Here is a 50,064-nt window from a genome sequence, read left to right as displayed (position 1 = left end):
GGATTGTGGCGTTGGTGGGCTGTTACAAGGGACTGAATTGCGGGTTGGGGGCCGAGGGGGTGGGGCGGGCCACGACCGAGGCGGTGGTGGTGGCGTCGATTTCGATTCTGGTGGCCAACTTTTTCCTGACCCTGGGGTTGACCCCGTTGTTGACCGCCCTTGGGTTATGATCGAGGTGCGCGGTTTGACCAAGCGGTTCGGGTCGCAGACGGTTCTGGAGGGGATTGATCTGCGGATCGAGCGGGGTGAGTCGCTGGTGATCATGGGCCGCAGCGGCTGCGGCAAGAGTGTGCTGTTGAAGCATCTCATCGGGTTGCTGCAACCGGACGAGGGTTCGGTGATCGTGGACGGGCAGGACATCACGCGGATGGACGAGCGCCGGTTGCTGGAGGTGCGGCGGAAGTTCGGGATGCTGTTTCAGAGTGCGGCCCTGTTTGATTCGCTGAGCGTGGCGGAGAATGTGGCGTTTGCGTTCCGGAACCGTCGGGATCTGACGCCCGGGGAGATCGCGCGGCGGGTGGCGGAGGCGCTGGAGCTGGTGGACCTGCCCGGGATCGAGAACAAGCGGCCGGCGGAGTTGTCCGGCGGGATGCGCAAGCGGGTGGGGCTGGCCCGGGCGATTGTGTACCGGCCCGAGATCCTATTGTACGACGAACCGACCAGCGGGCTGGACCCGATCGTGTCGGATTCCATTGACCAGCTGATCATCCGGATCCGGGATCATTTGCGGGTGACCAGTGTGGTGGTGACCCACGACATGCGGAGTGCGCGGCGGGTGGGGCACCGGGCCGCGCTGTTGCACGAGAAACGGATTTACGCGGTGGGGCCCACGGAGGCGATCTTTGCCTCGACCGACCCGGTGATCCGGCGTTTCATAGACGGCGTGTCGGATCCGAAGCATCCCGACTTTTGAGCCATGGAGAACCGGTCCCTGGAATGGAAGGTGGGCGCGTTTGTGGCGGTGGGGTTGGTGTTGCTGGCGCTCCTGTTGGTGAGCTTCAGCAAGGGTGTTACCCGGTTTGCGCGCACGTACGAGCTTTATTTGCGGACCACGGATGTGGGCGGCATCAAAAAGGGCGCCTCGGTTTTGATGGCCGGGTATCCGGTGGGTAACGTGGTCGGACTGACGCTGGACCCGGAGACCGGCGTGGTGCGGCTGCGGCTGGAGATTCTGCAGCAGTACCGCATTCGCACCAATGCGGTGTTTGTGATCGAGCAGAGCGGCTTTCTCGGAGACCGGTACGTGGCGATTTATCCGGGAACCAACGGCCCGGCGCGGTATTTCGAGCCGGGGGAGGAGGCGGAATGCCCTCCGCCGTTCAACCTGCAACAGACGGCACGGGATGCCGCGGGGTTCATTCAGCGGTTGGACCAAACCGCACGGCGGTTGGACGCGGCCATTGCCGACATCCGGCGCCTGGTGTTGAACGAGCCGACCCTGGTGCAGGTTTCGAACACGCTGGAGCAGCTGGGCACGTTTTCGACGCGGGCGGCCCGGGCCATGGACCGGGTGGACCGGCTGCTGGAGACGCAAACGCCCGCGGTGGAGACGGCATTGAGCAACCTGAACTTTGCCACGGCCGAGTTTGGCCGGTTCACCCACGAACTGAACCGGACCCTGGAGGCTCACACCAACGAGTTGGATCTGATTCTGGAGCGGTTGAAGTCGGTGAGCGCCCAGGCGGATGCGATCCTGCAGGATTTGCGGGCCGGGCGGGGTGTGGCGGGCCGATTGTTGGCCGATGAGGGCCTGGCGCGGCATGTGGAGGAGATTGCGGCCAACCTTGCGGTGACCACCAGCAATTTGAACCGGCTGGGATTGTGGCGGTTGTTGTGGAAGCCGCGATCGGAGCCGGCGCGTGGAACGACCAACCGGGAGGTGCTTCGTGCGCCCCATCATCCGTATCCCTGATTGGCCATGACGATTTGGGTGATCCGCATTTTCTTCCTGGGACTGTGTGGAGCGGCCGGCTGGGCCGTGGGCCAGTTGCGTCCCGAGTATGCCGGGCAGGCCTGGTGGGGTGTGGTGGCGGGATTCGGCTTCGGCGGTCTGATGATCGCGGTGGATGAGATGCTGAAGGGCTTTTCCCTGCGCGCATTTTCCGCTGTGACGTTCGGGTTGATCCTGGGGATGGTGGTGGCGCAGTTGATTGATCATTCCGGCTTGTTCGACACCACCGATCCGGGCACGCGCTGGCTGGTGCGGTTGGGGTTGTTTCTGGCCTTCGGGTACATTGGGATGGTGCTGGCGATGCGCAGCAACAAGGAGGACTTTTCGCTGATCATCCCATACGTGCGGTTTGTGCCGCGGGGCTCTTCGGATTCATGGATCGTGCTGGACACCAGCGCGATCATTGACGGCCGGATCGTCGAGTTGCTGGAGTCGAATTTTCTGCAGGGCACGGTGGTGGTGCCGCGGTTTGTTTTGCGGGAGTTGCATCAATTGGCCGATTCGGCCGATCCCGGCAAACGCGCCCGGGGACAGCGCGGTTTGGAGATGCTGAATCGCATCCAGAAGGCAAAACGCAACGAGGTGCGGGTGCACGAGGCGGATTACCCGGATGAGGCCGGGGTGGACGGGAAACTGATCCGACTGGCGCGGAATCTCGGGGCGCGGCTTTTCACCAATGACGCGAACCTGGCGCGGGTGGCCGGGCTGCAGGGCGTGACCTGTGTGAACCTGCACGAACTGGCGCGGTGTTTGCGCACGGTCTTGTTACCGGGCGAGGTGATCCGGCTGCGGATTGTGCGGGAGGGCAGGGAACGGGATCAGGGCGTGGGTTATCTGCCGGACGGTACGATGGTGGTGGTCAACGGCGGTCGGCCGTTCATTGGCCGGGAGGTGGAGGTGCGGGTGGAAAGCTCCTTGCAGACCGGGGCCGGGGTGATGATCTTTGCCGAGCTGGCAGGGTCCGCTGACCGGCCGGGTCCGGGCGCGTCCGCCTCCTCCTGAATGTAGGAGGCATGTATGAGGCTGGTGACCGTGGGACGGTTTTTTCAACCCGCCCAGGCGCAGTTGTTGCGTGCGCGCCTGGACGCCGCGGGGTTTCATCCTCACGTCATGCATGAGACGGCTGCCCTGGCGCTGGAGGGTTATTCGATGGCGGCCGGCGGGATCCTGGTCCAGGTGCCGGAGAGCGAAGCCGATGAAGTCCGAAGTTTCCTCGAAGGTTCGGAGCCGGCGGGCGGGAATGAATCCGTCGGCTGAATGGGTGCGCCGGTTGGAGCGGTTGTTGCCGGCGGGGGAGGTGCGCCGCGACGATGCGGCGCTGGAGGCGCATGCGACGGACAAGTGGTTTGTGGTGCACCGGCCGGACGTGGTGGTGCTGGCGCGCAGCACCGACACGGTGGTGCGCACGATGCGCTTTGCCCATGAACACGGCATTCCCGTGACGGCGCGCGGGGCCGGTCATGGTTATGTGGGTGGGTGCGTGCCGGTACAGGGCGGCATCGTGCTCTCGCTGGCCCGGATGAACCGGATTCGAGAGATTCATCCGCGGGATTTTGTGGCGGTGGTGCAGGCGGGTGTGGTGACGGCGCGCCTGCAGGAGGAGGTGGAGAAGCGCGGGTTGTTTTATCCGCCGGATCCGGCCAGTCGGGCGGACAACACCATCGGCGGCAACATCATCACCAATGCGGGAGGGCCGCGCTGCCTCAAGTACGGTGTGACGCGCGATTATGTACTGGGGTTGGAGGTGGTGCTGGCGGACGGGACGGTCCTGCGGCTGGGCGGCCGCACGCACAAGAACAAAACCGGTTTTGATCTGCACCGGTTGTTTGTGGGGTCGGAGGGTCTGCTGGGGGTGGTGACCGAGGCGACGTTGAAGCTGCTGCCGTTGCCGCCCTATCGGGCGAACCTGGCGGTGGGATTCTCCCGGATGCGAGATGCGGTGGGCGCCCTGCACCGGATTTTGGAGGCGGGGTATTTGCCTTCGGCGTTGGAACTGGCCGACTCGTTTACCCTGGAGGCGGCTTATCGTCGGACCGGCAGCGAACGGCTGCGCGGTTGCCGGGCGATGCTCATCGTTGAGCTGGACGGTCAGGAACGATCGGTTCGGAGCGAAATCCGCCACGTGCGGGAATTGATCCGGCTCCATCGGCCGCGGTCGGTGCAGGTGGGGCTGGGGCCGGAGGCGTGTGAGGAGGTTTGGCAGATTCGGCGGGAGTTTTCCTATGCGCTGCGGGATACGGGCCTGACCAAGTTGAACGAGGACATCGTGGTGCCGCGGAGCCGGCTGGAGGATTTGTTCGATTTCGCGGCCCGGCTGCAAAAGAAGTACGGGATTGCCGTGGCATGTTTCGGCCATGCGGGGGATGGCAACATCCACACCAATCTGATGGTCGATTTCGGGCAGCCGGGGATGCGGGAGAAGGCGGAGGCTGCGCTGGACGAGTTGTTCCGTCAGGTGTTGGCATGGGGCGGTGCCATCACGGGCGAGCATGGCATCGGCCTGGCCAAACAGCGGTGGTGGCCGCTGGCGGTGCCGCCCGAGGTGCGGGAACTGCACCGGCGCATCAAAGCTCTCCTGGATCCGAAGGGCATTCTCAACCCGGGGAAATTCCTGGATGTGGACGGGGCTGGCGGCGACCGTTGACCCGGCGCGGTCCCGGCGGGGGTGCCGTTCCGTTCACCCGCTCGGCGGGTTGTGGAGGTGGGCCTCACGTGGGCGATCCGTCATGCGGCGGTCGTGGAAGAGGTATTGTTGGGCGTACCCGGCGTAGGGGCCGAAACGGCTTCGGCCAAATTCCGCCAGGGTTTCCTCGGACACGCGCCGGCCCCGGAAGTAGCGCTCGCGCATGACCCGGGCGATCCAGGTGTCCACCGGGAACGCTTCCAGAAACCCCAGGCCGAACAGGCAGACACAGTCGGCGATTTTCGGGCCTACTCCGGGCAGGTTCATGAGGGCGGCGCGGGCTTCGGGGTAGGTGCGCCGGGGCAGTTCGTCCAAGGGGCACCGGCCCTGGTCGACGGCCCGGGCCGCGGCCAGCAGATAAGGGGCGCGGAATCCGGCTCCACAGGCGCGGAGTTCGGCTTCCGTGGCGGCGGCGATTCGTCCGGGGGGCGGGAACGAATACAGTGTCGGCAGGCCCTCGAGGGCGGGCAAGGGGTCGCCCCAACGGCGGCAGAGGCGTTCGATCACCTGTTGGATTTGCTCGATGCGTTTGCAGCTGGAGAGGAGGAACGAGGCCAGGCATTCCCACGCCGGCTGACGCAGCAGTCGCAGTCCGTGCCATTGGGCGCGGGCGCGGTGGAGGTGGGGATCGTCGGGAAATGTGGCCCAGATGGCGGGCAGCGGGGCATGGAGTTGGAGGTAGTTTTCGAGCCATGCCCAGTCCGGGACGGGTTCGGGCACGCGGGCCTGCAGGAGGGTTCCGTTCTGGACGAGTTCCACGGGTTTCCCGTCCGCCACGCCCCACCAGCGCGGGCCGTGTCGTTGCCAGCGGAAGGCCTGTCCGCACTGCAGTGTCAGGTCCAGGCGGTAATCATGAATGCGCCAGACCTTGCGGGTGGTCGGCGTATCCGGGAGCGGCAGGGGCGGACGTGACTCAGCGCAGGTTCCGGCAGGCATAGATCTGGACCCACTGTTGGGGTTGGCCCTTCCACACGGCCGGAAACACCCCCAGGCTGACGACCTGTTCGAACTGTTCCAGTAACACGGGTGGTGGATCCCGCGGTTCGGGTGCATGCCAGCGCCCTTGGGGGTCGGTGGGGTTTTTCAGCCAGTCGCGGATTCGGACGTTGGATTTGAGGCGTTGGACGAAGATGGCGGAGGCGCCTTTGCGGTTTTCATAGCCGGGCCAGAACCAGAACTGGTTTTTGGGACGCGGCGTGGTCAGGCAGAAGACGATGGGCTGGTCGGGCAGGGCGGCGCGGGCTTCGGGCAGGTAGAAGGTCATGAGGCTGGTGATACCGTAGTGGTCGCCGATGAGGAGGACCGGCCGGCCCTCGGCCTGGAGTTCGGCGCGGGCGCGGGCGGCCAGTTCGGCGGTCTCCTTCCAGCCGCGCACGCGGTGGTGCGGGTCCATGTTGATGGGCAGGACGATGCCGGTGGCACGGGTGATGAGACGACTGTCGTGCATGGGCAGCAGGATGAGCAAACCGAGGGCCAGTCCCGCTCCGAAGGCCCGCCGGTGCCAGGGTTGCCATGCCGGCCGCCGCAGGTGCCAGAAAACGGCTGTCATTGCAAGCAGGGGCAGGATCGAGGGGGCAATCCAGTTCAGCATCACCCGGGAATGGAGGGTCCATGCGAGATAAACGAGGAAGACCGGGGCGCCCATGCTGAAGAGGTAGAGCAGGCGCGGTTCCCTGCGGTAATGCCGGAACAAGCCCGCCACGGCCAATCCCATGGCACCGAACCAGACCGGATTCCACAACACGGTTTCGCCGGCGAGGAATTCGGCGAGGTAGCGCAGGGTAAACCGCCAGGGTTGGCCCACGTTGGCGTCTTCGGCCACGTGCCGGATGGTGACCCAATCGTGCTGCCAGTTCCAGAGGAGCGGGGGGGTCAAACAGAGGAGATTGACGAGGAGTGCGAGGTGGGGACCGGGCCGGCGCAGGTGGATGCGTGCCGGTGGCCAGAGCAGGAACCAGAGTCCCCAGCTCAGCCACTGCATGAGTGCGGTGTACTTGCTGAGGCTGCCCAGGCCCATCCAGAGGCCGACCCAGAGCCAGTCGCGGGTTGAGGCCCCGGGTTGTGTGGCGCGCCAGCCGGCGATCATGGCCAGGGTCCAGAACAGGACGTTCCAGGGGTCCACCGTCATGAGTGTACTGCCCACGGCCAGCAGGGGCGTGGTGGCGATCATGAGCAGAAAGAGGACCGCCCCCCGGGCACCGATCCAGCCGGCCAGGAAGCGGAGGAGGCTCAGACCCAGAACGGCCCCGATCAGGGGTGCAAAGAAACGCACGCCGAACTGCGTGTCGCCCCAGAGACGGGTGGTGATCCAGTGTCCCCAGGCGATGAGCGGCGGTTTGCTGTAGTAACCGATGTCGGGTCGCTTGGACCAGAGCCACTGGTAGGCTTCGTCCTCGGAGAGCTGGATGATGTCACTGGCCACGTACGCCCAGCGGCCCACCAGCAACAGCGCAATGAGCAGGCAGCCGGCGCGGAGCCAGTGGGATTCCTCCTGTTGCCTGGTGGTTTCCGCGGTTGTGGGGGTGGCGTCGGCCACGGGTTGGGGTGGCCAGGGCGGAACGATTCGGGGACACCGTGCATGCCAGAGAGGGAACCAGCGTCGGCCGGCGCGTTGCCAGAGCTCGTTGAGGGCGACGGTGCCGGCCAGTGCGTAACCGCTGCCCAGGATGGCGCCGGCCAGCACGTCGGAGGGGTAATGCACGCCGTTGTAGACGCGGGAGTAGGCGACGGCAACGGCCATGGGCAGCATGAACCGCCAACTGCGGCGGTAATACAGGGCCAGGATGGTGGTGGCGGCAAACCAGTTGAAGGCATGGCCGGAGGGCATGCTTTTGCCGCGGTTTTGGCCGCTGCCGGTTCGGGGTTCGACCCCTTCCAGGGCGGCGTAGGGGCGGGGGCGACCGACGGCTTTTTTGATGGTGTTGCAGACCAGGCCGTCGCCGGCCGGCAACAGCAGCAGCAGCATGAGCAGGCAGAGTCGGGCGCGCCTGCCCCCGCGCCAGAGCATGAAGGCGGCCAGCGTCAGGACCGCCGGATAAAACAGGGGGTGCCCGCTGAGGATGGGCATCAGACGGTCGAACAGCGGGTTTTGCCACTGGTCGTGGATGAGTCGGAACAGGGCGATGTCCAGCGCCAGCAAGCCTTCCATGTTGCGGGGAATCTAGCCGATTTGAGGGGCGTCGAAAGGGCAAAACCGTGGGCACAAAACCGCATTTGGATTCCGGATTCGACAAGGCGGTGCGGGGTCGGCATGCTGCGGGGCATGCAGTCCATGACCGGACATGGACGGGGCGTATGCCAGCGATATGGCCTCCGGATCACGGTGGAGCTGAACTCGGTGAATCGCAAACAGGCCGAGATCCTGTTGACGTTGCCCCGGGATCTGGAGGTGTTGGAAGGCCCGATGCGCGAGTGGATCGGCCGGCATATTGAGCGCGGCCGCGTCCAGGGTCGTGTGCTGGTTGAGTATCTGAATGCGGCGTGGGTGGCGCCGCGTTTGGAGCCGGCGGTGGCGGCGGCGTGGGTGACGGAGCTGCGGCGGCTGGCGCGTCGGTTGGGGATTTCGGACGAGGTGACCCTGGAGCATTTGCTGCGGGTGCCGGGTCTGTTTCAGTCGAACGGTCCGCAGGTGCCGTGGGAGAAGCTCTGGCCGGTGGCCCGGGCGGCTCTGGACCGTGCACTGGCCGGGCTGTTGCGGATGCGGAAGCGGGAGGGGGCCCATTTGGAGAAGGACCTGGCACGCCGGATTGAGCGGATGCGCCGTGCGGTGGCGCGGATTCGGGCGCGGGCACCCCGGGCGGTGGAGCGGTACCGGAAACAATTGTTGCAACGGATTCGGGAGGCCGGGTTGTCGGGCGTGACCGATCAGGATGAGCGCCTGATGAAGGAGGTGGTCCTGTTTGCGGAGCGGACGGACATCACGGAGGAGCTGACCCGGCTGGAGAGCCACTTCAAGCAGTTCGAGCAGTGCCGGCGGAGCCGGCAACCGGTGGGGCGGACGTTGGACTTTTTGGCGCAGGAGATGTATCGCGAGGTGAACACGCTGGGCGTCAAGGCGAACGACGCCCGGATCAGTCGTGAAGTGGTCCGGCTGAAGACGGAGCTGGACCGGTTTCGCGAGCAGGTGCAGAACGTCGAATGAACGGCACGAGCAGGGCATTTTCGGGTGAACCGGAGCGGGAGACGTTCCGCGGGGTGGAGGGTGCCGACCGGCCTGACGGGGGCGCGGCGGAGGGTTGTGGGAACGTGTTGTTGTTGTTGTCGGCGCCGTCGGGGGCGGGCAAGACCACGCTGTGCCAGGAGCTGCTGAAACGCCGGCCGGGCCTGAGTCGGGTGGTGACCTGCACCACGCGGCCGCCGCGGCCGGGGGAACGGGACGGGGTCGATTACCACTTTTTGGATCCGGAGACGTACGCGCGGAAGGTGGCGGCCGGGGAATTCCTCGAGCACGCCACGGTGTACGGGTACGGGTACGGGACGTTGCGGCGGGAGGTGGTGGACCGGCTGCGGTCGGGATCGGATGTGTTGTTGAACGTGGATGTGCAGGGGGCGGCGGCGATCCGGGCCCGGGCGCAGGAGGATCCGATTTTGCGGCGGGCGCTGGTGACGGTGTTTCTGACGCCGCCGTCCATGGAGGTGCTGGAGGGTCGGCTTCGGCGGCGGGGTACGGATTCCGAGGAGGTGATTCAGCGGCGGCTGGCCATGGCCAGAACCGAAATTGCCCGCTGGCACGAATTCGATTATCTGATTCTCAGTGGGAGCATCGCCGAGGACGTGACCCGGTTGGAGACGATTCTGGAGGCGGAGAAGATGCGGGTGTTTCGGCAGAGGGCTCCGATGTTTTGACGGGCCCGGCGCCCCGGGAGGGGCTGCGGACGGTTCCGGGTTCTGTCGAAGGCGGGTCGAGAGGGACGCCGGGGACAACCCGGCCGGGGACGATGAAGCGCATGGGCAACATCATTCTGGGTGTCACCGGTTCGATTGCGGCGCATCGGGCGGTGGATCTGTGCAGTTTGCTGGTCAGGGCCGGCTGCGAGGTTCGCGTGGTGTTGACGGCGGATGCGCGTCGGTTTGTGACGGAGGTGCCGTTTCAGACACTGTCGCGGCACGCGGTGGTGACGGACCTTTATGACACAGTCGAAGGCTGGCAGCCCACGCACATCCAGTGGGCGGATTGGGCGGAGCTGCTGTTGATTGCTCCGGCCACGGCGCACACGCTGGCGCGGTTGGCGCACGGGTTGGCGGACGATGCGTTGACCTGCATGGCGCTGGCGTTACGGCCGGAGACACCGGTGATTGTGGCGCCGGCGATGAACGGCAAGATGTGGCTGCATCCGGCCACGCAGGCGAATGTGGAGGTGCTGCGTCGGCGGGGTGTGGAATTCATCGGGCCGGACACGGGTTTGCTGGCCTGCGGCTATGAGGGGATCGGCCGGTTGTGGCCGATTGATCAGATCGCGGCGCATGTATTGGCGCGGTTGGGGAGCGGATCGGCCGGGTCCGGCCCGTCCGCGCCCGCGGTGGCATGAAGGGGATCCGATCGTGGTTGGCGCGGTTGGTCCGCTTGCTGGAGGCACCGGCGGCACAGGCGGTGCAGCAGGACCGGCGCGTGCAGCGGTTGCAGCGGGAGGTGGTGTTGCCGGCCAAGCTGGTGGTGCTGGCGGCGGTGTACCATTACATGTTGGGGGCGCCGTGGGCCGAGCAACCGGATTCCTCGTTCGGCGTGGTGTTGGAGGCGCTGCGGGAGTTTTTCTTCGTTTACGTCGGGTTGAACCTGGTTGGCTGGGCGGTGTTGCTGGGGGTGCGCCGGTTTCCGCCGGGGACGGTGCAGTGGATTTCGTTCGTGTTGGGGTTTGCCGACGGGTTGTTTTTGGGCGGGTTGACGGTTCTGACCGGCGGCTTTGACAGCGTGTTGTACTGGGTTTTCCCGGCCCTGATCGTACTGAACTCGATCTGCATTCCGCTGGCCACGCCCCAGCTGGTGTTGAATCTGCTGCTGAGCGGGTTTTTCCTGCTGGCCGGGCTGGTGGAGCCGGGGCTGCGCAGTCAGGAACTGTCCGTGCCCCAACTGCCGCCGCGTGCGCAGCGAAAGCCCATCCCGCCCATCCGGCCGTTGGATCTGCCGGATCCGTATGCGGTGGCGGCCCGGCTGCAGCAGGGCAACGACACGCTGGGCCGGTTGTTGTGGCAGCGGCTTTCCGAGGCGGCGCGGGAGCGGATTCGCGAACTGGCGCATGTGCCGGGGCAGGAGGAGTTGCTGCGGCAGGTGCTGGCTGATGAGCTGAACCGGTTGTTGCCGCTGTCGCGGTATGTGGTGCAACCGGAGGAGGTGACGGAGGTGCCGGGTGAGCCGTTCCTGTTGCGGCTGGTGATCCTGTGGCTGCTGACGTTCTGCTGTTACGGTGTGCAGGTTCTGGCCGCGCGCCAACGTCAGGTGGAGGAGGAGGCCAAGGAATTTGCGGCGCGTTCGGCCCAGTTGCATGCGGCGGGGCGGTTGGCGGCGGAATTTGCCCATCAGATCAAGAACCCGTTGGCGATCATCAACAACGCGGCCTTCACGCTCCGGCGCCGGGTGGGGGCCGATCCGGCGGCGGCTTCCAGTCTGGAACTGATCCAGGAGGAGGTGGAGAAGGCCGACCGCATCATCACCCAGGTCATGGGTTATGCGGAGCTGAGCGAGGGCCGCGTGGAGAAGGTGCCGGTTCGCGAGGCCATCGAGCGGGCTGTGCGGCGGGTGTTTCCACCGGGGCTCGACACCGGCATCCGGGTTGAACTGGAGTTGCGCGAGCCGCTACCCGTGTTGCTGATGCAGCGGCGGCATTTTGACGATGTGCTGGTGAACCTGCTTCAGAATGCCCGGGATGTGCTGGACGGGCGAGGGGAGGTGAAGGTGAGTGCGCGTTGTGTTTCCGACACCGTGCTGGAGGTGGTGGTGAGCGACAACGGACCCGGTATTCCGGCGGACAAACTGGAGCGGATTTTCGAGCCGTACTTCACCATGCGGCCCAAGGGGACCGGTCTGGGCCTGGCGATTGTGAAGCACAACACGGAGTTGTACGGGGGACGGGTGCGCGTGGAGTCGGAGCTTGGAAAAGGGGCCCGGTTCACCGTAACGTTCCCCATCCGGGCCATGGACGGAGCCCCATCGAACGGGGCCGGGTTTGCGGCTTGAGGAGGTGGGGACGGGTTGCGCAAAGAGGTTTGGATGAGGCCCCCGGAAGCGGCCCGGTCGGGCGGGGGCCCGACGTTGAGGACGGATGAGCCGTAGGGCATGAAACCGGCACTGCCACCCTTGTTGATCGTAGACGACGAGCCCAACTTGCGGCGCTCGTTGCGTGCGTTGCTGGAGCCGGAGGGATACGAGGTTGTGGACGTGGAATCGGCCGAGCAGGCGCTGCCGCTGTTGGCGGAGGAGGAGTTTTTCCTGGTGATCACCGACGTGCGGCTGGGCGGGATGAACGGTTACGATTTCCTCACCCGGGTGCGGCAGCGGTGGCCGCATGTGCCCGTGCTCATGATCACCGCCTACGCCACGCCCAAGCAGGCGGTCCAGGCCATTCGCGCGGGGGCCTTTGATTACCTGCCCAAGCCTTTTGCACCGGAGGAGCTGCTGCATGCGGTGGAACGCTGCGCCGAGCACTGGCGGCTGAAGCAGGAGAACCAGCGACTCCGGACGCAGGTGGGGGTGGTGACGGATCTGTCGCAGATCGTGGGCGAGTGTCCCAGGATCCGAGAATTGCGCCAGATGATTCAGACGGTGGCCGCCACGGACGCGCGGGTGTTGATCCTGGGCGAGAGCGGCACCGGCAAGGAGTTGGTGGCGGGTGCCCTGCACGGTTTGAGCCGGCGGCGTGAGGCGGCCTACGTGCGCATCAACTGCGCGGCCATTCCGGACACGCTGCTGGAGAGCGAATTGTTCGGACACGAAAAGGGCGCGTTCACCGGGGCGGTTCGGCAAAAGCCGGGCCGGGTGGAGGAGGCCGACGGCGGGACGCTGTTCCTGGACGAGATTGCCGACATGAGCCGGCCTTTGCAGGCCAAGTTGCTGCGGTTCCTGGAGGACGGCACGTTCACCCGGGTGGGTGGCACCCAGGAACTGCGGGTGAACGTGCGGGTGATCGCGGCCACGAACCGGGACATTGTCCGGGCCATTCACGAGGGCCAGTTCCGCGAGGATTTGTTTCATCGTCTGAACGTGGTCCAGTTCCGGCTGCCGCCGCTGCGCGAGCGGGGGGATGATGTGCTGCTGTTGGCCGAACATTTTCTGAGGCAGTTCAACCAGACGCTGGGTCGCAACATTCGAGGGTTCACGCCCGCCGCGCGGAAGAAGTTGTTGTCCCATTACTGGCCGGGCAATGTGCGGGAGCTCCGGAACGTGATCGAGCGGGCGTTGATCCTGGAGACGACCTCGGAGATCCAGGCGACCAGCCTGCCGGACTTTGAACTGGAGGCGCGGCTGCATGCGCGGGGCGGGTCCGAGGAGCTGCCGTCGTTGCCCGCGCCGGGTCAGACCCTGGACGACCTGCTGGCGGCGTACGAAAAGCGGTTGATTCTGGCCATCCTGGAGCAGTGTCAGTATAACATCGGTCGGGCGGCCGAGCGTTTGGGGCTCAGCCGGCACGCGCTGCGGTATCGCATGCAACGGCTCAACATCCAATCCGACACGGATACCGAACCCGCGTCCGCGGATTCGTCGGCTTCCTCGCCATGAACCTTTCGGATTTGTCTGCGTTGTTTCTGGCTTCGACACCCCTGGTTCCGGCGCCCACGGTGGTGCCTGCTCCGCCGCGGTGGGGCACGCAGTTGAGGGATTTTCTGCCCATTTTGCTGGTGGTGATGGCCCTGACGTTGATTCTGGTGGTGTGGCTGACCATCGTGCGGACCCGGCGTCGGCGCCGTCGGCTGGGTTCTCAGGAGGGGGTGACCCTGGTTCGGTATCGTTCGCCCAAGCTGGAAGACACGGGGCTGCTTTCGTTGTTCAAGCCGCGGCGGCGCCGGCGCCGCAAACATCGGTATCATCATCGGAATCCCACCCTGGCGGAGACGGGCGGGCTGCCGCCCATCCGGCAGCCGGCCGGCGGTGCGACGCCCTCGTCCCCTGCGGGTTCGGTTGCGGCGTCCCCGTCTTCCGGTTCGGCTCCCGGCCCGGGCACGACACCGCCTCCTGCCACGCCGCCGCCCGGCGGCCCGGCGCCGTCGGGGACCAACACGGGTTCCTGATCCGTGCCGGGCATGCAAGAGAGCCGGCGAATCACCCAGCGCAGTGCGTCGAACCTGGCCCTGGCGTTTTGCCTGTTGCCGGCCACCACCCGCGACGACATGGCCACCCTGTACGCGTTTTGCCGGGAGGTGGACGACGTGGCGGATGCACCCGGGCTGAGCGTCGAGGAACAGCGGGCGCGGCTGGCTTTGTGGCGGGAGGACCTGCACCGGGCCTACGCGGGCCGGACACCGCACCTGCCGGTCTGCCGCGAACTGCAGCCGGTCATTCAATGGTATCGGCTGCCGTTGGAGTTGTTCGAGGAGTTGCTGTGCGGGGTCGCAATGGACCTGGAAATCCGGCGTTATGAGACCTGGGACGAACTGGATCTGTATTGTTACCGTGTGGCCTCGGTGGTCGGTTTGCTGAGCCTGCCGATTTTCGGGTGTGGCGATCCCGCCTCCCGGGACTATGCGGTGGCACTGGGCCGCGCCCTGCAGTTGACGAACATCCTGCGGGACGTCCGCACTGATGCCCTGCGGGACCGGATTTATTTGCCGCGGGAGGTTTTGCGTGCGCACGGGGTGCGGGAGGAGGAGATTCTGGAGGGCCGGTACACACCGGCCTATGCCGGGGCGGCGCGGACGGTGGCGCGGCGGGCCCGACGCCACTACCGGGAGGCGCGGGACCGGTTGCCCGAGGCCGACCGACGCGCGCTGATTGCGGCGGAGTTGATGGGCGCGGTGTATTGGCGGTTGTTGCTCCGGCTGGAGCGGCGCGGGTTCAACGTGTTTGAGGGTGCGCCGGTGCGCGTCCCGCGGTGGCAAAAGGCTCTCCTGGTGTTCCTGACCTGGTACCGGCAGGCCCGGGGCGTGTCATGCTCGGATTACGGTTGGGACTGAAAGGCATTTGCGGCGGGTTTATCCCGGTTGCGTTCCGCATCGAGCGGGGCTCCGGTCTTGCCACCCGCACCCCGCGTCGGTTTCATCCTGCCCACCGTGAAGAACATCGTCTATTTCGATCTCGAAACGCAGAAGTCGGCCGGTGAAGTGGGCGGTTGGGGCCAGATCAGCCGCATGGGGATGAGCATTGGGGTGACCTACAGCACGGCGCGCGGCCGTTATGAGATTTATACCGAGAGCGATGTGGACGCGCTGATCCGGGACCTGCAACGGGCGGATCTGGTGGTGGGTTTCAACATTCTGCGGTTCGATTACGAGGTGCTCCACGGGTACACGGCGCTGGATCTGCGGCAGTTGCCCACGCTGGATCTGCTGGTGAGCCTGCAGGAGCATTTGCAGCACCGGCCATCCCTGGATGCCCTGGTCTCGGCGACCTTTGGCGTGGAGAAGACCGCCGAGGGGATGCAGGCGCTGGAATGGTACAAGCAGGGCCGGCTGTTGGAGATTGCGGAGTACTGCTGCTACGACGTGAAGTTGACGCGGATGCTGCACGAGTACGGCCGGGAACATGGCCACGTGTACTACCGGAACCGGCTGGGCCGCACGATCCGCATTCCGGTTTCGTGGTGAGCAGGTTTCGATTGTCGGGTGCGTCCTGGGGCTGGGCAAAGCGCAGCAGGGTTCTCAGGGGAAATGGGCGGCTGCGGGGCGGGCGGCCGGGTTTTATCGGCCCGGGGGTGTCAGGGCCGATCAGGGTTGGCAGTCGTGAGCGGACATTCGAAGCGGTACCTGCCGCTGCCGATTTCATAGCGGGTACGACCCGCGGCGGGCTCAAGGAGCCGGACTCCGTGGGCCATGGAGGCGGGTTTGCCTGATTCGCGGACCCGGGCGGGATCGGTTTCGGGCAGGGCGACCTCGGCGGTTACGTTGGGCGGTACTTCGACGTCCAGTTGGAATTGGCCGGCCCGGCGCTCCCATCGCACGCGCAACCAGCCGCGGGGCGACCGGTGTTCGGCCCGGGCCCAGGTGAGGTGGCCGACCGGCTGGGGAGCGATGATCCAGCGGGCTCCGCCCGGGACTGCGGGGTCACGGCGCAGGCCCGCCAGATGTTCCATGAACCATTGCTGGATGTGGCCGAGCATGCAGTGGTTCATGGAGGCGCCGGTGTCGGCGTCCCACGCCTCGGGCAACGTGGTCCAGCCGTTGCGGACGATGAAGCCGTAGCTGCCGAGATTGGTACGGCTGACGATGGCAAGGATGGTGTCGTGACAGTTGTGGTCGGCGAGGGCCTGGAGGAGGTAGGAAAAGCCGACGTCGCCGGCGGTTTGCTGGTGGTTGCGGGCCCGCAGGTCATCGAGAAGACGGCCCAGGACGGCCGCGGTTCGGGATTCGGGGACCAGGCCAAGGGCCAGGGCCATGCCGTGGGCGCATTGGGGACTGCCGGAGCTGCGGTATTCGTCGCGGCCGTTGAACCATTGCTGGTTGAAGGCGTGTCGGATGCGCTCGGACAGTGCGCTGTAGTGCTCCGCGGCGCGGGTTTGGCCCAGCACGCGGGCGGCGTCAGCCACGGTTCGGGCGCAACGGTAGAAGGTGGCCATGGCGGTGAGCTCGGGGGGCGTGAACTGGGACGGGCCCCGGGTTTCCGTGCCGTAATCGTACCAGTCGCCGAGGCCGGCCATGGGGACGAGGTTGGTGGAGGTGTGCTCGAGAAAATCGGTGAAACGGCGCATGGTTTCGAACTGTTCGCTGAGGATGGCCCGGTCGCCGTACCACTGATGGAGCTGCCAGGGGATGATCACGGCGGCTGCGCCCCATTCCGGCGTGTAATCGAAGGGCCCGCTGAAACGCGGGTACCAGGGGGCCACGGTGGGCACGCGTCCGTCGGGCTGCTGCGCGTCGGCACAATCGCGGGCGATCTTGCGATAGAAGGTTCGCAGGTCGTACCGGCCGGCGATGGATGGGCCCATGAGATAGGGGACCTCGAGCCAGCCGAGTTTTTCGCGGTGGGGACAATCGGTGAGCACGTGGGACAGGTTGGCCTGCACGGCTCGCTCGATGATGCGGTCGATCTGGTTGAGCAAGGGATCCGAACATTCGAAGCTTCCGATGCGGGAGGCGTCGTTGCGAATGTGCACGGAGACGAGTTCCTCGATCACCGGCAGTCCACGCGGATTGGGATGACCTTTGGGGACGGCCCCGACGACTTCGAGATATTGGAAGCCGGAGTAGGTGAACCGGGGTTGCCAGGTTTCGAACCAGTCGCCGCGGAGGGTGTACTGCCAGTAGTTGGGTCGGCCCACGCCGGCCTGGTTGACCCGGCCGCGACCGTCGTTGCGGCGGGGGCTGGCGCCGTGTCGCTGCTCGGCCGGCGTGAGGCGGAGGGTCTGGCCGGGCGCGCCGCGAACGCGGAGGCGGGGGATGGCGGAGGCGTTCTGGCCAAAATCGAAAACAAACACGCCGGGCTCGGGTTCATCCACACGCACGGGTCTGAAGGTCTCCTGTTCCCGGAGGGGCGGTGCAAAAGCGGCGCGCAGGCGGCCGCCGGGTGGAGGCATTACGACTGCAGCTGACCAGTCGCGGTCGTCAAAGCCGGGCTTGGCCCAGTTCACCGGTTCGAGTCGCGCGTCGAAGTCCTCCCCGCCGAGGACGGCGCAGTGGGTGATGGGGCCCGGAGCGGTTTTCCACTGGTCATCAGTGGTCAGGATTTCCTCGCTGCCGTCCTGGTACCAGAGATGGGCCTGCAACCAGAGTCGGAGCGGGTGGCGGGTGTTCACGCCGTGGACTCGGCGGTCCCCGAGCGTGTTGTAGAAACCCTTGCCGAGCATGACGCCCAGGGCATGACGGCCCGGTCGCAACAACGCGGTGACGTCATGGGTCACGTAGTGGAGGGTTTTGTTGTAGTCGGTCCATGGCGGGTCGAGGAAATGATCTCCGACGGGGCGCCCGTCGAGGTAGAGCAGGTGTTGGCCAAGGCCGCACACGTGGATCAGGGCGCGTTGGACCGGCTTGCGCACGGTGAACTCCCGTCGAAACAGGGGCAGTGGTTGCTGGGCCTGGACGCTGCGGCCCCAGGGCTCCATTCCGAAGGGCCCAAGTTCGAGGGCCTCAACCCAGGGCGGGGCGTGATCCGGGTTTGCCGGGGACGCTCCGGCGCCGGCGGCCTGGCATTCCCAAGACCGGTTGACGGGGATCTCCAGCCGGGTGCCCTGGTCCAGGGTCAGCAGGATGCGTCCCGTCCAACCCGCCGGGCCCGGCTCGCGGTTTTCCACGGTTACCGAGATGAGGTTGGTGCCGGGTTGCAGGCGGTCCAGCAGATCCACGAAATGGACGATGTCGCTGCGGCTGAGGTGTGTGAGCCGTCGGCCGTTGACGTGGATGGTGGCGGGCCCGTTCACCGCCAGCAGGAAAGTTGCCTGGACGGGACGAGCGTCCGGGGGGAGGATCAAGGTCTTGCGGAAAGTGGCCGAGCCGGCGGGGGCGTGTCGGAGCGGATCGCCCTCGGGGTGCCAGATCCACCGGCAACCGTCCAGAGGGTGGGTTTTGGTGGGTGGTGCGCCGATCCACTTTGCCCGAAGGTCGACCGGATTCAGGAGGCCCATGGTCCAACGGGCCGGCTGGCTCCATGGGGAGACCCGACCGCTTTCGTCCCAGACACGCACGCGCCAGTAACAATCGGCGTGGGAGGTGAGAGGTCGGCCGGCGTACGGGATCTGGTTCTGCTCGGTCGATTCCACCCGGCCGGAATCCCAGAGGTCCGGCGTGCCGCGGCGGAGCAGGGCGGGCGAAGAGGCGACCTGGATTTGCCATGCGCTCTCGCGGGCGCCGCGCCGGGTATCGGCGAGTTCCCAGCTCAGTCGCGGCCGTGGTTCATCCACGGCCAGGGGATTGATCTGGTCTTCGCAACGGAGTTCGACGGGTGTCAGGGCCGCAAGTCGGGTGGCGAACGGGAAAAGCAGAGCGAGAGCAAGGCCGGTGTACAGGGTTGCAGTGGGACGATGTCGGGCTGCAAAAGGCTGGAGGTGGAACCGCATGGCCCCGAGGTTAGCCCGTGAACGGGCGTGCCGTCCAGCCGGGGACAAGGGGAGCGGGTTTGCCGGGTTGGGCTTGTGCGGCGGGCGGGAGGGTCTTCAAGTTGGGCGCGGTGCATGGGGTCATGACGAAGGATGCCGTCCCGGGGTTGACTCGCCACGGTGTGGCGATGGCGGCAGGGTTGTGCCTTGCCCTGGCATTTCCCCCAACGGGCTGGGCCGGCCTGGCATGGGTGGGGCCGGCCCTGATGCTGTTGGCCGGGCAGGGCTGTACATTGGGACAACGGTGGCGGTTGGGTTATTTGGCGGGTTGGGTTCAGCACGGGCTGGCGCTGGCGTGGTTGTGGGAGATTCCGGTGCGCGGCTATCCGGTGTTGGGATGGGCGGCCCTGGTGGCCTACCTGGCATTGTATCCGGCGGCGTGGTTGGCGTGCGTGGGCGGGGTTTTGACGCGAGCCCGGACATGGCGGGGGCGGACGCTGGCGGGTCTTGGAGCCGGGGCGGTCTGGGTGGCGCTGGAGATGTTGCAGGCGCGGTTGTTGGGCGGGTTTCCATGGAACCTGCTCGGGGCCTCGCAGTTCGAGATGATTCCCCTCATTCAACTGGTGTCGGTCACGGGCATTTACGGGCTGTCATTTCTCATGGTCTGGACTGCGGTGGGTTTGTGGGCGGCGGCGCGGGCCGTGTGGGAAGAACCGTTTCGACGCCATGGCTGGATGCGGGAACTGGCGCTGCCGGGTTTGGCCGTTTTGGTGGTGTTTGGTTGGGGCTGGCAACGGGTGCGGGAGTATTCGGATGGGACGCGGCTGTTGCGGGTGACGGTGGTGCAACCCTCCATTCCGCAGACCTGGATTTGGGACGCGCGCGAAAATGAGGCCCGGTTTCGTGCCTTGTTGGATCTGACCCGGCGCGCTTTGGAGGAGCCGACGGACCTCTTGGTATGGCCCGAGGCCGCCGTGCCGATGTGGCTCCGGTACGATCCTGTGGCTCATGCGACGGTATGCGAACTGGCGCGGCAGCACGGGGTTTGGATGATCACCGGAAGCGACGACGCCGAGCCGCGGGACGATGGATCGGGAGGTGGGGACGCCGACTACTTCAACGCGGCGTTCCTGGTGGGGCCGGACGGCCGGTTGCAATCGGTCTATCGCAAGATGCAGTTGGTGATGTTTGGCGAGTACATCCCGTGGGTGGATGTGCTGCCGTTTCTGCGGTGGTTTACCCCCATCACCGGGCAATACACCCCGGGGCGTGAGCCGATTGTGTTTGAGCTGGCCATGGCGCAGTCCGAACGGGCTTCGGCGGGGGCCGGGGATGTCCGGGCGGCACCCCTGATTTGTTTTGAGGACGTGTTTCCGCATCTGGCACGGCGGTTTCTGGCGGGTGCGCCGGACCTGTTTGTAAACCTGACGAACGACGGCTGGTTCGGCCAGAGTGCCGCGCAATGGCAGCACGCGGCCAATGCCGTTTTTCGTGCGGTGGAGACCGGCCGCCCCCTGGTGCGGTGCACAAACAACGGACTGAGCGCGTGGGTGGATCCGTTGGGTCGCATCCGCGCCGTGCTGCGGGACGAGCGCGGGACCGTGTACGGGCCGGGCTGGGCGATATGGACAGTGCCGCTGCCGGAACGGGACCTGTTGAACCCGGGCACGGTTTACGCGCGGTATGGCGATGTTTGGGGTTGGATTTGCGTTGCAGGAGCCGGGTTGTGGGCGGTGGGGCGCCTGCGGGGACGGTGGAGGGCCAACGCCGCATGAGGGTGCGGGCACTTAGAAGGGTTCGCCACGGGCTGATGCGGGGGAATCAGTCCTCGCGCGTGTGCGGGGGATGACGTGTTTCCACGGAGGGGCAGATGCGCTTACGACAGCGGGCTGTGGTCAGCCCTGCTGATTGGTTTCCCCGAGCGCGGTTTGCAGGAGACGCTTTTCCTCGGGCAGGAGCGGTTGGTTTTCCACCAGTGCGGCGTAGGTGCGGGCTTCGTCGCGGCGACCCTGGCTTCCGAGGATGATGGCCATGTACACGGCCACTTCGGGCCGGCGCCGTGCTTCTTCGGGGAGTCGTTCCAATAACTTCAGGGCGGTGGCTGTGTCGCCTTGTTGGTGGAGGGAGAACGCGAAGGTGGAGACCCAGACCGGGTTGTTGGTGTCGGCCAGGTAAACCTCTCGGGCCAGACGCCGGCAGCGGTCCAGGTCGCGCTGCAGAAGCAGGCCCAGAGCGGCGAGATTGTTTTTCACCTCGAGGGCGTTGGGTTTGGCTTCGTACATGGCCGAATAGACCTGGAACAGTCCCGCTGCGTCGCCGGCGGCGTAGCGGTTTTTGACCAGGATTTCCCAGGCCCAGTCGTGCCACGGCGCCCGTTTGACAAGTGCCCAGAGGACCTCCTCCACCTCGGAGTGCCATCCCCACTTTTCCAGGATCTGCGCCACGGCGGCGAGGGCTTCGCCCCTGCCTCCGGGCCAATCCAGGACGCGCCGCCAGTAACCTTCTGCCAGGCTGCGTTGGCCGCGTTCCCGGGCTGCGCGGGTGAGGAGGGTGAGGCGCACGGGTTCCTGAGCCTCCCAGTTTTGCGGGCTCAACCACGCTTCCAAACCGTCCCAATCCTGCAGGGCGACCAGGGCGTCGGCCACGGCGAGTGTGACGGGTGGATTGGTGCGCAGGCTCGGCGGCAGCGTTTCCAGCCATGCCAATGCTTCCCGGGCGCGTTGACGGTCGTTGAGCCAGCTGGCCAGGACAGTGATCCGGGCCGCGTTGGTGCCTGCTTCCTGCTGGAGCTGGTGGAGCCAGGTATTGGTGGCCGGGTCTCCGGCACTCACGAGCACCGTCAGATGTTGAACCTTGTCGTTGAACCCGGCCGCGGGGGAATTGAGCAGCCGGGCAGAAAACCGGAGGGCCTCGACGGGTCGTCCCCGCGCCAGGTTTACCGTGACCAGCGATCGAAGGGCCAGTACCTGGAGGTTCGGGTCGTTGGACGTCTCACTGATCTGCACCAGTTTGTTATAGGCCGGCTCGGACAGGGCGGGGTCGGCCGCCTGAACCTGCAGGGTGGCCAGGTTCAGTTGGTGCAACAGGTTGGTGGGGTCGAGCCGCACGGCAGCCTCCAGATGCGCCACGGCTTCGGGAATGCGGCGTGTTTGGAGCGCCCATTGGGAAGCCAGGACATGATACTGCGCCGAGTTGGTCTCACCCAGCCGTATCATCTCCTGGAGGGTTTGGTTTGCGACGGGGTAGGGCGGGTTCTCCAGTTGCAACGCGGCGGCGATCAGACGCATGCGGTTTTCCGCGGTGGGTTCCAGTTCCACCACCCTCCGCCACCATCCCAGGGCCAGGGGCGAACGGGATTCCGTCAGGAGCTCGGCCAGACGGGTGGCGGTTTGAACGTTTCGCGGGTTGGCCGCCTGGGCCTGGCGCAGGCTCAACAGCCCTCGGCGGACATCGCCCGCACGCAGGAATTCATCCGCCATTCGCAGGTAACGCTGTTCCTTGAAATGGCGGTAGGCCGGCCGACCCCACCACAGGCCGGCAGCCATCAGCCCCAAAAAGCCGACGATTGCCAGCGCGATCCACAGACCGCGACGCGTGTCGTGCAATGACGTCTCCGTGCTCACAACGGAAATCAATTTGTCAGAGAGGTCACCGACTTTCCAAGGGTATCTGTGGGGCATCATGCCCCTCTGCGGGAGGAGTGGTTTGGAGCCAACCGGACCGCGACGTGGGACGATCGTTGAAACCCGGCGGACTCTGCCCCGGCTGTGGGGCCGGACTGCAGATCCCGTGAGTTTGCCTGTGCTGCTACTCCACGCGGGCCGGGTGATGGAGGTTGATTGGCGGGGTCGTTCCGCTTCCACCGGGTTGTGCCGCCATGCTCGTTCGAGCGTTGAGGTGTGGGGCACTCAACGTTTCGCGCCGGCGCGTGCGTTCGCAGTCAACGCGGTGATTCGTTCCGGAAGGGTAGGGTGCGACTCGTGCCAGAAGCGGTACCAGGGATGGGACGGAACGTCCGCCAGGTTATCCCGATGCAATCGTTCCAGGGCGCGCTGGAGTGGCTCGACCGATCCCAGGGCTCGTACTGCGAACGCGTCTGCTTGAAATTCACATCGCCTGGCCCATGCGTGGATCCATGGGAGGAGCCACCAACCTGCCGGCCCTGCCCACAGACCCAACAACAACACGGCGACCGCCGGATGGGGCTCGCTGAAACCAAAGGTTCTGTAGAAGTCTGGCTGTTGAACAATCCAACCCGCCACAGCAAAGCCCAGTCCCCAGCCAATGGCGGTGAGTGTCCACAACTGCCAGAGATGGCCCAGTCGGGCGTGCCCCATCTCGTGCGCCACGACGGCCTCCAGTTCGTCCGGTCCCAGTTGGTTGAGCAGCGTGTCGTAGAGCACGACGCGTCGGGCGCGGCCCCAGCCGGTGAAAAAGGCGTTGGAATGGCGGGTGCGCCGACTGCCGTCCATCACCTGGATGTCGCGAAGGGGGAAATCCATGCGCGCTGCGAGCTGTTGAAGCCGCTCGCGCAAGGCGCCTTCGGGCAGGGGATCGAACCGGTGAAACCAGGGGAGGATCCAGGTTGGCGCCAGCCACCCGAGGATCAGCGCGAAGGCCACGGCCCCCGTCCAGCCCCAAACCCACCACCATGGTCCGGCCTGTCGGATCAGATGGATGATCGCTGCGATGACGGGAATGCCCAGCCCCGCGGCCAGGACCAGTCCCTTGAACCTGTCACTCCACCAGGTGGCCGGCCGGGTGGTGTTGAAACCGAATCGTTCTTCCAAATCAAACCGTTCGTACCACAGCCAGGGCCACCAGGCCACGGACACAAGAGCAAACACGCACCATGGGAAGAGCGAATCCGCGAGAGGTCCTGTTCCGAAGATCTGTTGCCACACTGACCAGGCCCGGGGCAGGACGCCGCTCCAGAGCAGGCCGACCAGCAGGAGCGTTTCGTAAGCCACCGTTGCCTGGCGAAATCGGCAGCGGGCCAGCGCATAGTCGAGGGCACGCGAGCCGGGCACGACCCGCGTGGAGTTCGCCGAGGGGGCCTTTTCTCCCGCGGCGAGGCGTTTGAAGTGGCGCCGGTTGAGGGCTTCCAGCCACAGTTCGCCCGCCACGCGCAGGCCCAACAGGACGGCTCCGACTGCACTCCAGACATTCACGATGGGATTCCTGCAGCAGGTTCGGGTCGGCCGGGCACCGGCCGGGCTGCTCCGGCCCGCAAGCGGGCGGAGGTGGCGCCGCCGGAGGTGGATCAGAATTCGAAACGCACCTCGCCCAGGCGATCGGCCAGTTCTTGCATCAGCGCCACCTCGTCCTCGGGCGTGGGTGCCTCGAACGTAACGCTGAACCGAAGATAAGGGCCTGCATCATCCCACGGGACGGTGGAGATCAGCTTGTCCATGATCAGCCAGTGCGCTGCCTCCTCGGCGTTGGCGAAACGGATGTGTTTGGCCGACCGCGTGACGGCGGCCCTGGGCGCCGGCACGTACAAGAAAAACGAGCCGGCCGGCTTGCGGGCATCGAACCCGGCCTCGCGCAGCACCTTCACCAGCAGGTCCATGCGACGCGAATACTTGGCCGCGATGCGCTCGGTCAGTTCCGGGTGATCCAGGCAGTAGGCGGCAGCGTGTTGGATGGCGAGGAACTGTCCCGAATCGGTGTTGTCCTTGACGTCTCCATACGCTCGCACCAGCAGTTCGTTCCCCACCACGAATCCGCAACGCCACCCGGTCATATTGAAGGCCTTGCTGACCGAGTGCAGTTCCAGCCCGATTTCCCTGGCCCCGGGCGTGGCCAGGAAACTCAGCGGGCGGCCCTCATACACCAGTGCGGCGTACGCGGCGTCCGAGATCACCACCAGGCGGTGTTTCATGGCGAACTCCACCACGTAGCGGTAGAACTCGGGGGTTGCGCTGGCGCCGGTGGGGTTGTTGGGGTAGTTGAGGACCAGCACCTTGGCCCGGGCCAGGATGTCCTTGGGAACCGAGTCCAGGTCGGGCAGAAACCCGTTTTCCGGACGGAGCAGCAGATTGTACACCTCGCCGCCGTAATAGCGGGCGTGGGTGCCAAAAACCGGATAACCGGGCGCGGTCATCAGCACCACGTCGCCCGGATCCACGAACACCGCCGGCAGGATGGACAACGCCGCCTTGCTGCCGATGGAGTGAATGACCTCGCGCGCCGGGTCGATGCCCGACACGCCGAACACGCGTTCCATGTAGCGGGCGGCGGCCTGTTTCAACACATCGTCGCCGTTGTCGGCGTAACCGCGGTTTTCCGGTTTGGCCGCCTCCTCGCACAGCTTCGCCACCACCTCCGGGAACGCCATCTCATCCGGCTCGCCCACGCCCAGGTCAATCAGTTTGCGCCCGGGCTGGGCCGCCACGGCGGCCCGCTTGGCTCGTTTGATCTTCTCGAACTTGTAAATCGTCGTGGACTGACCGTAGTTCCGCCCGCCAATGCGCTGGGCGAATCGCTCCTGAATGAATGACGCTGCCATAATTTGAGAACGGCTCCGAGCCCTTGTGTCGGGGTCGGAAAACCGGCGCACACTAGCCAAACCTTGCAGCCAGGGCAAGAGCCCGAACGCCCCCGTACCGGGCTCCTCCAGTTCCCCCAACGGTCCTGTGGATGGGTGAGCACCGGCGCCGGATTGGGACTTTACCGGGAAGGAAGGGACAACCTGATCCCGGCCTCCGAAGACAACCACGCCACCGCAACGGAGACGGCGGATGGTGAACCTGCAGGGGCGGGCCCTCCGGGCATTCACAGGGGTGCTGTGAGAACCGGCGCATCCACCGACCGGGCGCCGTCTGTTGACCCACGGGAATGTTCCCTCGGGACGGTGCGGATTCCGCTGCGACCCGCACGAGGGTCTTCGTTCAACTGACCGCAATCAAAGAAACGCGCTCACCCTGGTCGTTGCGGGTGATCCCCTGGGCGCGCGGATCGAGCGTCAGGACGCCGTCCACGAGAAACGCATAGCGATGATGCCCATGACGGAGCTCCACCTTCAGCAGCCACGCACCGTCCGGCATGCGCTGCATGGGGTGCGCCGTGGGATCCCAGTTGTTGAAATCACCCACCAGGCTGACGGACCGGGCCTGTGGGGCCTGGCAGATAAAGTTGACCGGACGCAGATTCCGGTGGGCGCTGTAACGGTGATGCGCGGTAGCGGGATGACTGTGCATCGAACGATTCACCATCCTTGGAACTTTTTCTTCAAGACTCACAACAAACTGCCACGAACCCGGGGTGTTGCCAAATGCTTTTTGTTTGCCGGCACCGGCCCGATCACCCCGTCGCCGGCGGCCTGTCTCGCAAGAGACAAAACCTCCACGCACCGGCCGCAACCCTGCGAGCGCGTCTGAGGGTGGCGTGCTCGGCTTCGTGGAGGGCAGGCTCGACCCCGTCCCCCGGGTTGTGGGGTGCGAAAAGCAGGATGGCGCACCCGCCAGGAGTCGAACCTGGAACCTTCTGATCCGTAGTCAGATGCTCTATCCAATTGAGCTACGGGTGCGCCCTGAATGCAATGCACAATACGCAGGGAACCCTGTCGTCGCAAGTCCCAACTGGCACCCGGTTGGCGCCGGGGCCCGCACTTGGCGCCCAAGCGTTGCCTTGCACCGTGGAACGGGGAGCGCCCCGGGGTGGAACGGCTGATGCACCGCGCCCGGGATGCGGGCTTGGAGCGCGGATGGGAACTGCTTGCTGTGCGGGGGGTGGACCCTATACTGCGGCCCGTAGAAGATCGAACGATGGGCTTTATGAAGAAATCACCCTTGCGCGTAGCGGTTACTGGTGCGGCCGGTCAGATTGGGTATTCCCTGGTGTTTCGAATTGCAGCCGGGGAGATGTTTGGCCCTGACCAGCCGGTGATTCTGCACCTGATCGAGATTGAACCGGCCCTGCCGGCGTTGCAGGGCGTGGTGATGGAGCTTGAGGATTGTGCGTTTCCGCTCCTGCACGGGGTGGTGCCCACGGCCGACCTGGACGAGGGATTCAAGGACGTGAACTGGGCTCTGCTGGTGGGCAGCGTGCCGCGCAAGGCCGGCATGGAACGCAAGGACCTGTTGGGGATCAACGGCAAGATCTTCGTGGGCCAGGGTCAGGCCATCGCGCGCCGGGCGGCTTCGGATGTGCGGGTCCTAGTGGTCGGCAACCCCTGCAATACCAACTGCCTCATCTGCATGCATCACGCCGCAGGGGTGCCGCGCGACCGCTTTTTCGCCATGACGCGCCTGGACGAAAACCGTGCCAAGGCGCAGCTGGCCCGGAAAGCCGGCGAACATGTCAGCGCCGTCACCCACATGGCGGTGTGGGGCAACCACAGCCCGACCATGTTCCCCGACTTTTTCAACGCCCGGATTCATGGTCGGCCGGTCCCGGAGGTGATCAGCCATCGCGAGTGGCTGGAAAAGGACTTTCTGACGACCGTCCAGCAGCGCGGGGCGGCGGTGATCAAGGCCCGGGGCGCCTCCAGCGCCGCCAGTGCCGCCAACGCCGTGATCGACACGGTCCGGTCCCTCATCCAGCCCACACCCGGAGACGACTGGCACAGCGTGGCCGTTTGCAGCGACGGCAGTTACGGGATCGAGCCCGGATTGATCTGCTCGTTCCCCATCCGTTCGGACGGACGTTCCTGGCACATTGTGCCCGGACTGCCACTGAACGATTTTAGCCGGGCCAGAATCCAGGCCAGCGTCGAAGAGCTGAAGGAAGAACGGGCCATGGTGAGCGAGCTGCTGACCCGGTCTGCTTGAGCGGTTTCGGTCTTGGCCGCGGGTCGGGCCTGTAGACGGTCGGCTCGGTGAGGTCCTTGCAAGGCTCCGTCGGGGGCCTCACCCGTCACCCCACTCCCCGAGTGGGCCTTTCTGAAGGTGGCTCGCAGACCCCGCCTGTGGACAGCGAGGTTCGCCGGGGTCGTTCCTGATGAAAACCCCGGCTGCGATTCCCACGGGAATACGTTGGGTGCTGCGCCGGGCGCTGCCGCGCGCCCGTCCAAAATTTCCTGCCTCACGCGCGCAGCACGGCGCCCTGACTGGCATTGGTGACAAGTTTCTGGTACCGGGCCAGCCAGCCGGTGAGTTCCCGCTGCAACGGTTTCCACGAACGGCGTCGTTCCTCGAGCTCGGACTCCGGCACGAGGATGTCCATTCGGCGATTGGGGAAGTCGATCCGGACGCGGTCGCCGGGACGCAGCAGACCAATGGGCCCGCCCTCGGCGGCTTCCGGGGAGACATGTCCGATGCAGGCACCGGAAGTGCCGCCGCTGAAGCGTCCGTCCGTGATGAGCACCACGTGGTCGCCCAAGCCCATGCCCATGATGTAACTGGTGGGGGCCAGCATCTCCTGCATGCCGGGGCCGCCCCGTGGGCCTTCGTTCCGGATGATGACCACGTCGCCCGGTTTGACCCTGCCGGAAAGGATGCCTTCGCAGGCTTCTTCCTGGCTTTCGAAAATGACGCAAGGGCCTTCGAAAACGAAATCGGGTCCGCAATGGTCTTTGAAAGCCTGGCTGATGCCCGCGGTTTTTACCACGGCACCCTCGGGTGCCAGTTGACCGTAAAGGATCGCCAGGCCGCCGTCCGGGGAATAGGCGTTGGCGGGCGATCGAATGCAATCAGCCGGATCGAAGAGAAAGACCGGGTCGTGCGGGATCAATCCCGCCGGCTGGGCCTTGCGGAGCCGGGCCGGGTTCATGTCGAACTCGGCCTGATGCAGGGTCCAGTCACGGAATCGCCGGACCCGCAGCAGGGCGTGGCGGGAGCGCGACCCGTCCTTGTGGTATTGCCAGAAGAGCAGGACCGGGTCGTTACGCAGCCGGGCCAGCTCGGCCCGGACCCATCCGCGGGCCTCTTTGAGGCGCTGTTCCAGGGCGGCGGCGACCGCGTCGCGACCGCGGAGGGTGGAACCATCCGGCATGTGCAGGCCGGCCCGGGGCGACAGCAACAGGGTCAGGACCTCCGAATTCCCGCTGTTCCATGCGGCGGCAAACCGCCACAGGGTGATGGCCAGCGGCTCTGCCGGGAAAAACAGCAGGGGTTTGGGTACCAGATGGCCCGCAGCGGTGCGTGCGGCGGGGCCGAGCGGATCGTCCGGGTCCACCACCAGCGCCGAGGCCCCCGAAACCCGGGCGACCCTGGCCCAGGGGGTGCAACGGGGCGAACGCACGTCCCATTCGTCAATGTTTTCGCCCAGCGTTTTGCCGGTCACCGTCTTGCACTCGAGGTGGAGGAGCCCCGCGCGTTTGAGCTCGCCCAGGATCGTGTGGATACCGCCGGCACGGTGGACATCCTGGATGTGGTAGTCCGACGAGGGTGAGACCTTGCAGAGACACGGCACGCGTCGGGAGATTTGGTCAATCCGACCGATGTCATACGGGATGCCCGCCTCGCGCGCGATGGCCAGGGTGTGGAGGATGGTGTTGGTGGAGCCGCCCATCGCCACGTCCAGCGTGATGGCGTTGTCGAAAGCCTCCAACGTGGCGATGTCACGGGGTTTCAGGTCCCATTCGATGAGTTTGAGAATCTGGCGGGCCGCCCATTCGTACAGGGCCTCGCGTTCCTTGGATACGGCCAGGATGGTGCCGTTGCCGGGCAGGGCCAGTCCGAGTGCCTCGCAGAGGCAGTTCATCGAATTGGCCGTAAACATGCCGGAACAGGAGCCGCAGGTGGGGCAGGCGGCCTGCTCGAGCTGCCGGAGTTGTTCCTCGCTGAGCTGGCCGGTTTGTACGGCGCCGACGCCTTTGAAAACGGAGATCAGGTCCGCCTTGGCGGCGGCGGGTCGGAGGTGGACCGGCAGCTCACTTTCCTCCACGGTCCGGGCGATGCCCGCGGCCATGGGCCCGCCGCTGACAAAGAGGGTGGGGATGTTCAGGCGCATGGCGGCCATCAACATGCCCGGCACGATCTTGTCGCAATTCGGGATGCAGATCATGCCGTCAAAACAGTGGGCGCGGACCATGGACTCCACACAGTCGGCAATCAGTTCCCGCGAGGGCAATGAGTACTTCATGCCCGCATGCCCCATGGCGATGCCGTCATCCACGCCAATGGTATTGAACAGAAACGGCACGCCGCCGGCCGCCCGGACGAGCCGTTTCATGAGTTGTCCGACCTCGTTGAGATGGGCATGGCCGGGGATGCAATCGGTGTAGGAATTGCAGATGGCGATGAACGGCTTGTCGAAATCCGCTTCCGACTCAATGACCCCCGTGGCGCGCAGCAGTGCCCGGTGCGGCGCCCGTTCCAATCCGCGTTTGATGATGTCCGATCGCATGTGTCCGTGAATGGTTGTGGTCCCGGTTGGTGCAGGGACCGTTGCACGGGCTCCCACCATAGACCGCCTGGGGGCGGCTTGTCACGCACAGGGCCCGATTGTTGGCGAATCCATCGTCCGGATCGAGGCGGGCCGGGTCACCCCGCCACGGTTCGAGCGGGATCGGGTTGGTTTGACAGTCGATCCTGGCGGGAGTAAGCGGGGATGGGATGAAAGCCGCGGAATCCTCGGTTGCGTCGGTGCCCTGGCGCACAGTGGTGGTGGACGAGGCGCCGCTGATGCGGGAGGCCATCCGGCACTGCCTGGAAGGGGACGGGCGATTTGTGGTGGTGGGCGAGGCCGCGGCGGCAGCGCGGGCCCTGGAGCTGGTTTCGGTCCACAAACCGGCGCTGGTGGTGACGGAGCTGGCCCTACCGGGGCGCAGCGGTTTGGAATTGATCCGGGACGTGCGGGCGCAATTTGCCGACGTGCGTGTCCTGGTCTTCACGGCCTGCGATGAACGGCTCTACGCGGCACGCGCCTTGCGCGCAGGGGCCCGGGGGTTTCTGCATAAACGGGCCGACGGCAGCGCCCTGGCGGCCGCGGCCCGGCAGGTGATGTCGGGTCGCATTGCCGTGGAAACGGACCTGGCGCTGCACCTGGTGGAGGAATTGGTGGGTGGCAACCCGCGTGTGATGGGCAGCCTTCAAACCCTGACCGACCGGGAGCTGGAGGTGCTCCGGCTGTTGGGCCGGGCGCGAACGGTCCGCGAAATCGCCACTGCCCTGCATCTCAGCCCCAAGACCGTCGAGACGCATAAGGTTAACCTGATGCACAAGTTGGGGATTCGATCGTCGGCCGAGCTTCTGCGGTTTGCATTGCAATGGGCGGAGGACGAACTTTTGGGCCGTACAGTGGCCGATTCTCTCGCCGGGACGTCACCAGGAACGGAATCCCCGGAGCCGGTTGCCGATTCCAGCACGGCCGGCGGTCGCCCTGTTCGTAAGAGGAGCGGATGAATCCGGATAACCAGAGCAAAAGTGCGTTGCCCGCGGCATTGCGGCACACGAGGGCGCACACGACGGGAAACGGCCGCCCCGGGAGTCGTGCAATGGGGACGAACCCCGGTCGTCGGGTAATCAGAGCCGCTCAGGGTCCGGTGGTTCGCGGCGGTTTTAACCTTGTGGAACTGGTGTTGGTGGTTTTTGTGCTGGGGGCCTTGGTGTTCCTGATGTGGGGTCCGATGACGCACAGTCGGGCCGTCAGGGCACGGGCGGACTGTGCCGTGCAACTGATGCAGCTGCATGTGGCGTTGGCGCTCTACGCCGCCGATGCTGCAGGCAGGTTTCCCGAGATCGCTCCTGCGCACACCAGCGAGGCACCGCTGAGCCTCCTGGTGCCCAGATACATCAGCGAAACGCGCTGGTTTGTATGTCCGGGGACGGGCCGGAAACCGCCGCCCGCCGTTCCCGGGTTTGCCGGTGGTAGGGTGGACTATGCCTATTACCAGGGCTTGCGGACCAACGTACACGCCGCCACCCCGCTTCTGACCGATGCGCAGATCAACGACCGACCGAAGCGGGTGGGCGAACCCATCTTCTCCATGGACGGCCGCCCGCCGGGCAACAACCACGGAAGCACCGGTGGCAACGTCCTGAGGGTGGATGGCTCGGTCCGGTTTACCCCGCCCCGGGCGGCCTTTGATCTGCCGGTCGAAACCGGTGTGGCATTGCTGAACCCCGGACCGTGAATCAATGACCCGGACCATCAAGGTGGAATGTCAGTGCGGCGCGCGATTCGCGTTCGACGTCGAGCCGGTGGAGGGGCGGATGCCGGTGGCGGTGTTCTGTCCCGTGTGCGGTGCTGACGCGACCGAGCGGGCCAACCAGGTCCTGGCAGAGACCGAAGCAGCCGCCGGGGCCACGGCAAACGCGACCGCCGGCGGGTCGGATGTGCGACTCCGAGTGCACCGGCGCGAGGAATCCGCGCAGCCCGGCCAGGGTTCGGCACGGCTGACCGGGGATGTTGCCGGCGAGCGTTGTCCTCAACATCCCGACGAGGTGGCGGTGGAACGATGCCGGGTTTGCGGCAGGCCGATCTGCCGGCGTTGCATGGAGTTGCACGGTTACACCTGCTCGGTCCTGTGTCGTGGACGAGCCGAACGGGACGGCCTGGATCTGCCGGTGTACGAGGGGCAACTGCGGCTGCGGCAGGCGCGCCGACGGCGATTGGCCCGCTGGATTGGTTGGATGACCGCGGCTGCGTTGGTGACCGGCCTGGCTTACACCGGCTGGTGGAAATGGCTGGGGTCCAAACCCCGCCTGATCTGGTCATCGCCGCTTCCCAAGGACGCGGCCACGGGTTGGGAACTTGCCGAGCCCGCTCACCTTCTGGGCTGGACCCCACGCGAGCTCACGTTACGGCAGTTGCCCGAGGGACGGGTCGTCTGGCGCGTCCCCCTCGAGACCCGGCCGGAAAACGACCTGCCCCGGTTGGTATCGGTCCGGCCCTGGTTGGTCTGGCTGATCGGGGACCGACTGGAAGCTCGTGACCCTGCCAGCGGCGAGATTCGTTGGTCATTGAATCTGCCCAACCCCGTGAACCAGGTGGATTGGGACGGTCAGGCCCTGGTGGCGGTCAGCGAAGGACCAGCCGGCACGGCCGTGGTGACCCGGGTGGACTTGGAATCGGGTTCAAGCTGGCGGGAAAGCGTCCCGCCACGGCCGGTGCCGGTCGCTCGGCCGGGCGTTACACCCGGGGGCACCACATCTTCTCCGGGGCGGGTACCCACGGCAGCAGACGCCGGCCGGTGGATCGAGGAGGAGGAAACCCGGACTGCACCGTTGCCGCCGCCGCAGAGGCTTTTTCTGCCGGCCGGAACCGGGGTGGCGGAGTTTCAGTGGTGGATGATTGAACGGCGGATTGTCGAGCGCGAAGGGTTGCGCCCGCGTCAGGGTCGCTCGCCGCTTGAGGATGAGCAGATGACGGCCGGTCGCAGCTGGGAGTCGGTTCGACAGGCCCTCAACGAGATTGAACGAATTCGGTCGGGAGGCGTCGTTCGGGAAGATCAGAGCCGGTACGGCGTCCGGCTCTGGCGTCGGGGTCAGCCCACGGCCGAAGTTTGGTCGGGTGAGGTCGTGGGCCGGCCCTGGTTCATTCCCTTGCGCACGGTGGACGTGGTCTGGGCAGGCACCCAACTGACGGTCCTGGACCGGCAGAACCGGGTTCGCTGGACCGCCTCGCTGGCGTACCCGGCACCGGAGGAATTGCTGGAAGGGGCAAGCCCCGGCCGGGCGAACCGGCCCTGCTTGGAACTGGGGGACCGACTTGTGGTGTTCGACCGCGGCATGATTACCTGCTTTGAATTGGCCACCGGACAGGTGGTTTGGCGCCTGCCGAGCGTGGGAACCCGCCGGGTGGTCGCCAACCCGGCCGGATCGACACTGTACGTGGCCACGACCACGGCCACCGTGGAGGATCTGAAGCACCCGCTGGAGGCGCGGCTTTGGGAGCGGGCCCGGCCCCTGATTCTCAGAGTGGATGCGGCCTCCGGCCGCGAAGTGTGGCGGCAGGTCGGCCTGGCTAATGAATGTTACCTTTCCGACTCGCTTCTTTATGCCTGGTGGCTGGCCAGGGGGATGTCCGGGGAGCAGAACCTGTTGCATCTATACCGCTTGGACCCCGCCAACGGCCGGCCCCTGTGGCACCGGTACGAGGAACGATGGCCGCGGCGGCTGCTGTTCCAGGGGCGGCACCTGCTGCTGCAATGGGAGGACACCGTGGAGGTTTACGAATTCCGGCGTCCCTGATTCGGGCAGGTTTACTTTTCACGACCCGGACCGGGCCGTTCGCATGACAATCCGTTGCGATTGTCGAACTTGAACCATGTCCACCAACGGCCGAGCGGCTCGGCATGGGGCCCCCGGTTCAAGCTGCCACATCGCCATGCGCGGTTGCGCATGGGCATGAGCCGAAATTTCGGATTGCAAAGTCGAGCTTGAGGCTGCTATATTGCGCCTTGCCCGCAGGGCGAAACGAAGGCGGGCGAATCCCGGCCCACGAGAGCGAACGGAGCGCCCTGAATGAGTTGTCGGCGCGGTCCTTGGGTTTTGCGCATTCTGCCCTGGAACCAGGCTCGGTGCAGTGCAGGAGGGGCTGGAAGTTTTGCATCTCGGGACCGTGGCGGCCGGAACAAAGGGCCCGAAAACACGGGTCAAGAGCACACGCAAGGTGCTGAGGTGGCACTGCGGCGATGATGCTCCCGGATTGGGCGCAGGCACAGGAGCCGATCGGGCACGGGAACGTCTGATGGGGTATGGCGACCAAAAAAGTGGCGAGCAAGAAGGCTGTAACCAGGCAGAAATCGAAAAAGGCCGGCAAAGCTGAAACCGGTCGTAAAGCGGCCGGGGAGAAGAAAACCGCGTCGAAGGCGACGCCCGAAACGCCGGCGCCCAGGGCGCGGCGGCGTTTTGTGCTGGGGAGTTTGAAGCGCCGGGAGACCAGGACCGAGACCACTTCGCAGCCCTCTGGACAGGACAAAAAGGGCGGCAAAACCCGGAACGAAGCCGCCCCCAGGCAGAACGGGTCAGCTTCAACCACGGCCACGGCCTCAACCCCTGAAACCCCGGCCACGGGCGAGGTGATCCGCCGGCAGGCCGCCGACATGAACGAGGCCCTCAAGATCCTCCTTCAACTGGCCCGCCTGCACGGGCGCATCACCTATGACGACATCAACGAGGTGTTGCCCGACGGAATGACCCCGGAGGAACTCGACGAGCTCTACACCAAACTCCGCAGCATGAACGTGGAGATCGTCGAGGACACCGACACCGATCTGGGACGGGCGGTGGAGACGGAGGATGACGAGGACGATCGCCTCGACGCGCTGGACGATCCGGTACGGATGTACATGAACCAGATGGGCAAAGTGCCCCTCCTGACCCGCGAGCAGGAGATTGAAATCTGCAAGCGCATCGAGGAGGCCGAGCTGGAGATGCAGCGCATCATCTACAGCTTCGGGTTCGCCGCCAAGGAACACATCGCCATTGCCGAGAAGCTCCTGAGCGAGCCGCCCAAGGAACGTTTTGACCGCGTGGTGGTGGATAAGAAGGTGGCCAACCGGGAGGGTCACCTGCGCGAGCTGCGCAAACTGGTCAAGACGGTCCGCGCCCTGGATCAGCAGGTGGACGCCCAGTACGCGTTGCTGCAAAAGGCCACCACGCCCGAGGAACAGGCCGCCGCCCGGGCCGCCTTCGAGAAACTGGACAAAAAACTGCAGTCCTACTTCCCGAAATTCGCGTACAAGCAGAAGGTGCTCGAGGAAATGGTGGTGGTGGCGGGCAACATCCACGAGAAATTCCAGCAGAGCGTGCGCGCGCTGGAACAGCTGCAGAACCAGCCCGCCACGCCGGAACGGGACGCCGCCATCCAGGCCGAGAAAGACAAGATCACGGCCCTGGAACTGTTTGTCCGCATGCCGCGGGAGGAGTTCTACAAGGCCTTTGAAGCCTTGAAGGCCGCGGCCGACCGCGCGCACCAGGCCAAAACCCACATGGCCGAGGCCAACCTGCGCCTGGTGGTCTCCGTGGCCAAAAAATACACCAACCGCGGCCAGTCCTTCCTGGACCTGATCCAGGAGGGCAACATCGGCCTGATGAAGGGCGTCGAAAAGTTCGAGTACCGTCGCGGATACAAGTTTTCCACCTACGCCATCTGGTGGATCCGGCAGGCCATCACCCGCAGCATTGCCGATCAGGCCCGCACCATCCGCATCCCGGTGCACATGATCGAGACCATGAACAAACTCTGGCGGGTGCAGAAGCAGTTGACCCAGGAACTGGGACGCGAACCTTCGCCGGAGGAGATTGCGGACGAGATGCACCTGCCGGTCAGCCGGGTCAACAGCCTGCTCAAAATGGCGCAGCAACCCATCTCGTTGCACGCGCCCGTGGGCGACGACGGTGATGTGAGCGTCGGCGATTTCATCGAGGACAAGACCGCCGAAAACCCGCTGGAGGTGACCAGCTACAGCCTGTTGCGCGAAAAACTGGCCGAGGTGCTGGCCACCCTCACCGAGCGGGAGCGCAAGATTTTGGAAATGCGGTTCGGTCTGGTGGACGGCTACGAGCGCACCCTGGAGGAAATCGGCAAGATGTACAACGTGACGCGCGAGCGGATCCGTCAAATCGAGGCCAAGGCCCTGCGCAAGTTGCGGCACCCGACCCGGCTCCGTCATCTCCAGGGATTCCTGGAGGGAGCCGAGGAGGAGGCCGCGGCCTGAGATCGGCAACGGGGCGGAGAAGCCGGTCCGCCGGTCCGGGACCGCAGAGTCAACCCCAAAGGCTGGAGCCATGAAAGTCACCTACTACGGTCATTCCTGCTTCGCCGTCGAAACCGGCGGACGAACCCTCCTGTTCGACCCCTTCATCACGCCCAATGAACTGGCCAGGGGCATTGACATCAACCGGGTCCAGGCCGATTACATCCTCATCTCGCACGGGCACTTCGACCACATTGCGGACGCGGTGACCCTGGCCCAGCGCACCGGCGCCACGGTGATCTCCAACTACGAAATCACCGTCTGGCTGGGCCGGCAGGGCGTGCAGCGGACCCATCCCATGAACCACGGGGGCGCCGCCCGATTCGATTTCGGCCGCGTCAAATACACGCCCGCCATTCACTCCAGCAGCCTGCCCGACGGCAGTTATGGCGGGAATCCCGGCGGGTTCCTCGTCGAGACATCTCAGGGGGCCTTCTACTATGCGGGCGACACGGCCCTGACCTATGACATGCGGCTCATCGGGGAGAGCACCCGCCTCCGGTTCGCTGCGTTGCCCATCGGCGACAATTTCACCATGGGCGTGGACGACGCGATCAAGGCCGCCGAATTCCTGCGCTGCGACGAAATCCTCGGCGTCCATTACAATACATTCCCGCCCATCCGAATTGACACCGCCGACGCCGTCCGGCGGTTCAAGGCGGCTCACAAGAACCTCTGCCTGCTCCTGCCGGGCGAAAGTCACAACTTCTGATCCGGAGCAGGGTCTGGCGCCCCGGGCTGCCGCGACATGGCAGGCCGCTGGCCTTGACGGTGCGGGCTCCGACCCCAACATCCGCACTCACTCACGCCAGCCCCACAACACGCCGGGGGCTTCATCGGCCGGCGGATCGGCTGTTCTTTCACTGGGCTTGCGCCCGCCGACCTGCATTTACAGCCCCGGTCAGGCCTGTTACAAAGTCCGGCCGTGACCATGAACCAAACGCGCTTGTGGAAAACGTTGTCGGGGCGGCGGTCGCTGTTTCTGATCGCCGGGCCGTGTGTCATCGAGAGCGAGGAACTGTGTCTTGAAGTGGCCGGCTACCTTCAAAAAGTCTGTCGCCGGCTCGGAATCCCTTATGTATTCAAGGCCAGCTTCGACAAGGCCAACCGTACCAGTGCGGATTCCTTTCGCGGCCCCGGCCTGACCGCCGGCCTGGCTGTGCTCGATCGGGTTCGGACCCGGCTCGACGTCCCGGTCCTGACCGATATTCACACCGAAATCCAGGTCAAACCGGCAGCCCAGGTGGTGGATATCCTGCAAATTCCGGCGTTTTTGTGTCGGCAAACCGATTTGATCCAGACCGCGGCGGCTTCCGGACGGATCCTGAACATTAAGAAGGGCCAGTTCCTGTCGCCCATGGAAATGGAACATGTGGTGGCCAAGGCCCGCAAAGCCGGCGGTGATCGATTGCTCCTGACCGAACGCGGCAGTTGCTTCGGTTACCAGAACCTGGTGGCCGACATGCGCAGCATCCCCATCCTACGCCGCCTGGGATTTCCGGTCGTGTTCGACGCCACGCACTCGGTGCAACTGCCCGGCGCAGGGGGGACCGCCTCCGGCGGCCAACGAGAGTTCGCACCGGTTCTGGCACGGGCTGCGGTGGCCGCCGGCGCCGACGGCGTCTTCATCGAGACGCATCCCGAGCCGGATCGCGCACTGAGCGACGGCCCCAACATGATCCCTCTGGCCGAAATGCCCGGACTGCTCCGCACCCTGGTACGCCTGTTTGAATGCAGCCGTCGGTGACAATGCGTCCGGGCTCCTGGCACGACCCGGCCCGGTAGGGACGGTGTTTGTCCCGGCGGATTCGGGACGGCGGAGGACGGACGGTACTTTGCGGCGGGACCTCCCCGGAAGACCTCCCGGCGCGGCTGGCTCGGCCCGGGGAGCGAGGGCGTCAAGGGTGACGCGCTTGCGCACGCGGCTTTCTTCCGGACTGGCCATCCCCCGCCGGTTGAGCCAGCTTTGGTCCCGGGCATGGCCGGAATCATGATGCCAACGCAAGCCGACAACGCGTCGGCGCCGGGGACACCTTCCCGGCGGCCGGGCGCGGTTTGCCCTGCCCCGGGTCGGATCGGAATGCTGCGACCGGGCGCTGGCAGACGGCCGTGTGTGGATTGGGTGGCGTGGATGGGACGGCTGGTCTGTCTCGCGGCCTTGCTGCGGGCCGGCGCGACCCTGCCACAGACCCCGGGTCCGGCACCCTTGCCAGGGCTGGTGCTGGAGGATTTTGTCTGGCCGGAATATTATCCGCCCCCGAACGAAAAACAGCTCCGGTTCCGCCTCCAGGCTGCAAAGGCCGAACCGGCGGAGGGTGCCTGGGTGCAGGTCCGCGAAGTGGTGCTCGAACGATACGCCGCGGACGGTCGCGTGGAGCTGCACGTGCAGACGCCGCGCTGCGACTTTCACACCGCCACCCAGGAGGCACGGTCGGATGGTCCCCTCGAAGTACGACTCCAGTCCGACCGGTTGGTTCTTGAAGGCCAGGGCTTCCTGTGGCGGCAGAGCAACGCCTGGTTGGTCGTATCCAATCGCGTGCGTACTATGTTGCGTGGCGGTTGGTTGGCCGAACAGGTCGGGCCTTTGGGCACCAACGCACAACCGTTGCGCCTGCCGGGCGTGGGCGAGGGCGAGGTGCGCATTGAGGCAGACCGGTTCCTGTTCGAGGGATCCACCGGAAGGGTCGAATTCCTCGGCAAGGTGCGCGCCACCGAGACCCAGGCCGCCCTGGCATGCGATGAACTGCAATTTGTGCTTTCGGGCGGGCCGACCGGACGGGTGAACAGGGTGGAAGCGCGGGGCGGCGTCAGCCTGGAACGAGCCGGTCTGAAGGCCACGGCGGAACAGGCCGTGTTGGATCCGGCCCTCGAACGGGTGGAGTTGACCGGTAACGTCCAGTGGGAGCGGGCCGGGGCGTCCGGCCGGGCCGACCTTCTCCAATGGGACCTCCGGAGAGAAACCCTTCAGGCGCGCGGCCGTACGGTCTTGCACTGGACACGTGCAGCCGGGGGCATGGTGCCCGGACTTCAGAACGCACTGGCGGCCGGAAACGGCCCCGTCCAACTGACCGTCACCTCCGATTCCAGCGAGCTCAGCCCGCGATTGGCCCGGTTCGAGGGAAACGTGGACGTGATCGAAACGCCCGCGGTGGGGCCGCCCGCACGACTGATGTGCTCCCGACTCGTGGTTCGGACCGACGCGAACGGCGCGCTGGAATCGGTGGACTCGACCGGCGGTGTCATTTTCGAAAGGGAAAATCTGCGCGTGTCCGGCAGTTCCTGCCTCTACCAGGCGCGGTTGAATCGCGTCGAAGTTGCCGGCCCCGCTCATTGGGAGGCGGACGGGCGCTCAGGTGCGGGCGATCGTCTGTGGATGGAGCCCGACCGCCAACGATTCGGTGTGGAGGGTAACGCGGAACTGGTGTGGCCACGGCCACCGGGCGACATGTTGTTGGGTGTGGCCGGAGCGCCCCCGGGCGGTGCGACCGTACTCCATGAATCCGCCGGAACCGACGCCGACCCCGCCGCCGGTGAACCACTCTGGACCCGGGTCCGGTGTGGATCCTACGTCTGGTCGGCCGACCAACTGGAATTCACCGGGGGCGTGGAAGTGGAGGATCCCCAGATGGAAATGAGTTGTGCCCGGTTGCGCGTACGGCCACCGGCTGAAGGTGAGGGCGAGCCGGATCTCATGGCCGACGGCGGCGTGATCGTCCGCCTGGCCGGTCCGGCCGCGGCCCGGATCACCGCCACGGCCCAGCGTGCCGAATATGAGGCGGCCGCGGCCAGGCTCCGGTTGACAGGTCAGCCGGTGATTGAGCGCGGCGATGGCAGTCGCTTCGTCGCAGAGGTTGTGGAGTATCACCGGCGTACCGGGGTCATTTCGACCGTGGGAACCTACCGGGCACGCGTGGAGCGCGGCGACAACCCCGGCACCAACGCCCCGCCGACTCTCCCGTGGCCCCGGTAAGACCCGTCAGGCGCCATTTGGACCATGCATGCGGAGGAAACACAACCTGAAACGCCAGCCCGCCCGGAACCCTCGGCCCACCCGGGTCGGGCCGTGAACGGTCAGGCGTCGGAGCCCTTGTTGGAAACTCGCGACCTGGTGAAACATTACCGGCGTCGCCGGGTGGTGGACGGCGTCTCCCTCCGTGTGGCGGCGGGCGAAATCGTGGGTCTGCTGGGCCCCAACGGTGCCGGGAAAACCACCACCTTCCAGATGGTGGTCGGTCTGGTGCGACCCGACGCGGGCCGGATCTTCTTTTGCGGACGCGACATCACCCGGTTGCCCATGCATCGACGCGCCCGGGCCGGCATCGGTTACCTCACTCAGGAGCCCTCGGTCTTCCGCAAGCTGACCGTGGAACAAAACATCCTGGCCATTTTGGAGGTTTGCGGGATCAGCCGGGCGGAACGCAGGTTGCGACTGCAATACCTTCTGGAGGAACTCGACCTGACCCGTCTGGCCAAACAACGTGCGTGGCAACTGAGTGGGGGTGAAAAACGCCGCCTGGAAATTACGCGGGCCCTGGTCACCAGCCCCAGGCTTCTCCTGTTGGACGAACCCTTCAGCGGCATCGATCCCATCGCGGTGTACGAGGTGCAGAAGATCCTGCGCAGGCTGAAGGAACGCGGTCTGGGCATCCTTATCACCGATCACAACGTGCGCGAGACCTTGAAGTTGGTGGACCGGGCCTATCTCATCCACCATGGCCAGGTGGTGTATGAGGGGCTGGGCGTGGACATGTTGGAGGACCCCAGGGCGCGCGCCATCTACCTCGGACCGGAATTCAACCTGTAAAAGCCCGCCGGTGCCCCTCGAACCGGGCCGCCGGCAACCGGAGATTCGACTTATGGGTGCGCCAGAAAAAGAGACCGTCACAGTCGAGCGGTTCTATACCGAATTCGCGGATGAACTGGGCCTGCGGTTGATCGCCGGGGCGGGCGGACTGAAACGGGTGATCCGCGAACCCACGATCAATCGCCCCGGCCTGGTCCTCACCGGGTTCACCCGCTACTTCGCATTCAAACGCATTCAGGTCCTCGGCAATGCCGAGACCCATTACCTGCGGTCCCTGGACCGGGCCGAACGACTGAAACGGTACCGCCTGCTTTTTTCCAAACCCATCCCCTGCGTGGTCTATAGCCGCAGCTTGCGGCCGGACCCGGACCTGGTGCGCCTGGCCGAGAAACAGGACGTGCCCCTGTTCCAATGTCCCCTGATTACCATGCAGTTCATCAACCGGGCCACCATGGCCCTGGAAGCCCTGTTCGCGCCCCGGTGCACCGAATTGGGCAGCATGGTGGACATCCTCGGCATCGGCGTCCTGATCCGCGGCGAGAGCGGCATCGGCAAAAGCGAAAGTGTCCTGGCGCTGATCGAGCGCGGTTACAGCCTCGTATCGGACGACGCCACCCGGTTCACACTCGTGGAGGGGCACCGTCTGATCGGCACCAGTCCGGAACTGACCCGGGGTTACATGGAAGTGCGCGGCATCGGCATCATCAACGTCGCCGCCATGTTCGGCGTCCGCAGCGTCCGCCTGAGCAAGGAACTGGACCTGGTTATCACGCTCAAACCCTGGGAGGAGGTGCCCGACGTGGATCGCCTCGGCATGGAGCAGGAATACATCGAGATCCTCGGCCAGAAAGTGCCCCACATCACCCTGCCGGTGCGACCGGGCCGCGACCTTGCCCGCCTGATCGAAGTGGCCGCCTTCCACATCAAACTGGTCGAGTCCGGTCATAACCCGGCCCGGGAAATGAACGATCGGTTGCTGGCTCACATGGCCGGGGAACGCAGGCTCTGATCCGCCGGGTTCCGGTCCGTGTCCGGGATTCCAGGCTTTCGTCTTTCTCCTCTTGCACCCACCGGTGCAAATGACACACACGACCGAGGCCGGGGTGTGCGTGTGAAATCCGGGCGAGGCTTGGAATGGAAGCCAACTTGCCTCCAGCGTTCCGACACGTTCCAATAAATGACGTCAGCAGCGCCCGGTCACCGAACGGTGGCCGCCACGGTTGCCCACGGCGCCGGCCCTGCAACACGCAATGGAACGGAATCCCGGCATGGACCCGTCGGACTTGACCACGGTTCGAATCACAACCGAGCCCGTGCCCGGTGGCGTGCGAATCGTCTTGCCACCGCGTCCTGGCGGTCCGCTGCGCACAATCGGCATATTGCTGGTGATCGCCGCCCTCGTTGAACTCGCGTTTGTCGGGCGTCTCCTCTGGATCGCTCGGAACACGGCTGCATCAAACCTGGGCCTTTTGATGTCACTCTTCGGGGTAACGTTGTTGGTTGCTGCAGCCCTGTTCTGGCCGGGCGCAACGTTCGCATGGGGACGGACCGAGGTCTTGTGCACGGAAGGGCGCCTGAAAGCGCGGCAACGATGGCGCTGGTTGACCCTTTCCCAACGGGTGCCGAACAAACCACCCATCGGGCTGGAAATCCGGCCCTTCCGGGCCCGGCAAGGTGGAACGGGAAGCCCGTCCGATTCCCACGGTTCATGGTCGTTGGTGGCCCACTACGCCACGGGTTCAATCGCCAAGCTTGCAGCTGATTATCCCCGGGAATGGCTTGTTGAGCTCGCCAAGGAACTCAAGCCATTTTTGGACGCAGCTCTTCACAAACCGGTTCCTGTTTGGGATCTTGGGGACACCGTCTCCCTGGCAGAAGCGGAGTCGGTATGGCTGGAAAGCGGGGCCCCGGTTCCGGGCCTCAGCTGCGAAAAGATCGATAAGGAGGTCCACCTCCAACTGCATCCGACGGGCTGGCACGGATTGGCGTCTGATCTTTTGCTGGTGGGTAGCGGATTTGTCGGCATCCCTCTCCTTGCGGCAACCCTGATCCTGACGGGCGTGCCCCCGTCGAAGGGGGGAGGTGATGTGAACCGCTGGGAGTTCTGGGTTGGTATGGGGTTCCTATTCTTGACAGGGCTCGTTCTCTGTTTGTTCAGCATCAACCAGGCCCTGCGGCGGGTGACCCTCGTGTTGGACCCCTGGGAATTGCGGATCCAGATCCGGAGTTTGTTGCGGACACGGAACCTTGCCTGGCAGCGGCCGGAAATTGCTGGGGTGAGCGTGGGCCCGAGTTCGATCGAAGTCAACGGTCAACCGCTGCCGGAATTGAAAATCGCATTGGCTTCCGGGAAAGTCCGGGGTCTTTTGGTCGGCACACCCGAGGTCACCTTGCGTTGGATCGCGGGGTTTCTCCAGCGCGAGTTGAAGTTCTAGATCATGCACCCCCCTGAGCTCTTTGACTGTGGAGAAACGCCGCATCCGACGCCTTTGGACCGCGAGTTCGTGCGGGAGCAGCTCCGAAGGCTGACTCTGTCCGGGATCTTCATCGGGACCTCCTCTTGGAAATATCCGGGATGGATCGGTCAGGTCTATGACCGCAACCGCTACCTCTGGCAGGGTCGGTTTGCCGAGCGCAGGTTCCAGCGGGAGTGCCTGGGTGAGTATGCGGAGGTTTTCCCGACCGTGTGCGTGGACGCGGCCTATTACACCTTTCCCACGCGGGCCATGCTGGAGGGATTGGCCGCACAGGTGCCCGGTCAGTTCCGTTTCGCGTTCAAGGTCACTGATACCATCACGGTGAAACGCTTCCCCAACCTCGACCGTTTCGGCCCCCGGGCCGGCCAGCCCAATCCGGATTTCCTCAACGCGGACCTCTTCCAGGAGAACTATCTCGAGCCCATGACGGTAATCCGGGACCGGGTGGGACTGTTGATCTTCGAGTTCTCGCGATTTTATCCGGCGGACTTTGCCCGCGGTCGGGATTTCGTGGAGTCCCTGGACCGGTTTTTGGCCCGGTTGCCGGCAGGCTGGCCGTACGGTGTGGAGATCCGCAACCGGACTTTTCTTCAGCAGGAGTACTTTCAGTGCCTGAGACGTCACGGCGTGGCGCCCGTGCTGAACAGTTGGGAGGGCACACCGCCGCTGGCCGATCAGGTCCGTCTGGCTGCTGCAGACCAATGGGAAGGCGCGCTCGGGGTCCGACTTCTCCTGCGGCCCGGCCGGCGCTACGAGGACGCGGTGCGGTCGTTCAGCCCGTATGACCAGATCCGGGACCCACAACCCGACACGCGCGCCGCCACGGTCGAACTCATCCGGAGCTCCCTTCGGACCGGCCGTCCACGACCGCTGTGGGTTTATGTGAACAATCGTTTCGAAGGCAACGCACCGGGTACCATTGCCGCCGTCCTCCAGACCCTTGCGTCGACCGGGAACCGTTAGGCCGGCCAGCACCCATCGGCCGTGCATGGACCGGGAGTGCAGTCCGGATCGCGGGTTGGCGAACATCACCGACGCCAAGACCGCCCAATGCCCCGGCCTGCATCTCCGCCCAACAGCGCAAGCGCCTGCCGTTGAAGGGAAGGGGACGCCACGGGGCCGGTTCTCGAATCACAGAGATCACAGAGGACAGGAGGGCTACCGGGTGTGCCCGGCCCAACGGAGGAATGCCCGGGCTCCGGTCTTGTGGGGTGCTCGGCATGGGCGAATCCCCGGTGTCCTCTCAGACCGGCACGCAGGAGGGACGAGGTTAAACCCGCAGCCTCGCCCGAGGGGAACGGATTCGCCCGGGCATCTTACTTCATGCGGTCGAAGGTTTTTTGAAGGATTTGCCAGTCTTTCAGGTCTTTGAACTTCTCCCGCGCGGCCTTGATGATCTCCTGCTCGCGCTGGTTTCTCGTGGGGCGTTTGACCTGGTAAAAGATGCCGAAGTATCCGGGGAAGGGCGCATTCGCGAGCTCGTAGGCAGCCAGCTCGTCGGTCACATCATGATTCGCCGGCACGGTATTGAACACGCCACCCTTGCGGGGGTTGGCGGCGTCGAACGCACCCTCGTAAAACTCCACGCATTCGCTCAGGCACTCCACGAAGCTGAAGCCCTCATGCTGCATCGCGGCCTCCATCATCTGGAGGAGGTGATTGGGGTTGGTGTGGGTGGTGCGGGCGACGAAAGTGGCCCCGGCGGCGATCGCCTGTTTGATGGGGTTCAGCGGTTGGTCCACGGCGCCCCACGGGTCGGTCTTGCTCTTGAACCCTGGGGGTGAGGTGGGCGAGGTCTGTTTCTTGGTCAGGCCGTAAACCTGGTTGTCCATCACCACCAGCGTGAGGTTGACGTTGCGACGCGCTGCGTGGAGGAAATGGTTGCCGCCAATGGAAAAGGCATCGCCATCGCCACTGAAGACAAAGACGTGCAGATCGGGCCGGGTCAGGGACAATCCCGTGGCGAAGGCCAGGGCCCGGCCATGAATGAAGTGGGCGCCGTGGGCCTGCACAAAATACGGAAACCGACTGGAGCAGCCGATGCCCGAGACGCTCACAATGTTTTCATGCCGGATGCGGGCCCGCTCCATGAGTTTGAAGTAGATGGCCAGCACGGAAAAATCGCCGCACCCGGGACACCAGGTCGGATGATCGGCCGCCAACTCACGTTTCGTCAGCGGCTTGGGCTCCTGGGCCGCCGCAGCGGCGGCCTGGGCGCCGGAAGGGGTGGTGGTGGTGACGCTGCTCATGGTCGGACTCACAGGTGACATTTCTGAAACCGTGTTCATGCGCTTCGGGCTTCCAAAGCGTTCAGCTTTTCCTGCAGACGTTCCAGGATCTCACGGACTTTGAAAGTCAGACCGTCGGTCTTGTTGATGCCGCGAATATTGGGGTTGCAGTACCGGGCCCGCAGAATCGAGGCGAGCTGGCCGTAACCGTACAGGCCCTCGTCGTTCATCTCCACCACGAAGATGTGCCGGAATCCGGAGAAGATCTCTTCCAGCCCGTTGGGGAGCGGGTTGAGATGACGCAGGTGCAGGGCCGAGACGCTCAACCCCTGGGCCCGGGCACGATCCACCGCCTCCCGGATGGGGCCACGCGTGGATCCCCAGCCGACCAGCAGGACCTGCCCCTCGTTGGGGCCGTAGGTCTCCGGCCGGGGCAGCCGCCGGGCCAGCGCCTGAAGTTTCCGACGCCGCTTGGCCGTCATGGCTGCGTGGATCTTGGGCAAAGCCGAGGGATGACCCATCTCGTCATGTTCCAGACCTGTCAATACCGGGTACTTGCCGTTGAGTACCCTGGTCCCGGGCGGAATGTGGTGGGTTACCCCGTCGGGTGCATTCAGGTCGTAGGGCTTGTGTTCGGGAACGGGATCAAACCGCGGGGAGATGTCCTGACAGAGCCGCTCCAAGTCGGGCTCGAGAAACGCCTCGATGCGGGTGGCGATGGACTGGTCGCTGAGAATGAACACCGGCACGCTGAACTCGCGCGCGATGTTGACGGCCTCGATCGCCGTATAAAAACAATCCTCCACATCTGCCGGCGCCAGGACCACCCGCGGCGCGTCCCCGTGACTGCCGTAGCAGGCAATGAAAAGATCCGACTGCTCCGGGTTGGTCGGCATCCCCGTCGACGGGCCGGCCCGCTGCACGTCAATAATCACCAGCGGAACCTCCGCATTCACCGCCCAGCCCACCGCCTCGCTCTTGAGTGAGATTCCGGGCCCGCTGGACCCGGTCACGGCCAGATAACCGGCGTAGCTGGCCCCGATGGCCATCGAAATTGCCGCGATTTCATCCTCCGCCTGGACAAAGATCCCGCCATACTTGGGCAATTCACGCCGCAGAATCTCCATCACCTCCGACCATGGCGTGATGGGGTAGGCGGCGCCGAAGCGAATCCCTGCGGCGATCAACCCGTAGGCCAGGGCTTCGTTGCCGCTCATGACCACCTGGGCCCGCTCGCGCTTTCGACTCTCCGCCAGCCGGAAGACCTCCTGCAGATGGTTGGCGGCGTACGCGTAACCGGCGTGGAAGGCCAGGAGCGCGTTCCGCACCACGCTTTCGTCCTTGCCCTGAAAACGTTCGCGGATCAGTTGCTCCAGTTTGGGCACGTTGAGATCGAAGAACCGGGCCACCAATCCCAACGCAAAGATGTTTTTGCCCTTGTCGCGGGCGGTGCCGCCGATGGCTTCGATGGTTTGGCTGGTGATGGGCACCCCGATGTGGACGTAGTCGCGTTGCCACTCGGGTTTCGGCTCCACGTTGTCGGTGTCGTAGAGTACGATTCCACCCTTGCGCAGGGAATGAATGTGGTTTTCGTAGGAGTGCTGGTAAAACGCCAGCAGGAAATCGGCGTCGTCGCCCGCGCTCAACACCTCCCCCGACCCGATCCGCACCTGAAAAATGGACGGCCCGCCGGAAATCGTGGACGGGATCGTCATGTACGTCATGACCTCCTGTTCACTCCGGCCGGCCAGCCGGGCCAGGATCTGGCCCATGGCCTGAATGCCGTCCTGGGAGTTGCCAGCAATCCGTATGACCGCTTCCTGGATGGGATGAATCCTCTCAACCGCCTCGGGCGGGGAGGCACTTTGAATTGTCTCGCTCATGGTCCAAAGGAACCTGCCTTTTCGCGCGGTCGGCCCCCGGCGCGCCCCGGCGCCGTCGGCCCAGCTACCCGGTTCAACCCGCGCGTCAAACGTAGCCTACTCCGACCCCGGGTTATGTCAAATGCTTATGGCCGCGTTTAATACCCTTCCGCTCGGCCCGGGGCCCCACACTCGAATCGAGCCGCAAAGGCGTCAAAGGTTGCGAATGAACACCATTTGTATTCTCGATGCCAAAAAGTGTGCGGAGTACGGAGGGGAGGGGTGCCTTGCGGGATTGCGCTGTACCACGCCGTCCGCGGCTTTTGTCCTGAGGATGCGTGCCGATGGGAGCGGGACTGCCGGAGGACCATAACCCCCGGCCGGGTCGAGGTGCGAACCCCCCGGGTTCAGAAGGGCGTGACCTTGCCTTCCGGAGGTTGTCCCGGACAGATCAGCACTCCTCCCGGGCTGCAATCGCGCAACAAACTGGCCGCAAGGCCGTTGCGCCACACGCCCCAGTGACGATTGGATGAGCTGGACTGTTGTCAAACCACATTATTCATGAGCGTGACGGATGCCCTGGCGCCGGGCCGAGTACGATGGGGAGCTGAAGGGCTCGACGATGCGGCCGGTCATCCTCCCGGCAAAACGGGCAGGTGCGGCTGACGATGATCCCCCTCACCCGGGTACACGACCGTGCAGCCGCGGGCTGGTCACCCCCGATAACGGCTCATGGGAAAAAGCCCGCACACGCACGCGCCGCCACGGTTGATCTCTCCGGACACGTTCTCCAACTCTTGTGCGGTCATTGTGCTGGTCGAAGTTCCTCGCCCTTCCGCGCCGGGTTGTCCCCGTAATCCCCCGGAGTTTCGACCGGCCGCGTGCCCGGAGATTGGGCAGCGCGGACCCGCCACCGTCCCTCGCGCCGCCCCAAAAGGCGCCGGTGCCCCATGTGGGGCTCAGGGGGCCGGTAGGGACCGCGCGGGTCCGGAATCCGACAGGATCGTGGTCCACCGCGTTCCCGCGATCCGTATGAGAATGCGGGCACGGAAGACCGTGCCCCCGCAATGATTGCCTGGGAGGCACCGTGTAATCGCGGTCCCCAAGAAAAGGCAGATCACGGTGACCTTTGCGGGACCTGCAACCACCCGATGGCCGGGTGCCCTTACGAGCTCCGACAGGTTGGGAGGGACGGCGTCCCCGCCGTCCGCAAGAGTATTGGGCACAGGGGACTGTGCCCCTCCCGGCGGGCGTTTGCCCGCGCAATGTTTCAACCGTCGAGGTCGGAGACCCTCTTCGGCAGCGTGAGCCGCCGCATGGGCGGGCACAGAGGACTGTGCCCCTCCCTCAAGGTCCCGTGGGAGGGACCGCGTCCCAGGCCGTCAGCTCGATGCGCGTGTAATAAGCTGCTGATCGGAAGCGATACCGGCCACCCGGCTTTTGCCGGGACAAGGGGCTGCGGAAAACATTGTCGGACACCAACCGCCGCCATGGAGCTCTGGACATGCTTTGTGCGCTCTCTTCTGGCCGTTCTCCGTGTCCTCTGTGTCTCTGTGGTTGAGCCCCTCCATGCCTCTGGACCGACCGGACCGGCTGCAGGGGGAGGTGCGGTCGGCGGTGGTGGTGCAGACGCCGGAGCTGCTCGTCCACGACCTGGACGGGAATCTTGTCCGGGACGGTCGGTGGGTGTACAGTTGGGATGCTGAGAACCGGCTGGTGCGCGTGATGAGCTGGGGCAACCTGGATCGGCGTCGGGTGGACTGGACGTACGATGCGTTGGGGCGTCGGGTACGGTAGGTGCGGTACGTCTGGACCAACAGCACGTGGCAGGTGGTGGAGGATCTGAAGCTGGTGAGTGATCCTGTACTGTTCGGTCGTCACATTGCGGAGCTGAACGGGACGAACGGTGCGCTGGTGCGGTCGTACGTGTGGGGATTGGATGTTTCGGAGACCTTGGACGGAGCGGGTGGTGTGGGCGGGTTGTTGTGGGTGCGGTTGACTGGTGGGCCTGCTGCGGGGGTGCACTTTGTGACGTATGACGGCAACGGGAACGTGTGGACCCTGGTGTCCGCGAGCACCGGTACCGAGACTGCGCGGTACGACTATGGACCGTTTGGGGAGCCTTTGCGGCTGACGGGTGCTGCGGCCGGTTCGAATCCGTTCCGGTTCAGCACGAAGCGGACGGAGGACGGCACGGGCCTGGTGCTGTACGAATACCGCGCCTACAGTCCCAGCATAGGAAGGTGGTTGAGCCGGGATCCGATGGGGTGGGAATCGTTGCAAGGGCCGGTGGTGAAGTTGCGGAGAAAAGCGCGCGCCGACCTCGCAGATTATGCGTTCAGTCGAAACACACCAGTT

At 65.3% G+C, this 50,064-nt stretch carries 39 protein-coding genes and 1 tRNA gene; 29 read left to right on the top strand and 11 right to left on the bottom strand.

Annotated features, from left to right (window positions below; translation table 11 throughout):
• Nucleotides 1-5: 5 nt before the first annotated feature.
• The 6 genes from G4L39_RS15165 to G4L39_RS10570 are packed head-to-tail and all read left to right on the top strand — an operon-like array spanning nucleotide 6 to nucleotide 4,595.
• Entirely contained in the window at nucleotides 6-170 is a 165-nt protein-coding gene (locus G4L39_RS15165) for an ABC transporter permease (protein ID WP_343203334.1), read from the top strand.
• Nucleotides 167-913, top strand: coding sequence for an ABC transporter ATP-binding protein (locus G4L39_RS10590; RefSeq protein ID WP_165108081.1), 747 nt, complete (start codon nucleotides 167-169; stop codon nucleotides 911-913). The genes G4L39_RS15165 and G4L39_RS10590 overlap by 4 nt, the downstream gene beginning before the upstream one ends.
• A 3-nt stretch (nucleotides 914-916) precedes the next feature.
• Nucleotides 917-1,912 (top strand): MlaD family protein, encoded by a 996-nt coding sequence (locus G4L39_RS10585; RefSeq protein ID WP_165108079.1) that lies wholly within the window; start codon nucleotides 917-919, stop codon nucleotides 1,910-1,912.
• A 6-nt stretch (nucleotides 1,913-1,918) separates the two neighbouring features.
• Nucleotides 1,919-2,953 carry a PIN/TRAM domain-containing protein gene (locus tag G4L39_RS10580; protein WP_165108077.1) on the top strand — a complete coding sequence of 345 codons (1,035 nt, stop codon included), beginning with the start codon at nucleotides 1,919-1,921 and terminating at the stop codon, nucleotides 2,951-2,953.
• A 15-nt stretch (nucleotides 2,954-2,968) separates the two neighbouring features.
• The gene (locus tag G4L39_RS10575) at nucleotides 2,969-3,208 is read left to right on the top strand and encodes a hypothetical protein (protein WP_165108075.1); all 240 of its coding nucleotides are present in this window, start codon (nucleotides 2,969-2,971) and stop codon (nucleotides 3,206-3,208) included.
• Nucleotides 3,192-4,595, top strand: coding sequence for an FAD-binding oxidoreductase (locus G4L39_RS10570; protein ID WP_165108074.1), 1,404 nt, complete (start codon nucleotides 3,192-3,194; stop codon nucleotides 4,593-4,595). The genes G4L39_RS10575 and G4L39_RS10570 overlap by 17 nt, the downstream gene beginning before the upstream one ends.
• 33 nt (nucleotides 4,596-4,628) lie before the next feature.
• On the opposite strand, the gene G4L39_RS10565 is transcribed toward G4L39_RS10570, so the two are convergent.
• Together G4L39_RS10565 and G4L39_RS10560 are read right to left on the bottom strand one after the other, a co-directional pair.
• Nucleotides 4,629-5,570 (bottom strand): DNA-3-methyladenine glycosylase family protein, encoded by a 942-nt coding sequence (locus G4L39_RS10565; RefSeq protein ID WP_165108073.1) that lies wholly within the window; start codon nucleotides 5,568-5,570, stop codon nucleotides 4,629-4,631.
• Entirely contained in the window at nucleotides 5,548-7,782 is a 2,235-nt protein-coding gene (locus G4L39_RS10560; RefSeq protein ID WP_165108072.1) for a glycosyltransferase family 39 protein, read from the bottom strand. Before G4L39_RS10560 ends, G4L39_RS10565 begins: the two co-directional genes overlap by 23 nt.
• A 114-nt stretch (nucleotides 7,783-7,896) precedes the next feature.
• Between G4L39_RS10560 and G4L39_RS10555 the strand changes: the two genes are divergently transcribed.
• The 8 genes from G4L39_RS10555 (at nucleotide 7,897) to G4L39_RS10520 (ending at nucleotide 15,365) form a co-directional block, all read left to right on the top strand.
• Nucleotides 7,897-8,775, top strand: a complete 879-nt coding sequence (locus tag G4L39_RS10555; protein WP_240893937.1) for a YicC/YloC family endoribonuclease — start codon at nucleotides 7,897-7,899, stop codon at nucleotides 8,773-8,775.
• Nucleotides 8,772-9,479, top strand: a complete 708-nt coding sequence (gene gmk, locus G4L39_RS10550; RefSeq protein ID WP_165108071.1) for a guanylate kinase — start codon at nucleotides 8,772-8,774, stop codon at nucleotides 9,477-9,479. Before G4L39_RS10555 ends, gmk begins: the two co-directional genes overlap by 4 nt.
• A 101-nt stretch (nucleotides 9,480-9,580) precedes the next feature.
• Nucleotides 9,581-10,162 carry a flavoprotein gene (locus G4L39_RS10545; RefSeq protein ID WP_165108070.1) on the top strand — a complete coding sequence of 194 codons (582 nt, stop codon included), beginning with the start codon at nucleotides 9,581-9,583 and terminating at the stop codon, nucleotides 10,160-10,162.
• Entirely contained in the window at nucleotides 10,159-11,805 is a 1,647-nt protein-coding gene (locus tag G4L39_RS10540) for a sensor histidine kinase (RefSeq protein ID WP_165108069.1), read from the top strand. The genes G4L39_RS10545 and G4L39_RS10540 overlap by 4 nt, the downstream gene beginning before the upstream one ends.
• Before the next feature lie 99 nt (nucleotides 11,806-11,904).
• A complete protein-coding gene (locus G4L39_RS10535; RefSeq protein WP_165108068.1) occupies nucleotides 11,905-13,344 on the top strand; it encodes a sigma-54-dependent transcriptional regulator in 1,440 nt (479 codons plus the stop codon).
• On the top strand, nucleotides 13,341-13,853 hold the full coding sequence (locus G4L39_RS10530; protein WP_165108034.1) for a hypothetical protein: 513 nt from the start codon (nucleotides 13,341-13,343) through the stop codon (nucleotides 13,851-13,853). The genes G4L39_RS10535 and G4L39_RS10530 overlap by 4 nt, the downstream gene beginning before the upstream one ends.
• Nucleotides 13,854-13,865: 12 nt before the next feature.
• Nucleotides 13,866-14,735: a presqualene diphosphate synthase HpnD gene (hpnD, locus tag G4L39_RS10525; RefSeq protein ID WP_165108067.1), complete on the top strand. Its 870-nt coding sequence runs from the start codon at nucleotides 13,866-13,868 to the stop codon at nucleotides 14,733-14,735.
• A 96-nt stretch (nucleotides 14,736-14,831) separates the two neighbouring features.
• Nucleotides 14,832-15,365 carry a ribonuclease H-like domain-containing protein gene (locus G4L39_RS10520; RefSeq protein WP_165108066.1) on the top strand — a complete coding sequence of 178 codons (534 nt, stop codon included), beginning with the start codon at nucleotides 14,832-14,834 and terminating at the stop codon, nucleotides 15,363-15,365.
• Between the two features lie 110 nt (nucleotides 15,366-15,475).
• On the opposite strand, the gene G4L39_RS10515 is transcribed toward G4L39_RS10520, so the two are convergent.
• Nucleotides 15,476-18,766 carry a family 78 glycoside hydrolase catalytic domain gene (locus G4L39_RS10515; protein ID WP_165108064.1) on the bottom strand — a complete coding sequence of 1,097 codons (3,291 nt, stop codon included), beginning with the start codon at nucleotides 18,764-18,766 and terminating at the stop codon, nucleotides 15,476-15,478.
• A gap of 122 nt (nucleotides 18,767-18,888) precedes the next feature.
• Here G4L39_RS10515 and lnt point away from each other — a divergent pair, with 122 nt between their 5' ends.
• Nucleotides 18,889-20,520, top strand: a complete 1,632-nt coding sequence (gene lnt / locus G4L39_RS10510; RefSeq protein WP_165108063.1) for an apolipoprotein N-acyltransferase — start codon at nucleotides 18,889-18,891, stop codon at nucleotides 20,518-20,520.
• A 120-nt stretch (nucleotides 20,521-20,640) separates the two neighbouring features.
• Here lnt and G4L39_RS10505 read toward each other — a convergent pair whose 3' ends face one another.
• The 5 genes from G4L39_RS10505 to G4L39_RS10485 form a co-directional block, all read right to left on the bottom strand.
• A complete protein-coding gene (locus G4L39_RS10505) occupies nucleotides 20,641-22,368 on the bottom strand; it encodes a tetratricopeptide repeat protein (protein WP_165108061.1) in 1,728 nt (575 codons plus the stop codon).
• 285 nt (nucleotides 22,369-22,653) lie between these two features.
• Nucleotides 22,654-23,916: a M48 family metalloprotease gene (locus G4L39_RS10500; protein ID WP_165108060.1), complete on the bottom strand. Its 1,263-nt coding sequence runs from the start codon at nucleotides 23,914-23,916 to the stop codon at nucleotides 22,654-22,656.
• A gap of 92 nt (nucleotides 23,917-24,008) precedes the next feature.
• Nucleotides 24,009-25,256 (bottom strand): LL-diaminopimelate aminotransferase, encoded by a 1,248-nt coding sequence (locus tag G4L39_RS10495; protein WP_165108058.1) that lies wholly within the window; start codon nucleotides 25,254-25,256, stop codon nucleotides 24,009-24,011.
• A 382-nt stretch (nucleotides 25,257-25,638) separates the two neighbouring features.
• Complete coding sequence (locus G4L39_RS10490) at nucleotides 25,639-25,962, bottom strand: isoamylase early set domain-containing protein (protein ID WP_240893935.1); 324 nt, start codon at nucleotides 25,960-25,962, stop codon at nucleotides 25,639-25,641.
• A 237-nt stretch (nucleotides 25,963-26,199) separates the two neighbouring features.
• Nucleotides 26,200-26,276, bottom strand: a tRNA-Arg gene (locus tag G4L39_RS10485).
• 247 nt (nucleotides 26,277-26,523) lie between these two features.
• Here G4L39_RS10485 and G4L39_RS10480 point away from each other — a divergent pair.
• On the top strand, nucleotides 26,524-27,519 hold the full coding sequence (locus G4L39_RS10480; protein ID WP_165108057.1) for a malate dehydrogenase: 996 nt from the start codon (nucleotides 26,524-26,526) through the stop codon (nucleotides 27,517-27,519).
• A gap of 253 nt (nucleotides 27,520-27,772) precedes the next feature.
• On the opposite strand, the gene G4L39_RS15160 is transcribed toward G4L39_RS10480, so the two are convergent.
• Complete coding sequence (locus G4L39_RS15160; protein ID WP_165108055.1) at nucleotides 27,773-30,037, bottom strand: dihydroxy-acid dehydratase domain-containing protein; 2,265 nt, start codon at nucleotides 30,035-30,037, stop codon at nucleotides 27,773-27,775.
• Nucleotides 30,038-30,246: 209 nt separating this feature from the next.
• Between G4L39_RS15160 and G4L39_RS10470 the strand changes: the two genes are divergently transcribed.
• The 11 genes from G4L39_RS10470 to G4L39_RS10420 all read left to right on the top strand — a co-directional run bounded on the left by G4L39_RS10470 (nucleotide 30,247) and on the right by G4L39_RS10420 (nucleotide 44,579).
• Nucleotides 30,247-31,035, top strand: coding sequence for a response regulator (locus G4L39_RS10470; protein WP_165108054.1), 789 nt, complete (start codon nucleotides 30,247-30,249; stop codon nucleotides 31,033-31,035).
• A gap of 164 nt (nucleotides 31,036-31,199) precedes the next feature.
• Entirely contained in the window at nucleotides 31,200-31,766 is a 567-nt protein-coding gene (locus G4L39_RS10465; protein ID WP_205880948.1) for a hypothetical protein, read from the top strand.
• Between the two features lie 4 nt (nucleotides 31,767-31,770).
• Nucleotides 31,771-33,825 (top strand): outer membrane protein assembly factor BamB family protein, encoded by a 2,055-nt coding sequence (locus tag G4L39_RS10460; protein ID WP_165108051.1) that lies wholly within the window; start codon nucleotides 31,771-31,773, stop codon nucleotides 33,823-33,825.
• Nucleotides 33,826-34,331: 506 nt separating this feature from the next.
• Nucleotides 34,332-36,296, top strand: coding sequence for an RNA polymerase sigma factor RpoD (gene rpoD / locus G4L39_RS15580; RefSeq protein ID WP_165108050.1), 1,965 nt, complete (start codon nucleotides 34,332-34,334; stop codon nucleotides 36,294-36,296).
• A gap of 70 nt (nucleotides 36,297-36,366) precedes the next feature.
• Entirely contained in the window at nucleotides 36,367-37,047 is a 681-nt protein-coding gene (locus G4L39_RS10450; protein WP_165108048.1) for a metal-dependent hydrolase, read from the top strand.
• Nucleotides 37,048-37,266: 219 nt separating this feature from the next.
• On the top strand, nucleotides 37,267-38,082 hold the full coding sequence (gene kdsA, locus G4L39_RS10445) for a 3-deoxy-8-phosphooctulonate synthase (protein ID WP_165108047.1): 816 nt from the start codon (nucleotides 37,267-37,269) through the stop codon (nucleotides 38,080-38,082).
• Between the two features lie 471 nt (nucleotides 38,083-38,553).
• Nucleotides 38,554-40,305: an LptA/OstA family protein gene (locus G4L39_RS10440; RefSeq protein ID WP_205880947.1), complete on the top strand. Its 1,752-nt coding sequence runs from the start codon at nucleotides 38,554-38,556 to the stop codon at nucleotides 40,303-40,305.
• 24 nt (nucleotides 40,306-40,329) lie between these two features.
• On the top strand, nucleotides 40,330-41,139 hold the full coding sequence (gene lptB / locus G4L39_RS10435; RefSeq protein ID WP_165108044.1) for an LPS export ABC transporter ATP-binding protein: 810 nt from the start codon (nucleotides 40,330-40,332) through the stop codon (nucleotides 41,137-41,139).
• 52 nt (nucleotides 41,140-41,191) lie between these two features.
• Nucleotides 41,192-42,148 carry an HPr(Ser) kinase/phosphatase gene (gene hprK, locus G4L39_RS10430; RefSeq protein WP_165108043.1) on the top strand — a complete coding sequence of 319 codons (957 nt, stop codon included), beginning with the start codon at nucleotides 41,192-41,194 and terminating at the stop codon, nucleotides 42,146-42,148.
• A gap of 259 nt (nucleotides 42,149-42,407) precedes the next feature.
• Nucleotides 42,408-43,574, top strand: a complete 1,167-nt coding sequence (locus G4L39_RS10425; protein WP_165108041.1) for a hypothetical protein — start codon at nucleotides 42,408-42,410, stop codon at nucleotides 43,572-43,574.
• Nucleotides 43,575-43,577: 3 nt separating this feature from the next.
• Nucleotides 43,578-44,579 carry a DUF72 domain-containing protein gene (locus G4L39_RS10420; protein ID WP_165108039.1) on the top strand — a complete coding sequence of 334 codons (1,002 nt, stop codon included), beginning with the start codon at nucleotides 43,578-43,580 and terminating at the stop codon, nucleotides 44,577-44,579.
• A gap of 353 nt (nucleotides 44,580-44,932) precedes the next feature.
• Here G4L39_RS10420 and G4L39_RS10415 read toward each other — a convergent pair whose 3' ends face one another.
• Entirely contained in the window at nucleotides 44,933-45,865 is a 933-nt protein-coding gene (locus tag G4L39_RS10415) for a 2-oxoacid:ferredoxin oxidoreductase subunit beta (protein ID WP_165108148.1), read from the bottom strand.
• Nucleotides 45,866-45,900: 35 nt separating this feature from the next.
• A complete protein-coding gene (locus G4L39_RS10410; RefSeq protein ID WP_165108037.1) occupies nucleotides 45,901-47,727 on the bottom strand; it encodes a 2-oxoacid:acceptor oxidoreductase subunit alpha in 1,827 nt (608 codons plus the stop codon).
• A gap of 1,548 nt (nucleotides 47,728-49,275) precedes the next feature.
• Between G4L39_RS10410 and G4L39_RS10405 the strand changes: the two genes are divergently transcribed.
• Complete coding sequence (locus G4L39_RS10405; RefSeq protein ID WP_165108036.1) at nucleotides 49,276-49,503, top strand: hypothetical protein; 228 nt, start codon at nucleotides 49,276-49,278, stop codon at nucleotides 49,501-49,503.
• A partial coding sequence (locus G4L39_RS15815) for an RHS repeat-associated core domain-containing protein (RefSeq protein ID WP_205880946.1) occupies nucleotides 49,504-50,064 on the top strand: 561 nt, incomplete at its 3' end. It lies immediately after the preceding gene.

The sequence above is a fragment of the Limisphaera ngatamarikiensis genome (assembly GCF_011044775.1).
Taxonomy (GTDB): domain Bacteria; phylum Verrucomicrobiota; class Verrucomicrobiia; order Limisphaerales; family Limisphaeraceae; genus Limisphaera; species Limisphaera ngatamarikiensis.
This window is presented reverse-complemented; position numbering and strand designations above follow the sequence as displayed.

Excerpts from the sequence above, each read along its gene's own strand:
- G4L39_RS10590 (WP_165108081.1), top strand. The coding sequence starts at position 167 with ATGATCGAGGTGCGCGGTTTGACCAAGCGGTTCGGGTCGCAGACGGTT.
- G4L39_RS10585 (WP_165108079.1), top strand. The coding sequence starts at position 917 with ATGGAGAACCGGTCCCTGGAATGGAAGGTGGGCGCGTTTGTGGCGGTG.
- G4L39_RS10580 (WP_165108077.1), top strand. The coding sequence starts at position 1,919 with ATGACGATTTGGGTGATCCGCATTTTCTTCCTGGGACTGTGTGGAGCG.
- G4L39_RS10575 (WP_165108075.1), top strand. The coding sequence starts at position 2,969 with ATGAGGCTGGTGACCGTGGGACGGTTTTTTCAACCCGCCCAGGCGCAG.
- G4L39_RS10570 (WP_165108074.1), top strand. The coding sequence starts at position 3,192 with ATGAATCCGTCGGCTGAATGGGTGCGCCGGTTGGAGCGGTTGTTGCCG.
- G4L39_RS10565 (WP_165108073.1), bottom strand. The coding sequence starts at position 5,570 with ATGCCTGCCGGAACCTGCGCTGAGTCACGTCCGCCCCTGCCGCTCCCG.
- G4L39_RS10560 (WP_165108072.1), bottom strand. The coding sequence starts at position 7,782 with ATGGAAGGCTTGCTGGCGCTGGACATCGCCCTGTTCCGACTCATCCAC.
- G4L39_RS10555 (WP_240893937.1), top strand. The coding sequence starts at position 7,897 with ATGCAGTCCATGACCGGACATGGACGGGGCGTATGCCAGCGATATGGC.
- gmk (WP_165108071.1), top strand. The coding sequence starts at position 8,772 with ATGAACGGCACGAGCAGGGCATTTTCGGGTGAACCGGAGCGGGAGACG.
- G4L39_RS10545 (WP_165108070.1), top strand. The coding sequence starts at position 9,581 with ATGGGCAACATCATTCTGGGTGTCACCGGTTCGATTGCGGCGCATCGG.
- G4L39_RS10540 (WP_165108069.1), top strand. The coding sequence starts at position 10,159 with ATGAAGGGGATCCGATCGTGGTTGGCGCGGTTGGTCCGCTTGCTGGAG.
- G4L39_RS10535 (WP_165108068.1), top strand. The coding sequence starts at position 11,905 with ATGAAACCGGCACTGCCACCCTTGTTGATCGTAGACGACGAGCCCAAC.
- G4L39_RS10530 (WP_165108034.1), top strand. The coding sequence starts at position 13,341 with ATGAACCTTTCGGATTTGTCTGCGTTGTTTCTGGCTTCGACACCCCTG.
- hpnD (WP_165108067.1), top strand. The coding sequence starts at position 13,866 with ATGCAAGAGAGCCGGCGAATCACCCAGCGCAGTGCGTCGAACCTGGCC.
- G4L39_RS10515 (WP_165108064.1), bottom strand. The coding sequence starts at position 18,766 with ATGCGGTTCCACCTCCAGCCTTTTGCAGCCCGACATCGTCCCACTGCA.
- lnt (WP_165108063.1), top strand. The coding sequence starts at position 18,889 with ATGACGAAGGATGCCGTCCCGGGGTTGACTCGCCACGGTGTGGCGATG.
- G4L39_RS10495 (WP_165108058.1), bottom strand. The coding sequence starts at position 25,256 with ATGGCAGCGTCATTCATTCAGGAGCGATTCGCCCAGCGCATTGGCGGG.
- G4L39_RS10490 (WP_240893935.1), bottom strand. The coding sequence starts at position 25,962 with ATGGTGAATCGTTCGATGCACAGTCATCCCGCTACCGCGCATCACCGT.
- G4L39_RS10480 (WP_165108057.1), top strand. The coding sequence starts at position 26,524 with ATGAAGAAATCACCCTTGCGCGTAGCGGTTACTGGTGCGGCCGGTCAG.
- G4L39_RS15160 (WP_165108055.1), bottom strand. The coding sequence starts at position 30,037 with ATGCGATCGGACATCATCAAACGCGGATTGGAACGGGCGCCGCACCGG.
- G4L39_RS10470 (WP_165108054.1), top strand. The coding sequence starts at position 30,247 with ATGAAAGCCGCGGAATCCTCGGTTGCGTCGGTGCCCTGGCGCACAGTG.
- G4L39_RS10460 (WP_165108051.1), top strand. The coding sequence starts at position 31,771 with ATGACCCGGACCATCAAGGTGGAATGTCAGTGCGGCGCGCGATTCGCG.
- rpoD (WP_165108050.1), top strand. The coding sequence starts at position 34,332 with ATGGCGACCAAAAAAGTGGCGAGCAAGAAGGCTGTAACCAGGCAGAAA.
- G4L39_RS10450 (WP_165108048.1), top strand. The coding sequence starts at position 36,367 with ATGAAAGTCACCTACTACGGTCATTCCTGCTTCGCCGTCGAAACCGGC.
- kdsA (WP_165108047.1), top strand. The coding sequence starts at position 37,267 with ATGAACCAAACGCGCTTGTGGAAAACGTTGTCGGGGCGGCGGTCGCTG.
- lptB (WP_165108044.1), top strand. The coding sequence starts at position 40,330 with ATGCATGCGGAGGAAACACAACCTGAAACGCCAGCCCGCCCGGAACCC.
- hprK (WP_165108043.1), top strand. The coding sequence starts at position 41,192 with ATGGGTGCGCCAGAAAAAGAGACCGTCACAGTCGAGCGGTTCTATACC.
- G4L39_RS10425 (WP_165108041.1), top strand. The coding sequence starts at position 42,408 with ATGGACCCGTCGGACTTGACCACGGTTCGAATCACAACCGAGCCCGTG.
- G4L39_RS10420 (WP_165108039.1), top strand. The coding sequence starts at position 43,578 with ATGCACCCCCCTGAGCTCTTTGACTGTGGAGAAACGCCGCATCCGACG.
- G4L39_RS10415 (WP_165108148.1), bottom strand. The coding sequence starts at position 45,865 with ATGAGCAGCGTCACCACCACCACCCCTTCCGGCGCCCAGGCCGCCGCT.
- G4L39_RS10410 (WP_165108037.1), bottom strand. The coding sequence starts at position 47,727 with ATGAGCGAGACAATTCAAAGTGCCTCCCCGCCCGAGGCGGTTGAGAGG.
- G4L39_RS10405 (WP_165108036.1), top strand. The coding sequence starts at position 49,276 with ATGCCTCTGGACCGACCGGACCGGCTGCAGGGGGAGGTGCGGTCGGCG.